Annotated in this window: 26 protein-coding genes and 3 pseudogenes; 10 read left to right on the forward strand and 19 right to left on the reverse strand. The window is 71.7% G+C overall.

The genetic code is table 11. The annotated features are described in order from the left end of the window. Positions 1-339: pseudogene (locus ABZ471_RS35525) on the forward strand (HoxN/HupN/NixA family nickel/cobalt transporter); the annotation flags it as partial. A 12-nt stretch (positions 340-351) separates the two neighbouring features. On the opposite strand, the gene ABZ471_RS35530 reads toward ABZ471_RS35525, so the two are convergent. The 6 genes from ABZ471_RS35530 to ABZ471_RS35555 form a co-directional block, all read right to left on the reverse strand. After that, the gene (locus ABZ471_RS35530) at positions 352-1,311 is read right to left on the reverse strand and encodes a hypothetical protein (RefSeq protein WP_359072398.1); all 960 of its coding nucleotides are present in this window, start codon (positions 1,309-1,311) and stop codon (positions 352-354) included. Positions 1,312-1,322: 11 nt separating this feature from the next. Further along, entirely contained in the window at positions 1,323-2,792 is a 1,470-nt protein-coding gene (locus tag ABZ471_RS35535) for an APC family permease (protein WP_359072399.1), read from the reverse strand. A gap of 348 nt (positions 2,793-3,140) precedes the next feature. Beyond that, positions 3,141-4,175, reverse strand: a complete 1,035-nt coding sequence (gene sbnB / locus ABZ471_RS35540; protein ID WP_359072401.1) for a 2,3-diaminopropionate biosynthesis protein SbnB — start codon at positions 4,173-4,175, stop codon at positions 3,141-3,143. 34 nt (positions 4,176-4,209) lie between these two features. Then, positions 4,210-5,214, reverse strand: a complete 1,005-nt coding sequence (locus ABZ471_RS35545) for a TauD/TfdA family dioxygenase (protein WP_359072403.1) — start codon at positions 5,212-5,214, stop codon at positions 4,210-4,212. Positions 5,215-5,237: 23 nt separating this feature from the next. Then, on the reverse strand, positions 5,238-7,751 hold the full coding sequence (locus ABZ471_RS35550; protein ID WP_359072405.1) for an amino acid adenylation domain-containing protein: 2,514 nt from the start codon (positions 7,749-7,751) through the stop codon (positions 5,238-5,240). 37 nt (positions 7,752-7,788) lie between these two features. Beyond that, positions 7,789-10,380 (reverse strand): Pls/PosA family non-ribosomal peptide synthetase, encoded by a 2,592-nt coding sequence (locus ABZ471_RS35555; RefSeq protein WP_359072436.1) that lies wholly within the window; start codon positions 10,378-10,380, stop codon positions 7,789-7,791. Between the two features lie 341 nt (positions 10,381-10,721). Between ABZ471_RS35555 and sbnA the strand changes: the two genes are divergently transcribed. Together sbnA and ABZ471_RS35565 are read left to right on the forward strand one after the other, a co-directional pair. Beyond that, positions 10,722-11,708: a 2,3-diaminopropionate biosynthesis protein SbnA gene (gene sbnA / locus ABZ471_RS35560; RefSeq protein WP_359072407.1), complete on the forward strand. Its 987-nt coding sequence runs from the start codon at positions 10,722-10,724 to the stop codon at positions 11,706-11,708. A gap of 66 nt (positions 11,709-11,774) precedes the next feature. After that, complete coding sequence (locus ABZ471_RS35565; RefSeq protein WP_359072408.1) at positions 11,775-12,644, forward strand: helix-turn-helix domain-containing protein; 870 nt, start codon at positions 11,775-11,777, stop codon at positions 12,642-12,644. A gap of 18 nt (positions 12,645-12,662) precedes the next feature. On the opposite strand, the gene ABZ471_RS35570 is transcribed toward ABZ471_RS35565, so the two are convergent. Genes ABZ471_RS35570 through ABZ471_RS35590 form a run of 5 tightly spaced genes read right to left on the reverse strand, consistent with a single transcriptional unit; the run spans position 12,663 to position 18,989 of the window. After that, on the reverse strand, positions 12,663-13,853 hold the full coding sequence (locus ABZ471_RS35570; RefSeq protein WP_359072410.1) for an acetyl-CoA C-acyltransferase: 1,191 nt from the start codon (positions 13,851-13,853) through the stop codon (positions 12,663-12,665). Further along, positions 13,850-14,503, reverse strand: a complete 654-nt coding sequence (locus tag ABZ471_RS35575) for a CoA transferase subunit B (RefSeq protein ID WP_359072412.1) — start codon at positions 14,501-14,503, stop codon at positions 13,850-13,852. Before ABZ471_RS35575 ends, ABZ471_RS35570 begins: the two co-directional genes overlap by 4 nt. Beyond that, positions 14,500-15,258 carry a CoA transferase subunit A gene (locus ABZ471_RS35580; RefSeq protein ID WP_359072414.1) on the reverse strand — a complete coding sequence of 253 codons (759 nt, stop codon included), beginning with the start codon at positions 15,256-15,258 and terminating at the stop codon, positions 14,500-14,502. The genes ABZ471_RS35575 and ABZ471_RS35580 overlap by 4 nt, the downstream gene beginning before the upstream one ends. 12 nt (positions 15,259-15,270) lie before the next feature. After that, positions 15,271-17,043 (reverse strand): FAD-dependent monooxygenase, encoded by a 1,773-nt coding sequence (locus ABZ471_RS35585; protein ID WP_359072415.1) that lies wholly within the window; start codon positions 17,041-17,043, stop codon positions 15,271-15,273. 17 nt (positions 17,044-17,060) lie between these two features. Further along, positions 17,061-18,989, reverse strand: coding sequence for a maleylacetate reductase and hydroxyquinol 1,2-dioxygenase domain-containing protein (locus tag ABZ471_RS35590; protein ID WP_359072417.1), 1,929 nt, complete (start codon positions 18,987-18,989; stop codon positions 17,061-17,063). A 181-nt stretch (positions 18,990-19,170) separates the two neighbouring features. Here ABZ471_RS35590 and ABZ471_RS35595 point away from each other — a divergent pair, with 181 nt between their 5' ends. The 5 genes from ABZ471_RS35595 (at position 19,171) to ABZ471_RS35615 (ending at position 27,134) form a co-directional block, all read left to right on the forward strand. Further along, a complete protein-coding gene (locus ABZ471_RS35595) occupies positions 19,171-20,139 on the forward strand; it encodes a cyclase family protein (RefSeq protein WP_359072418.1) in 969 nt (322 codons plus the stop codon). Positions 20,140-20,312: 173 nt separating this feature from the next. Next, a complete protein-coding gene (locus ABZ471_RS35600; RefSeq protein WP_359072420.1) occupies positions 20,313-23,246 on the forward strand; it encodes a SpoIIE family protein phosphatase in 2,934 nt (977 codons plus the stop codon). 86 nt (positions 23,247-23,332) lie between these two features. Next, on the forward strand, positions 23,333-24,847 hold the full coding sequence (locus ABZ471_RS35605; protein ID WP_359072422.1) for a sugar ABC transporter ATP-binding protein: 1,515 nt from the start codon (positions 23,333-23,335) through the stop codon (positions 24,845-24,847). Then, on the forward strand, positions 24,844-25,920 hold the full coding sequence (locus tag ABZ471_RS35610; RefSeq protein WP_359072424.1) for an ABC transporter permease: 1,077 nt from the start codon (positions 24,844-24,846) through the stop codon (positions 25,918-25,920). Before ABZ471_RS35605 ends, ABZ471_RS35610 begins: the two co-directional genes overlap by 4 nt. 44 nt (positions 25,921-25,964) lie before the next feature. Further along, on the forward strand, positions 25,965-27,134 hold the full coding sequence (locus ABZ471_RS35615) for a substrate-binding domain-containing protein (protein ID WP_359072425.1): 1,170 nt from the start codon (positions 25,965-25,967) through the stop codon (positions 27,132-27,134). Positions 27,135-27,216: 82 nt separating this feature from the next. On the opposite strand, the gene ABZ471_RS35620 is transcribed toward ABZ471_RS35615, so the two are convergent. Beyond that, positions 27,217-28,368: a glutathione-independent formaldehyde dehydrogenase gene (locus ABZ471_RS35620; RefSeq protein ID WP_359072427.1), complete on the reverse strand. Its 1,152-nt coding sequence runs from the start codon at positions 28,366-28,368 to the stop codon at positions 27,217-27,219. A 272-nt stretch (positions 28,369-28,640) separates the two neighbouring features. After that, positions 28,641-28,844, reverse strand: coding sequence for a hypothetical protein (locus ABZ471_RS35625; RefSeq protein ID WP_359072428.1), 204 nt, complete (start codon positions 28,842-28,844; stop codon positions 28,641-28,643). Positions 28,845-29,044: 200 nt separating this feature from the next. On the opposite strand from ABZ471_RS35625, the gene ABZ471_RS35630 reads away from it, so the two are divergent. Continuing rightward, entirely contained in the window at positions 29,045-30,883 is a 1,839-nt protein-coding gene (locus ABZ471_RS35630; RefSeq protein ID WP_359072430.1) for a glycoside hydrolase family 15 protein, read from the forward strand. Positions 30,884-30,918: 35 nt separating this feature from the next. Here ABZ471_RS35630 and ABZ471_RS35635 read toward each other — a convergent pair whose 3' ends face one another. From ABZ471_RS35635 to ABZ471_RS35645, 3 genes are all read right to left on the reverse strand, one after another. Further along, positions 30,919-32,238 (reverse strand): hypothetical protein, encoded by a 1,320-nt coding sequence (locus tag ABZ471_RS35635; protein WP_359072431.1) that lies wholly within the window; start codon positions 32,236-32,238, stop codon positions 30,919-30,921. 55 nt (positions 32,239-32,293) lie between these two features. Next, positions 32,294-34,900 (reverse strand): SpoIIE family protein phosphatase, encoded by a 2,607-nt coding sequence (locus ABZ471_RS35640; protein WP_359072438.1) that lies wholly within the window; start codon positions 34,898-34,900, stop codon positions 32,294-32,296. 212 nt (positions 34,901-35,112) lie between these two features. Continuing rightward, positions 35,113-37,632 carry a SpoIIE family protein phosphatase gene (locus tag ABZ471_RS35645; RefSeq protein ID WP_359072433.1) on the reverse strand — a complete coding sequence of 840 codons (2,520 nt, stop codon included), beginning with the start codon at positions 37,630-37,632 and terminating at the stop codon, positions 35,113-35,115. Between the two features lie 250 nt (positions 37,633-37,882). Between ABZ471_RS35645 and ABZ471_RS35650 the strand changes: the two genes are divergently transcribed. Further along, positions 37,883-39,004: a hypothetical protein gene (locus tag ABZ471_RS35650; RefSeq protein ID WP_359072434.1), complete on the forward strand. Its 1,122-nt coding sequence runs from the start codon at positions 37,883-37,885 to the stop codon at positions 39,002-39,004. Positions 39,005-39,067: 63 nt separating this feature from the next. On the opposite strand, the pseudogene ABZ471_RS35655 reads toward ABZ471_RS35650, so the two are convergent. From ABZ471_RS35655 to ABZ471_RS35665, 3 genes and pseudogenes are all read right to left on the reverse strand, one after another. Further along, positions 39,068-39,619: pseudogene (locus ABZ471_RS35655) on the reverse strand (2-phosphosulfolactate phosphatase). A gap of 120 nt (positions 39,620-39,739) precedes the next feature. After that, positions 39,740-40,027 (reverse strand): YkvA family protein, encoded by a 288-nt coding sequence (locus ABZ471_RS35660; RefSeq protein WP_359072435.1) that lies wholly within the window; start codon positions 40,025-40,027, stop codon positions 39,740-39,742. 22 nt (positions 40,028-40,049) lie between these two features. Further along, positions 40,050-40,818: pseudogene (locus tag ABZ471_RS35665) on the reverse strand (hypothetical protein); the annotation flags it as partial.

The raw sequence follows: 40,818 nt of genomic DNA on the forward strand, positions 1-40,818 counted from the left end.
GACACCATCGACGGCTCGTTCATGAACTTCGCCTACGGCTGGGCGTTCTCCAAGCCGGTCCGCAAGGTCTACTACAACCTCACCATCACCGGCCTGTCCGTCGCCGTCGCCCTGATCATCGGCACTGTCGAGCTCCTCGGCCTGCTTGCCGACAAGCTGGACCTGCACGGTGCGTTCTGGGACTGGATCGCCGGCCTCGACCTCAACACGGTCGGCTTCGTCATCGTCGGCCTGTTCTTCGCCACCTGGGCGATCGCCCTGCTGGTGTGGAAGGCGGGCCGCATCGAGGAGAAGTGGTCGGCCGGACTGTCAGGCCCGGCCGAACAGCCCGCCGACTAGCACCTGCCACGCCTACCCCCGCGCCCCCAACTCCTTCCGCCACTTGGTCAGTTGCTGGTCCGGATCGCCCGTGAACGACCATGGGGTCCGGGTGGCACGCCGGCCCAGCATGCGCAGCAGGGCCGCGGCGATGTCCGGGGTGCCGGCCAGACAGGCCGCGTGCGCCAGGTGGTTCAGGTCCCGCAGCTCCGTCGGGGCCACGTTGCTGTCCGGGCGGGCCCGCACCCAGCGCTCCCACGTGCGCCGCACGTCGTTGACCGCGCCGTCGTGGTCCCAGTGCTGGCCGAGGCCCACCGAGCCCCGCCGGCCGTGGGCGCCGTCGAGGGCGTAGCGGTACTCCTCGACCCGGGCGTACTGCACCAGCACCGGTAGCGGGCAGCCGGCAGGCGCCGCCCCGGCCGCGTCGCGGGCGAAGTCGTACATCAGGCCGTGCGTGCCGTGCCAGCGGGCCGAGTAGTAGTGCAGGACCTGAAGATGACCCTCCACGCTGTACGGGTCCCGCCGGTGCAACTCGTCCCACCAGCGGGCCAGTTCCCGGCGCCGTACGCCCGTCGGGTACAGCCGCGCGACGGAGATCAGCGACACCCATGGAGTCGGGTCCTCGGGGCAGGCGTCGGTGGCGTGCAGGCAGGCCAGGACCGCGCTGTCGATACGGTCCCGGTCGATCGGCACGCCCCGCCCGGCGGTGATGGCCAGGTGGAACGCCCGGGCCGTCTCCGTCGCCGCACGCAGCACCTGCGCGTCGGCATTGCCCGGTTCGGCGGCCAGCCACGACTCCACCGTCGAACTGCCCGCGCAGGCCTGCGCCAGCAGCCGAACCCGGTGCCCGCGCACCGTCGGTTCGTCGCCCGTGACCCACAGCAGGTCCCGCACGCCCTGCCAGCGGCCGATGACGATGTCCTGCCGGGCGGAGGTGAGCGGCGCGTCCCCGCAGTCGGGGTCGAAATCGGATGTGAAACGGTCTCGCGCCATCGGGATCTCCCTCAGAAGTCGGTGGGGAGACCCTCGTGCAGCCGCGACGGTGCACCGGCGCCGTCGGGAACGTAGTCCGCCTCCACGGCGTGGGTGGCGTCCAGTTTCGCGGGGCGGTAGTAGTCGCTGCCCTGGCGCCAGTACCAGAGCATCGGGACGAGGCCGACGGCGAGTCCGCCGATGCCGATGCCGATGGCGGCGCCGTCCAGTTCGCCCAGTGACTCGACGAAGATCCAGAACATGAACAGGGCGCCGAACAGTGGCCAGAGTCCGCCGAGGAGGAAGTTGCCCACGGACTTGAGCAGCATCTTGCGGTAGGCGACGACGACGGCTAGTCCGGCGAGGCCGTAGTAGACGGCGATCTGCAGGCCGATCGCCGAGATGGCGTCGGAGAGGATCTCGCCGACCGAGCCGAGTGCGTTGGAGGCGATGAACATCGCGAGCGCCACGGCGCCGACCACCACGATCGCCACCCAGGGGGTGTTCCACGTGCGGTGGACTCGGCCGAGCGCGGCCGGCATCGTGCGGTCGCGGCCCATCGCGAACAGTGAGCGTGTGACCTGGATGAGTGTGGTCTCCAGGGTGGCGATGGTGGACAGCATCACGGACACTATGAGCAGCTTGCCGCCCCAGCCGGGCCAGATCTCATCGCCGAGTACCGCGAGTACGTTGGCGTCATTGTCCTCGATCTGCTGGGAGGACAGGATGATGTTCACCGCGATGGTGAACACCTCGAACAGCAGGAAGACGATGCCGACCCCGATCAGGCCCGCCAGTCCGGTCGTACGGCGGCTGTTGCGGGTCTCCTCGCTGAGGTTGCTGGTGACGTCCCAGCCCCAGTAATAGAACGCGGCGAGCAGCGCACCGGACGCGAAGCCGGACACGCCGTCGAAGTGCGAGAAGCCCAGCCAGGACCAGTCGAAGGCACGGGCGTTGTCCGTATGGAAGACGGCGAGCACCGCGAACAGCGCCAGGATGCCCAACTCCACACCGGACATCAGGAGTTGGGCGCGTACGGTGAGCCGGGCGCCGCCGAGCACCACGCCGAGCATGACGAGGAACCATGCCGCGCCGACCACCGTGGACAGCGCTGTGTTGTCCGCGAGCTTCTCGTCGAAGAGGGCCAGTGTCATCGACCCGGCGGGCAGGGATCCGGCCACCATGAAGATGGTCGCCGAGATCACCAGGGCCCAGCCGCTGATGAAGCCCAGGAACGGGTGGAGGGTACGGCCCACCCAGGAGTAACTTGCGCCCGCGTTGACGTCGATGCGGCTCAGGTAACTGAACGCCAGGGCGATGCCGAGCATGGGTATCGCGCAGTACAGCAGGGCGGCCGGGCTGGCCAGTCCCACCGCGCCGACCAGGACGGCGGTGGTCGCGGCCAGCGAGTACGCCGGTGCACTGCCGGCCACCGCCATCACCACGGTGTCGAACGTACCGAGGACATTGGCCTGGAGCCCTCTGCCCCTGTTGTTGCTCATGGTCGTGCCGCTTTCAGGTTGTGCACGGCGCACGGGCGCCTGGCCCGACGGCGTGCGGGTGGGGGGTGTGGACCCGCCTCGCACCCGAAAGGGGATGGCTTCGGGCCGGGAGCCGGTCAGGAAGAACGGGGGTGGTGGACACACCGTGCTGCCGAGTGTCGGCGGACGGTCACCGAGTGTGGGTGCGATGATAGCGGCACGCAATGACCTTTCAAGATGACCAACCGGTAATGTGCGCTGACCGGTTCGGATACCGATCAGTCGGCTGGGTGGTCGATCCGGCGCAGCCGGGCACGCCGGTGCCCGAGGGGCACTTCCACCGGAAAGGCCATGAGGGAGGCGGGCCGGTCACCCGTGCCGGCGCAACTCGTGGAAGAAGTCCTCGATGACGTTGAGCTGTCCGGAGCGGGCCGTCTCGTCGTAGACGTACTTGCCGACGGCGAGGTCGAGTACTCCGAGGCCGAACGGCGAGAAGACCACGGGCCGGTCGGTGGGGGGTGTCACTCGCCCGCTCATGACGTCGGTCAGTGTGCCGTGCAGGAAGTCGCGGTTGCCGGTGAGCTGTTCGGCCAGATGCGGGGAGGTGTCGGCTTTGAGGCAGTGTTCGACGTCGTCGACGATGTTGGTCGAGGCGAGGATGATCTCGGGCGCCAGGTCGCGCAGGGACACATGCAGGACCGTCGGGTTGTGGCCGAACCAGGCCGGGTCGCTGACGTGCGGCGCGCCCGCGACGGTGGCGAACACGACGAGGCCGCTGGCACGGATGAGGTCCTCGGGGTTGTCGTGCGCGGTGATCCGTGCGGCGGTGCCGGTCTGCTGCAGGTAGTCGCTGAATCCCGCTGCACTGCGCCGGGACAGGTCGTGGACGCCGATCTCGTCGAAGGACCAGCCCAGGGCAGCCAGGAAGGTGTGGATGTAGCGGGCGATCAGGCCCGTACCGAAGAACCCGATGCGGGTGGGGCGTTGCCGGTTGCGGGTGAGACGGTCGGCGGCCAGCGCCGCGGATGCGGCGGTTCTGGTGGCGCTGACGATGGAGCTCTCCAGACAGGCGAAGGGGTACCCGGTGTCGTGATCGTTGAGGATCAGGACGGCGGACGCCCTGGGGATGCCGGCCTGGACGTTGTCGGGGAAGCTGGAGATCCATTTGAGGCCGTCCACCCGCACCTGTCCGCCGATCGAGGCGGGCAGCGCGATGATCCGGGAGGCGGGGCGGTCGGGGAAGCGCAGGAAGTAGGAGGGAGGGTTGACCGACTCCCCGGCGGCGTGCAGCCGGTAGGTGGCCTCGACGAGGTCCACGATCTGCGCTTCCCGGTCCTGCAGGGCGCGCTGGACCTGGGCGCCGGAGATCACTGCGAACGGTGGCACGGTGTGCGGCTGGGACATGGCGGGCTCCGATGGCGTGGGGGCGGGCGTGGGGTCATCCGGTGCTCGTCTCGCCGGCCTGCGGCCACGGGGCCGGGCTCAGCGGCTCGGCCATGGCGACGAGCACGTCACGTGGTCCTTGGAAGGCCTCCCTGCTGTGTGCGGTGCGCACATTGTCGACGAGCATGAGGTCGCCGGCCCGCCACGGCTCGCGGGCGGTGTGGGCGGCGTAGGTGTTGTTGAGGAGCTGGATGATGTCCGGGCCGATGGGGTCGCCGCTTCCGAAGCGGGTGTTGAAGGGCAGCGACTCGGCGCCGTAGACGTCGACGAGGTATTCGCGGATCTCGGGTTCGATCGTCCATTCGTTGAGGAAGGCGACCTGGTTGAACCAGCAGCGGCGGCCGGTGACCGGGTGGACCGTCACGGCGGGGCGGCGCTGCCGGGTGCGCAGGCTGCCGTCGGGTTGCCAGTCGCACTCGATGCCGCCTGCGCGGCAGTAGTCCTCGACGGCCCCGCGGTCATCGGTGCCGAAGGCCTCGCTGTAGGGGGCGCCGATCTCGTCGTTGTAGGTGCGGGAGAGCAGCCAGCCTTCCTGTTCGAAGCGTTGGACCAGTTCGATGGGAAGCGCCTCCAGGACGGCGGCGGCGTCGGCGATGGCGGTGGCTCCGCCGGTCGTGGGTGCGGTCAGACAGGCGAACAGCATGAGGCCAGGGGGCTGGAGCGTGTAGCTGAGTTCGTGGTGCATGCACATCGGCTGGTTCGGTGGCCATGCCGAGGTGGAGTACACGCCCGGTGTGTGGATCCGGCGGGGGGCGAAGGCTTCCCTGTCGGTCATCAGGGCCGGGGCCAGGCCTCGGAGGACGCCGGAGGCCCGGTCCGCGTCGCGCAGATACAGGCCTCGGACGAGGAGCGCGCCGTGCTCGGCGGCGAGGGTGCGCAGTGCGTGGCGGTGATCGGCTGCCCAGGCCGACGCGTTGCCGGGGGTGTCCACGTGCAGGATCGGGGTCTTGCCGGGGTTCAGGTCCACTTTGAGAAGCGACGCAGGGATTGCGTAGGACATGGTGCTCTTCCTTTCGATGCGGTTCAGGAGCAGGTCACGGGTTGGGTGGTGGGGCGCTCGACCCGGGTGTCGACCAGGGCGGCGAGGTCGGTGAGGACCGGGTGGGCGATGACGTCCTTGAGGGACACGGCGCGGTCCAGGGCCACGGCGAGTTTCACCGCCGAGAGGGAGGTGCCGCCGCGGTCGAAGAAGTGGTCGCGGCGTCCGATACGGTCCGGTGGCACGCCGAGAACGTGACCCCACGCGGCCGCCAACCGCCGCTCGGTCGGTGTGGCCGCCGCCTCGTGGTCGTCCTCGCTGGTGGCGAGTTCTGCGGCGAGCGCTGTCAGTGCCTTCTTGTCGATCTTGCTGTTGGCGGTCAGCGGCAGGCCGGCGCGCCAGTGGAAGGCCGCCGGGACCATGTAGGCGGGCAGAGACGCACCCAGCCGGTCGGTGAGGGCCCCGGTGTCGACGGGCTGCGCGGCGCAGTAGAAGGCGACCAGGTGCTTGCTCTGATCGGCGCGCTCGGCCACCACCACTGCGCCGTCGCGGACACCGGGGATCCGGAGCAGGGCGTTCTCGACCTCGCCGATCTCGATCCGGAACCCGCGGATCTTGACCTGGGCGTCGCGGCGGCCGAGGAACTCCAGCTTCCCCGAAGGATGCCACCGCCCGTAGTCGCCGCCGAGATAGAGCCGCGTGCCGGCGCGGTGCGGATCGGCCAGGTAGGCGGCTCGGGTGCGTTCGGGATCGTTGACGTACCCGCGCCCGACACAGACCCCGGAGAACGCGATCAGACCGGGGGCCCCCAGCGGTACGGGTACGAGGTGTTCGTCCACGACGTAGATGCGCACGTTGTTGACCGGGCGGCCGAGCAGGATGCGTTCCGGCGCACGGTGCATGACCTCGTGATGGGTGTCGTCCGAGGTCTCGGTGAGGCCGTAGGCGTTGACCAGCGGGATCCGCGGCTGGGCGGTGAACCAGCGCTCGGCGATCTCCTTCTTCAGCGCCTCGCCGGTGACCGACAGGTAGCGCAGGTCGGGCAGCGTCCGGGGGCGCTGTTCGAGCTCGGTCAGGACGGCTTCGAGATAGGAGGGCACGAGCTGCAGGACGGTGACCCTGCCGTCGGTGACGGTGTCGAGGAACCGGGGGACGTCGAGGACGGCGTCCTGTTCGACCAGCAGGGTCCGCCCCCCGGTCAGCAGGGCTGACAGCAACTGCCACAGGGAGATGTCGAAGCACTGCGGTGCGGTCTGGGCGACCACCTGCCCCTCGCCGATCCGGAGGTCGTCGATCTTGGCGTAGAGGTGGTTGAGCAGGCCGGCGTGTTCGCACATCGCGCCTTTCGGCTCACCGGTGGAGCCGGAGGTGAAGTAGATGTAGGCCAGTTGGCCGGGCGTGACGTGGAGGCCGAGATCGTCGTCCGCGTGGTCTTCTCCGTAGGCCGCCTCGACGAAGAGCCTCTCGACTCCGGGCCGGGACTCGAGTGCCTGGTCGAGGGTGGCGGTGCTGCCGGGTTCGGTCAGGACCAGGGTGCAGCCGGCGCGGGAGAGGACGGCAGCGATGCGTTCGGCCGGGAAGTGCGGCTCGACGGGGAGGTAGGCGCCTCCGGCCTTGAAGACCGCGAGGACGGCGGCGAGCCAGTCCAGGTTGCGTTCGGTCACCACCGCGACGACGTCTTCACGGGCCAGTCCGCGTGCTGCGAGGGCGCGGGCCACACGGTTCGCCCGGGCGTTGAGCTCCGCATAGGTCCACTGCCGGCCTGCATGCACGGCGGCGACGGCATCCGGATGCCTCCGGACCCGGTCCTCGAACAGTTCGTGGACCATCGCGCTCGGCAACTCCCTTTCAGGTCCGGCCAGTCGGTCGAGCTGGAAGCGCAGTTCCTCGTCGGACAGCAGGCTCTGGCGCGCGTGTTCGGCGTCGGGGTCGGCGGTGATCAGCGCGAGTGCGGTCAGGTGGTAGCCGGCGATGCGGGCTGCGCTGTCGGCGTCGAGGTTGTCGGTGCGGTACCGCAGTCGCAGCACGAGTCGGCCGTCGTGGTGCCGGATGCCCACCCGCAGTGTGGTGTCCTCGGTGAGGTCCCCGTCGAGCGTGGCGGGATCGAGAACCGTCTCGAACAACGGTCCAGTCAGGCCCAGTTCGCGCTGCAGACGGTCGATGTCCGAGGCCGGAACGTCCTGGTGCGCCGGCAGTTCAGCGGTCGCCTGATGAGTGGTGTGCAGCAGTTCCCGCCATGAGGCGGGTGCGGTGGTGAGTCGGCAGGGCAGCAGGCTGCCGTCCTCGGTGGCGAATCCGGTGGTGATCTCCTGCTCAGCGGACAGTGCCGCGAGCACCTTGGCGTGCGCCGCCAGCAGAAGCGAGTCAAGCGGTATCGCCAGTTCGTCCGCGAGCCGGCACAGTCCCGTCAGGGTGCCTTCGGGGGCTTGTGTCTCGTACTGGTCCACGCCGGGCACCGGGTGGAGGGTCCATCGTGGGGCGGGGGTGAGTCCGCCGGCCGTCAGTACGCCGCGCCAGTGCTCCAGGCCGTTTCGGGTGGGGGTCGGATGCGTTGACATCGCGTCGTTTCCTCTGCTCGCAAGTGGTGTCGTGCCGTCAGTTGGCATGGGCTAGGGCGGTGTGGGGTGCGTCGGTTTCCCGGCGGCCCCCGAGGGTGATTTCGTCGGCAGGCATGTCCCGGGCCGGGTTGCCCGCCCACCGGGCGTGCGGGGAGACTTCCTCGCCTTTCATGAGGAAGGAGTCAGGGGCGAGCACGGCGCCGTCGCCGATCGTCACGCTGTAGTGGACGAAGGCGCCGACCCCGAGGGTGCAGCCGCTGCCGAGGGCGCTGCGGTCGGACTTGAAGGCGCCGTCCTCCTGCGAGTGGCACTGGATCACGGTCCCGGCGTTGAGCGTGCTGTCGTCGCCGATGGTGACGAGGGTGCGCTCCGGGAGGAAGCAGCCGTCGTCGAAGACCCGTTTGCCGATCCGGGCTCCCAGGAGCCGCCAGACGACGTTCTTGAAGGGGGTGCCGTCGAAGGCCTGGATGTAGTCGACCGACGCCATCTTCCAGAACCGTTCGTGGTGCCAGAAGGAGGGCTCGTAGATCGAGCAGTACAGCGGCTTCTGCGCCTTGAAGCCGGTGGCGGCCCGTTCGATCAGCGCGAAGTGGACGACGGTGAACGTGAAGGTGAGAACGCCGGCCAGGGCGATCGCCGGTGCACCGAGCGAGGGATAGAGGCGGGCGGCGCCCATGGTGATGAGGGTGATCACGAAGAGGTGGCTCCACCGCGCCAGCAGGTACAGGGCGGCGGTCACGGCGTTGTGCCGGTTCTTGGCGGACAGGCGGCGGCGCAGCTCCTCGCCGGTCTCCAGGTGGTGGAACCTGTTGTCCCGCAGCACGGTGCGCGGTATCTCGAAGCTGGGTGAGCCCAGCAGGCCCACGCCTTCACGCACCGGACCGTCGACGGGGACCAGGACCTTCGTGGCGAGCAGGCAGTTGTCGCCCGTCCTGCCCTGTGAGGGGTAGGCGACCTGGTTCCCGAGGAAGTTCCGGGGCCCGATCGACGCGCGGGACATGCGGAAGGCCGTACCGGAGAACTCGGCGTTCATGAGGGACAGTCCGTCGGCGATCATGGTGCCGGTGCCGACGGAGCTCAGGTACGGGTTGTCGTGCTGTACCTCGGTGCCGAAGTTCGACCCGGTCTGCTCGATGCGGGACAGGTCGTATCCGAGGTAGCGCAGGTAGTGGACGATGGCGGAGCTGTCGCCGAAGAGCGTGTTGAAGAACTTCCTGTTGGTCAGCAGCGCGATCACCCGCTGGACGCCGTAGTGGAAGCCGTACAGCGGATAGAGCCTGCCGGGCTCGATGGTCCGATTGAGGACACGCGGCACGGTGCCCACGGCCAGGAGGCCGACGAGTATCGAGCCGCAGAGCACCGTCAAGGAGATGACCAGGGCATCGACGAAGAGCGCCGGGTCGGCGGCCGTCCGGGGGTTCAGCAGCGGGTGAAGCAACGGGACACCGGCCAGCAGGGCGCTCACGGCGCCGGTCGCCAGCGGCAGCCACACCACCAGCAGGCTCAGCAGTTGCAGAACGCCGTATGCGGTCCTCTTCCGGGCGGGGCAGTCGGCGGGGCCGACCCTCCCGTAGTCCACGTCGGTCGGCTGCGCCGGCGAGCCGTGCCAGCGTTCGCCTGCGGGCACCACCTGGCCGCCGTGCAGGGAGGAGGAGTGGCCCAGCTGGGCGCCGTCACCCATCCCGGTCCTGATGTCGAGGACCGTGTGCTCGCTGACGAGCACGTTGCTGCCGAGCGTGACCCGGCCGGTCTGGATCAGGCCGCCGTGGGCGCGGTAGCAGGACAGCAGCACGTTCTTGCGAATGACCGTACCGTCACCGACGGTGAGCAGGTCGGTGCAGACCGGGATCGTGCGGGTGAGGATCGTGACGCCGCTGCCGATCCGCGCGCCGAGCGCCCTGAGGTAGAGCGCGTAGAGCGGTGAACCGACGAACAGGCGCAGGGGGCTGGTGCGGATCAGGGTCCTGACGACCCAGAAGCGCAGAAAGGCCATGCCCCACAGGGGGAACTCGCCTGCTCGCCAGCGGCCGATGAGTGTCCATTTCGCCACGATCGGGAGGGCGCACAGCCCCAGGAATCCCACGCCGGCGCACAGGATCGACCGAAGGTAGAGGTCGAACAGGCCCGAGCCTGCGGAGATCCATGCGTATCCCGCGGTCGTGGCGAAGGCGGCCAGTAGGGAATAGCCCAAGAAGAACAGGAACTGGAGCATTCCGCAGACGATGTATCGCCGTGTGGCGGCCGCAGCCCCGGCATCGGCCCGTGCTCCAGCATCTGCCGGATTCCCTGCACCGGCCGGCGCCCCGGCATCTGCCGAGGCTTCCTCGACCGGAGCCGGAGCCGGAGCCGGAGCCGGGACGGGAGCGGGCGCGACGTCGGAGAGTGCGACGGCCAGGCTCCGGATGGTGGGGTACCGGTAGATGTCCTTCATCGACACCGTCGGCAGGTCCTCCCGCTTCCTCACCCGCGCACAGAACTGCGCCATCACCAGGGAATCTGCGCCCAGGTCGTCGAAGAAATGACTGTGGGGCGACACCTGCTCCACATGTACGACACCGGCCAGCACCTCGGCCAGAAGCCTCTCGGCGCCGGCCGCCGAACCGGCCGTCCCCTCGTCCTGGAAGGTGATGCGGGCCGAATCTGCCGCAATTACGTCCGCCGTTTCGTCTAGCACGAGAGCTCCTTGAGCGCGTTTCGGTCAGTGCGTACGGACTCGTGACGCCCGCCTCTCCAGTACGCCCGTCGGGGGAGTTCCTGTCCTGTTCCTTGATGTCGGGACTTGACGTCGAAAGCTGACCTTGATAAACGGCTGATGATTCGAATGCCCTCGTTCGGCCGCCGCGTATACGCGCACAGCTCGCGTGTCAAGTCCCGAATTTCGGTGGCATGACAGAGCTGCTCCCGTTCGGGCGTACTGGAGGAAATCCGGCGAGTCGTCGCTCGCCGCTGAATTCCTCCGGAGGAGACGACATGCCTGTCATATCCGCCCCCCAGGACTTCAACGAGGACGATCTCTACGTCGACCTCGAGGGAATCTTTGAACGCCCGTTGTTCCTCAAGTGCGAGGGATTCAATTTCGCCGGCTCGATCAAGCTCAAGGCCGCCGCCGAAATGGTCGAGGCTGCCGAACGTGACGGCCTGCTGACGCCGGACTCGGTTCTGGTCGAGTCGTCCTCGGGCAACCTGGGTGTGGCCCTGAGCGTGATCGCGGCCCACAGGGGATACCGCTTTTTGTGCGTGACCGACTCCCGCTGCAACCTGGCGACCAGGATGATGATGGAGGCCTTTGGTAGTCAGGTGCATGTCATCACCGAGCCCGACCCTGTCAGCGGGCTCCTGGGTGCACGTATCGACCACGTCCACGCGCTGTGCGCCTCCGGCGAGCGCTATGTGTGGCTCAACCAGTACGCCAACCCCAGCAACGGCATGGCCCACTACCAGCGGACCGCCCCGGCCATCGCCCGGCAGTTCCCGGACCTGGATGTGCTGTTCGTCGGCGCCGGCACCACCGGGACCCTGATGGGCTGCGCGCGCTACTTCCGCGAGTGGCACCGGCCGGTACGCATCGTGGCCGTCGACACCATCGGCTCGGTGACCTTCGGGGGTGCCCCCGGCCGTCGGATGATTCCCGGCCTGGGCACCAGCATGCGCCCCCCGCTGCTGGACGAGTCCTGTGTCGACGACGTGGTGCGCGTGGAAGAGGCCGATACCGTCCGGGCCTGCCACGCGCTGGCGAGGCGTGGGTTTCTGTTCGGGGGCTCCACCGGCACGGTGGTCAGCGGCGCGATGGACTGGCTGGCTCGCCAGGAGGGGCGGGAGCTGACGGCGGTGGCCATCGCCCCGGATCTCGGTGAGCGGTACCTGGAGACGATCTACCAGAGCACCTGGGTGCGGGGCCTGTACGGCGAAGACGTCCTCGACTCCCGGTCGCCGGCCATGGCATCTCAGGCAGCCTGACGCTTCTCGGCACCCTCCACTCTGCTTTACCCTTCAACCATATGGGTGCCGTGAGGAGGCCGCGCCATGACGGAACTCGGACTGGCCGACACGGTCGGCATCCTGCGACAGCCCGGTGTGCGGGCACGGCACAGCAGCTCAGGGCTCGGATGGGACCGGCTGTATCTCTCCGCGCAGGAGGAGCAGCCCTACCGCGCGGCGTTCGATCCGGCCCCCACCCACCTGCTGATCCTGCACCTCAGCGGCCCCGTCACCGTACGGCGGGGGCAGGGTGCGGACAGGCGGTCGCGGACGGTACCGGCCGGCGGGCTCTTCCTGCAGCCGGCCGGCCGGACTCTCGCCGTGGAGCTCGGCGGGCGCCTGGAGACGATCCACGCCTACCTCACGGACGACTCCCTGCGCGACGCCAACGGCGGGCGGCCTGTGGAGCTGTCCGAGGAGCTCGGGGCCAGCGATCCACTCGCCGAACAGCTCATGCTGGCGCTGGAGGGCACGGTCCGCTCCTGGGAGCCGTCGGCCCGCACGTACACCGACCACCTGACCGGAATGCTCGCCGCGCAGCTCGTCCGCCGCCACGGCGTCGGCGCGAGCGCACCCCCGCCCGACCGGTCCGGGCTGTCCGACCGGCAGCTCACCGCCGTCCGCGAGCTCATGGAGCAGCGCCTCGCCGAACCGCTGCCGATCGCGGACCTCGCCGCCTCGGCCTCGCTGAGCTCGAGCCAGTTCACCCGGAGGTTCCGGGCGAGCACAGGCCGGTCGCCCCACCAGTTCCTGCTCAACCTGCGTCTGGAGGCTGCGTGCCGGCTCCTGCGCACCGGCTCCACCCCGATTGCGGAGGTGGCGGCCACCTGCGGGTTCTCCCACCAGGAGCACCTCACCCGGGTGATGCGTACCCGGCTGGGCACCACCCCGGCCGCGCTGCGCCGGTCCGGCTGAGGACGGCGGGGCCGCCCCTCAGCGTTCCAGTACCAGTGCCAGTGCCTGGCCCACGCCGATGCACAGCGCCGCCAGGCCCGTGCCGGTGCCCGCGGCGGCCAGCTGGTGCGCGACCGCTCCGGCGATGCGGGCCCCCGACGCACCCAGCGGATGGCCGATGGCGATGGCGCCGCCGCGCGGGTTGACCACCTCCGGGTCGAGTTCCGGCAGTGCCGCCAGACAGGCCAGCGCCTGGGCCGCGTAGGCCTCGTTCAGCTCGACCGTGTGCAGATCTCCGGGAGCGACCGTCGCCTTCGCGAGCACCTTGCGGACGGCGTCGACCGGGCCGAGCCCGAAGTACTGCGGCTCGATGCCCGTCACCGCCGCCGCCCGCACCCGGGCCAGGGGCTCGCGCCCGATCGCCGCGAGCCCGTCCTCGTCGGCGAGCAGCAGCGCGGCCGCCCCGTCGTTGAGCGGCGAGGCGTTGCCGGCCGTGATCGTGCCGTCCGAAGTGAAGGCCGGCCTGAGCCGGGCGAGCGCCTCCCCGGAGGTGTCGTCCCGGATGCCTTCGTCACGGGTCAGGTCCACCCCCTCGACGGGGACGACCTCGCCCGCGTACCGGCCCTCGCGCCAGGCGCGGGCGGCGTTGCGGTGGCTGTCCAGGGCGAACGCGTCCTGTGCCTCCCGGGTGACGGCGTACTTGGCGCGGACGAGTTCGGCGCTCTCGCCGAGCGGGATCGTCCACTCCGCGGGCATGCGCGGGTTCACCATCCGCCAGCCCAGCGTCGTCGAGTACAGCTGCTGGTCCTTCGCCGGGAAGGCCCGCTCCGGCTTCGGCAGCACCCAGGGCGCACGGCTCATGGACTCGACACCGCCCGCCACCGCGACGGACGCGTCCCCGAGTGCGATGGCGCGGGCCGCCTGGACGACGGCTTCCATACCGGATCCGCACAGCCGGTTGACCGTGGCTCCGGGCACGCTGACCGGGAGTCCGGCGAGCAGGACGGCCATGCGGGCCACGTCGCGGTTCTCCTCGCCCGCGCCGTTGGCGTTGCCGAGCAGCACGTCGTCGATGCGCGCGGGGTCCAGGCCGGGGCTGCGGTCGACGAGGGCGCGCAGCACACCGGCGGCGAGGTCGTCCGGGCGTACGCCCGCCAGGGCACCGCCGTAGCGGCCGAAGGGGGTACGGACGGCGTCGACGACGTACACGTCACGCGGTCGTTCGATCATCGATTGCTCCCAGCGGGCTTCTCGCGACGGACGGTAAGGGGCGTTCGGGCGGCTATCTGATGTACGGTCACGCCCGGTGCGGTTTCGACGAGTTCGAGCCCGTGGGGCGTGACGTCGAGGACGCACAGGTCGGTGATGATCCGGTCCACGCAGGCGCGGCCCGTCAGCGGAAGCGTGCACTCCGGAACGATCTTCGAGTCGCCGTCCTTCGTCAGGTGCTCCATGAGCACGACGACCCGGCCGGCCCCGTGGACGAGGTCCATCGCACCGCCCATCCCCTTGATCATCTTTCCGGGGACCGCCCAGTTGGCGAGGTCGCCGCGGACCGAGACCTGGAGCGCGCCCAGGACGGCGGTGTCGATGTGGCCGCCGCGGATCATGCCGAAGGAGAGCGAGGAGTCGAAGAAGGACGCTCCCGGCCGTACGGTCACGGTCTCCTTGCCCGCGTTGATGAGGTCGGCGTCGACCTCGTCGGGGGACGGGTACGGCCCGACGCCGAGCAGCCCGTTCTCCGAGTGCAGGACGACATCGACGCCCGGTGGCAGGAAGCCGGCCACGCGGGTGGGCAGCCCGATGCCCAGGTTGACGTAGTCGCCGTCCCGCAGCTCGCTCGCGGCGCGTGCCGCCATCTCGTCCCTGCTCCAGCTCATCGCTCGCGCACCGTTCTCTTCTCGATTCCCTTGTCGGCCGCCTGTTGGGGCGTCAGCGCCACGACACGCTGCACGAACACCCCCGGCAGATGGATCTCGTCGGGGCCGAGTGCGCCCGGCTCGACCAGTTCCTCCACCTCTGCCACGGTGATCCGCCCGGCCATGGCGGCCAGCGGATTGAAGTTGCGCGCCGCACGGTTGAACACGAGATTGCCGTGCCGGTCCCCGCGCGCGGCTCTGACCAGCGCGTAGTCCGTGGTGATGGCGTGCTCCAGGATGTGGTCCACGCCGCCGAAGGTCCGCACCTCCTTGGGTGGCGAGGCCACTGCGACCGATCCGTCCGCGGCGTAGCGCCACGGCAGGCCTCCCTCGGCGACCTGCGTACCGACGCCGGCGGGAGTGTAGAAGGCCGGGATCCCGGAGCCGCCCGCTCGCAGTCGCTCGGCGAGCGTGCCCTGCGGTGTCAGTTCGACCTCCAGATCGCCCGCGAGGTACTGCCGGCCGAACTCCTTGTTCTCCCCGATGTACGAGCCGGTGACCCGGGCGATGCGGCCCGCGGCCAGCAGGATGCCGAGGCCACGGCCGTCGACGCCGCAGTTGTTCGACACGACCGCCAGACCGCTCGCCCCGCTCTCGTACAGGGCGCCGATGAGGACCTCGGGAACACCGCTCAGTCCGAAGCCGCCGACGGCGAACGACCGTCCGTCCGTCACGTCCGCCAGGGCCTCCTCGGCCGTGGCCATCAGCTTGTCCATCCCGCTTCTCTCCTACCGTGCCAGCACCCGGCGCAGTGCGCCGAGCAACTCGTCCCGGGCCGCCTGCGCGGTCTCGGGGGCCGTGGTGCGCCGCCAGGCGACATGCCCGTCCGGGCGCACCAGCAGCACGCCGTCCTCGGCGATCTCGCCGACCCGGCTCCATTCGCCGTACGTGTCACGGGAGTTGTCGTCGCCGACGCGCACCACCCGCAGCGGGACGCCGAGGTCCGCCCGGCACGCGGTCGCGGCCGTGTCCCAGACGCCGCCCGAGAGGCCGGTCAGCACGGTGAAGGTGCCGCCGCCGACGACGTCCAGCGTGGACAGCCGCTCGCCCTGCCCGTCGACGAGCCACGCGTGCGGCAGTTTCGCGCCGGGCCGCGTGGTCGGCCGGTGCACCAACTCCCGGTCGTGCTGCCAGACTTCGGCCGGGCCGTCGTCGGGAAGCACTGCGGACGAGACGTAGCGCTGGTTCATCTCGACGCCGTGCGCGTTGAACTCGTAGTTCTTGAGCTGGATCGCCTCCTCGAGCAGGCGTCGCTTCTTGGCGCCCTCGGGTGTCGGCGCATCTATGGCCGCGAGTCCCTCGGTGATGGTCTCGTGGTCGCTGCCGCCACCGATGCCGAGCACCTCGAAGATCGGGCCGAACTGGTCGCGGCTGAGGTTGGCTCGTTCGACGATCTGCCGCCCGACGGGGGCGCGTTCGGCGGTGTAGGTGTCGAGCAGCCCGGGTCCGGCCTCGCCGCGGATCACCATGGCGAGCTTCCAGGCGAGGTTGTACGCGTCCTGGACGGAGGTGTTGGAGCCGAGCCCGTTGGACGGCGGGTGGCGGTGCACCGCGTCGCCCGCACAGAAGACCCTCCCGGACGAATACGCCGTGGCGTGGCTGTGGTTGACGGTCCACAGCGAGGTCGACGTGATCTCCACCGGCAGGCCGGGGTCGCCGATGAGGTCGCGCACGATCTGCCGGGCCGTCTCCTCGTCCACGTCCGGCGGCGGCTGCTCGATGTCGTAACCCCACACCAGCAGCCACTCGTTCCACGGACGGACCATGCGGACCAGGCCCATGCCGATGCCGCCGGTCTCCGCGCCGGGCTGCAGCACCCAGTACAGGACGCTCGGCCGGTGGGCGCAGTACCGGGTGAGGTCGGCCTTGAAGACGATGTTCATGCTGCCGGCCTTGGCCATACGGCCGTCGAAGGGAAGGCCGAGCTGTTCGGCGACCGTGCTGCGCCCACCGTCCGCGCCGATCAGGTAGCGGGCCCGTACGGTGAACTCGTCGCCGCGGACCCGGTCGCGCAGCAGCGCGGTGACGCCGTCCTCGTCCTGGGTGAAGCTGACGAACTCGGTGTCGAAGCGCACCTTCGCGCCGCGGGCCGCCGCGTTGTTCACCAGGATCGGCTCCAGGTAGGTCTGTGGCAGGTCGATCATCTCGCACGGGCTCTTCGACGCGTATTCGGCGGCTGTCGCGGGCCCCGTGCCCCAGCTGCGGATGCGGCCGATCTCGTGCCCGGTGAGGGCGGTGCACAGCACCGTGTCGCCCATGAGGTGCGACGGGCTGCCGACGGCCAGCGCCTCGGACTCCACCGCGAGGTCGCGCAGGACCTCCATGGTGCGCTGGTTGGTGATGTGCGCCCGCGGGGTGTTGGCCAGCCAGCCGTACTTCGTCACCAGCAGGGTGCGGATGCCGTAGGTGGCCAGCAGCAGCGCGGCCGAACCGCCGGCAGGGCCGCTGCCGACGACTAGGACGTCGGTGTCGTACGTGTCGTGCGTGTCGGTGGGTGTCATGGGCTGACGCTCCTCGGTCATCCGGCCAGGGGGGCGAGGCGGAAGGTGTAGTCGAGACGGCGCCACTCGCCGTCGACCCGGCGGCCGTCGGGAGTGGGGCCGCTCTGCGGCGCGAAGTCGACGACCAGCTCGTCCTTCACGCCGAAGACGGTGTCGCTGTCCAGGTAGGCGCCGCCCGACACGAACAGCTGCGTGACGAGCCGGCGGTGGCCGGGCGCGTCGAACATGAAGTGGAGGTGCGGCGCCCGGAAGGGATGGCGCCCGACCGCGTCGAGCATCTGCCCGACCGGCCCGTCCTCCGGGATCGGGTACTCCGAGGGCAGGATGGACCAGAACGTGATCCGCCCCTCGGCGTCGGTGCGCAGCCGGCCCCGCAGCACCGGCCCCTCCAGGTCCGGGAGCTGGACGTCGTAGAAACCGTCCTCGTTGGACTGCCACACGTCCACGACCGCGTCCTTGACCGGCTCACCGCCGGTGTCCGTGACCTGCACGTCCACCCAGAGCGGGGTGCCGGGCAGCCCTCCGGAGATGTCGCCGCCCTGCGCGGTCTCGGGCGGGCCCTCCACATAGAAGGGGCCGAGCACCGCGGACGGAGTGCTGTCGGGCGTACGGGAGTTGGTGAGCAGATCCACGGCGCTGGAGACGCCGAGCGTGTCCGACAGCAGCACGAACTCCTGCCGGGTCGGGCCGCAGATCCCGCCGGTGCGGGTGAGGAAGTCGATGGCGTACTGCCATTCGGTATCGGTGACGTCGTTGGTGGCGACGAAGGTGTGCAGATGCCGGACCAGGTCGCTCAGCAAGGTGCGCACGCGCGGGTCGGGGGCCTGCGCGAAGCTGGCCACGACCTGTTCGGTGAGACGGGCCAGCGAGGCTTCCGTGGCGGGGGGACCCCCGGGGCGGCGTCCGTGCCAGGCGCCGGCCAGCAGCTCCGCGATGCCCTCGGTGGTCAGCTCGCGCGGGTTCGGGTAAGGCGTCGAGGTGGCCAGCTCGGCCGCGCGGGCGAGGCCGGACTCCGGCATGCCGAGGTCGCGCAGCGAGGTGGGCCCGCCCAGGGAGGCGACCAGGTCGTACACGCCGCCGGGGGCGTCGGGCACGCCCAGGGCGTCGGCGATGCGGCGCATCACGCCGGGCACCGCGGGCGCGTTGTAGGCCATGGCGTGCGGCAGGACGACGGTGTGCGTCGCGGCGTGCGGCAGGTCGAAACTGCCGCCGAGGGTGTGGCACAGCTTGTGGTGCAGGCCCATACCCACCGTGGCGAGGCAGGTCCCGGCGAGCCAGGCCGCGTGCAGCAGGTCGGCGCGTGCCTCCAGATCGGCGGGGTCGGCGGTGAGGCGGGGCAGCGCCCGGGCGATGCGGGAGACCGCGTCGAGGGCCTGCTGGTCGGTGACGGGGTTCGCGTCGGCGGAGTACAGGGCCTCGACGGCGTGGGCGAGCGCGTTGACGCCGCTCGTGACCGTCAGGGGCAGCGGCAGGGTGAGCGTGAAGTCGACGTCGTACACGACGGTCTCGGGCAGGATCGCCGGAGACGACTGGGTGACCTTGCGACCGTCCCGGGTCTCGCCGAGCACCGGGGTCACCTCGGAGCCCGCGTACGTGGTCGGCAGGATCACCTGCGGAAGCCCCGTGCGCAGAGCCAGTGCCTTCGACAGGCCCGTGGTCGAACCGCCCCCGACGGCGACGATGCCGTCCACGGAGGACTCCCTGACCACGTCGAGAGCCTGCTCGGTCACCGCCACCGGGGTGTGCATGGCCGCGCCGTCGAACTCCGCCGCCAGGAGGCCGCCGAGCTCCTGGCGGACCCGTGCGGAGGCTGCCGCCAGGGGTCCGCCGCCCAGCAGCAGCACCCGGGAGCAGCCGAGCCGCCCGACCTCCTCATGGAGGCGGCCGACCGTGCCGGCACCGAAGACCACCCGCGAGGGGTGGGATGTGTGGACGAACGTCTGCATGGAACTCTGCCTCCGCGTGTCATCCGGTCGCGTCGGTCTCTTGGGCCACCGAGTATGCGGAGAACGTCCTCGTGAACTCCTGCACGATCCAGGCGGCCCCCTGCACGAAACGCGCATGTGCGACGCTGGAGGTCTGATCACCACGGTGACTCCGTTCGGAAACCGGAAGTGGTGCGTGCGGATGAGTTCGAGCTTCGCCGACGGCCCGCAACCCGTGCCGGCTGCTCCCGGAAACGGGCCCGCCGTTTCCCGGCAGGAATTCGACGCACTGTTCGACGCGGTCCGTACCTGGGGTCGCTGGGCCGCGGCCGACCGGGGGGCCTGGAACCGGGTGAGCGCGGACCGGGTGCGGCGGGCCGCGGCGCGGGTGCGGTCCGGGACGGTCGTTCCGATGGGGCTGCCCTGGAACACCCGGGCCGGCCCCGACAACCGCAAGCCCGCCGTGCACCGCATGACCGATGTCGGCGATGTGGAGCCGCCGGAGCCCTCCACCCACAAGGACTTCATCGCCGCGGACTACCACGGCAAGGGAGTCACCCATCTCGACGCCCTGTGCCACATCGCCTACCGGGGGCAGCTCTACGACGGCCGGACGGCGAGCGAGGCCGTCGACGCCACGGGCGCCCGCTTCGGTGCGGTGTCGGCGCTGGGGCCGCTCGTCACGACGGGTGTGCTGCTCGACCTCCCCGCGGTCGCCGGGACCCGCTGGCTGGAGCCGGGACAGGCGGTCCACGCCGAGGACATCGTCGCGGCGGAGAGAGCCCTGGGTGTGACGATCGGCGAGGGCGACGCGGTGCTGCTGCGTTCCGGCCGCGTCCGCCGCCGGGCGGAACTCGGTGCCTGGGATTCCGACAGCGCGAGCGCGGGCCTCCACGTGGACGCCGTACCGCTGCTGGCCGAGCGCGGTGTCGCGCTGCTCGGCGCCGACGGCGACAGCGATGTGCGCCCCTCGCCCGTGGACGGCGTCCACTCGCCGGTCCATGCCCTGGCCGTGGCGGCGATGGGGGTGCCGCTGCTGGACAACCTCGACCTGGAGGCGCTGTCCGCCGCGACCGCCGAGGCAGGACGGTACGAGTTCCTGCTCGTCCTGTCACCGCTGAACGTCCCGGGTGGTACGGGCTCGCCCGTCAACCCGGTCGCGGTTCTGTGACCACGGGATCACCGGCCTCGTCGGCCACGGGCTCCGTTGACAGAGGGGCTCGTCCGGTCACCGGGCGTGACGGACAACGCACACCATGACTCGTGCCCGTTATGACCGTATTCTCTTCAATGCCGGGTATATGAGGTAATTGTCGATTCATGCGACTGCGAGCGAGGCGAAGCGTGGTTCGGTCCGGCGGGGAACCAATGCCCAGGGGGCATGCGACGGGGGGCGCAGGGCCCGCCCGTAGCCGTGAACGGTTCCTGCAGGGTGAGGCGGTCGAGCGAGGCGTACGGTCGCCGATCCTGGGTTCCTGGCAACGCTGCCGGTCCCTGGGCCTCTCGCCGGACCGGTCCGACCTTCCCTTCCGCGAGGACTTCGATCCGGACGGCAGACTCGTCCGCGCGGCCACCCCGGTGCTCGACCGGTTGCAGTCGATGTTCGCCGGCAGTGAGATGAACATCTCCGTCGCCGATGTGAACGGGATCGTCCTCCTGCGGAGGTTCGGAGAGGCGTCCCTCGCCAGAACCCTCCCCGCGATCCAGAGGGTCCCGGGATTCGTGTTCGCCGAGCGGTACGCCGGAACCAACGGCATCGGTCTCGCACTGGTGGAACGCCAGCTCATCCGGGTCAGCGGCGCCGAGCATTTCGCCGAGCGCGCTCAGGGCAGCGCCTGCCGTGCGCTGCCCGTCCGCGACCCGCTCAGCGGCCGCATCGAAGGCGTCCTGTGCCTCGGCTATCCGCGCGGCGCGGAGGACCCGGCGCTCGCCACCGTGATCCGCAAGGCGGCCGAGGCCGTCGAGCGGCGGCTGCTGGAGCAGAGTTCCGTGCGTGAGCGTGCGCTCCTGCGGGCGTACCTGGACGCCCGGGCCGATGCCGCCGCAGGTCTGCACCACCGCATCGGCGTGGGCGAACTGGCCCCCGAGCTGGATCCCCGTGACCTGGCCGTTCTCCTGGACAAGGCCACGGAGCTGATCTCCTGCGCACAGCGGGCCGCGGTGGACGTGAGCCTGTCCGACGGCCGGCGCGTCACGCTCGTGAGCCGGCCCATGACGAGTGTGTCCGGGGTGGAGGGCATCGCCATCGAAGCCGTTCTCGCCGGCCTCCCGTCCGGACCGCCCGTCACCGTCCCGCACCAGGGCGACGAGGTGGTCGACAGCGCGCAGCTCGCAGCCCTCCCCGTCGTCCTGCCGTCCGGACACGGGCCTGTCCTCCTGCACCCGGACCGTGTCTTCGTCAGCCCGCTGCCCGGGCACCTCGCCGCAGCGGCGCCGGTGCCGGGCGGTGAGCGCGGCGCGGCCACCGAGCCCGACGAGGCCGGACATGAGCAAGGCGGGGCGGGCGACGCGCGAGCCACGCCCGCCGACGCCGGCGGCGGGACGGACCGTCCCGCCGGATCCCGGCCGCCGGCGAGCGGGCTCGTGCTGGTGGGGGAGCCGTCCGTGGGGGAGTACGCCCTGGCCGCGCGACGCCGCCTGGAGCTGCTCTCCGAGGCCAGCGCCCGCATCGGCACGACGCTGGACGTGCGCCGCACGGCCGAGGAACTCGCCGAGACGGCGATTCCACGACTGGCCGACTTCGTCACGATCGACCTGCCCGAAGCCGTACTGCGAGGCGAGCAGTCCGCCGCCCCGCTCAGTGACCTGCGGCGCACCGTGGTGCGTGGCATCCGCGACGACCTTCCCTTCAACCCGGTCGGCAAGCGGATGGACTACGGCCCGACGACGCCGCAGCTGCGGTGCCTCATCAGCGGGCAGGCAGTGCTGGAACCGGACCTGAAGGTCGCCGCGGGCTGGCTCGCCCAGGACCCCGAGCTCACCGGACAGCTGCTGACAGCCGTCCACTCCCTCATCACCGTCCCCCTGGCCGCCCGTGGCGTCGTCCTCGGCGTCGCCAGCTTCTACCGCTCGCAGGACCCCGCCCCCTTCGGGGACGACGACCGTTCGCTGGCCCAGGAGCTGGCCGCCCGCGCCGCCCTGTCCATGGACAACGCCCGGCGCTACACGCATGAACGCGCCATGGTCCTGGCCCTGCAGCGCAGCCTGCTCCCGCGCGGTCTGCCCGACCTGGACGCCGTCGAGGTCGCCCATCGCTATCTGCCCGCAGAATCCGAGGTGGGCGGTGACTGGTACGACGTCATCCCGCTCTCCGGTACGCGCGTCGGTCTCTTCGTCGGCGATGTCGTCGGCCATGGCATGCTCTCCGCGGCCACCATGGGACGCCTGCGCACCGCCGCACGCAGCTTCGCCGAACTCGACTTCCCCCCGGACGAGGTCCTCGCCCATCTCGACAACGTCGTGGGGCGCCTCGACCGGGAGGATCCCGAGGCCGAGGACTTCGGCATGATCGGAGCGACCTGTCTGTACGCCGTCTACGACCCGACGTCGCAGCAGTGCACCCTGGCCCGCGCCGGTCACCCCCCGCCCGCACTTGTCAGCCCCGACGGCGCCGTGTCGTTCCCCGACCTGCCCGCCGGGCCCCCTCTCGGCCTCGGCGGCCTGCCCTTCGAGACCGTCGAGATCCACATGCCGGAGGGCAGCGGGCTCGTCCTGTACACCGACGGACTCATCGAGGACCGGCATCGCGACGTCGACGAGGTGCTCGACCACCTGCGCGGCGCCCTGGCGCACCCCGAGTACACGCCCGACGAAACCTGTCAGTCCGTGCTGGACCTCGTGGCACCCGAGCACCCCTACGACGACATCGCCCTGCTCGTCGCCCGTACCCACGCCGTGGACCGCAACCGGATCGCCACCTGGGACCTGGTCGCCGATCCGGCCCTCGTCGGCGAGGTGCGCGCGGACGCCGTCCGGCAGTTGGCCGACTGGGGAGTCGACGAGGCCACGTTCGCCGCGGAACTGATCCTCAGTGAGCTGGTCACGAATGCCGTCCGCCACGGCGCCGGGCCCATCCGGGTACGGCTGCTGCACGCCCGCAACCTGATCTGCGAGGTCTCCGACAGCAGCAACACCGCCCCGCACCTGCGCCGGGCGGCCAGTACCGACGAGGGCGGCCGTGGTCTGTTCCTCGTCGCGCAGCTCTCACAGAGCTGGGGTGCGCGCTACACCGCCCAGGGAAAGGTCATCTGGGCCGAATGCGCGCTCGATGCAGCCTGACGGCCCGCTGACCTGAAATTCTATGATTTGCTCCGTTAACATCGCTTGTGCGTATGGGATGAACCAGCCAGGTCGAATCTCCGGAGATGTCCGTGCACGACGCTCCACCCCTGGTCCGTATCCGCGGGCTCGGCAAGCGCTTCGGGGGAACCCTCGCGCTGGCCGGGGTCGACCTCGACGTCCATGCCGGCAGCGTCCTCGCCCTCCTCGGCCCCAACGGTGCGGGAAAGTCGACACTCATCAAGGTGCTCGCGGGTGTCCATCAGGCCGACGCGGGGCAGATCACGGTGGCCGGCCATCCGCTCGGCACCCGGGACGCATCCCGCAGCATGTCCTTCATCCACCAGGACCTCGGCCTGGTGGACTGGATGACGGTCGCCGAGAACATCGCGCTGAGCACCGGATACCCCCGCCGCGGCGGACTGATCTCCTGGCGGCGCACCAGGGAGCGCTGCACCGACGCCCTTCGGATCGTCGCAGCACATCTCGACCCCGAGGCGACCGTCGCCCAACTGGCCCCCGCCGAGCGCTCGTTGGTCGCCGTCGCCCGAGCCCTCGCCGCCCGGGCGCAGCTCATCGTCCTCGACGAACCGACCGCCCGCCTCCCCGCGGTGGACTGCGCCCGGCTCTTCGGCGTCCTGCACGCCCTGCGCGACCGGGGACACGGCATCCTCTACGTCACCCACCGCCTCGACGAGGTGTACGAGGTGGCCGACACCTTCGCCGTTCTGCGCGACGGCCGCCTCGTCAGTCACGGCCCGCTGGCGGGCCACAGTCCCGCACGCCTGGTACGCGACATCGTCGGTGCCGAACCGACCGGCTTCGGCCCCGCCGGGGTCCCTGCCCACGGTCCGGCCGTCCTGACTCTCGACCGCGTACGCACCTCCGGCGCGGGACCGGTCAGCCTGGAACTCGCGGCCGGGGAGGTCCTCGGCCTGGTCGGGCTGACGGGCGCCGGACACAGGGACCTGGGCCGAGCCCTCGCCGGCGCCCGGCCCCTCCTCGGCGGACGGGTGGTCCTCGGTGGCCGGCCCTACCACCCCCGCAGCGTCGCGGACGCCGTCGGCCTCGGTGTCGGCCTCGTGTCCGCGGACAGACAACGGGAGGGCTGTGCGGCCGAACTGACGGTACGGGAGAACCTGCTGGCCAATCCCCGTGCGGGGGGCCTGCCTGCGCTGCGCTGGATCAGCCCGCGCCGCGAACGCGCCGACGCCGCCGCCTTGATCGACCGCTTCTCGGTGCGTCCCCGCGACAGCGAGGCCCCCATCGCCACCCTGTCCGGCGGCAACCAGCAGAAGGTCATGATCGGCCGGTGGCTGCGCGAGGGCCTGCGCCTGCTGATCCTCGAGGAACCGACGGCGAGCGTGGACATCGGCGCCAGGGCCGCGGTCTACCGCCTGCTCGACCGGGCGCTGGCCGCCGGCCTCGGGGCCCTTCTCCTCTCCACCGATTTCGAGGAGGTCACCCGTGTGTGCAGACGCGCGCTGGTCTTCGTCCGCGGATCCGTGACGGCCGAGCTGAGCGGTGCGGGCCTGACGGTCTCCGGGCTCACCCGAGCTGCCTCCGCCCTTCCCGCCTCCGGAACCGCGACCACCTCGTGACCGCCTCCCCCTCCGCGCCCCGACCGCGACGGCACCGAACGGGCGGCCACCTGATCACCGCCTACGGTCTGCTCGCCCTCACAGCCCTGCTCTTCCTGGCCTTCTCCCTCGCCCTGCCCCGCACGTTCCCCACCCGGGAAACCATCGACTCCCTCCTGTCCACCCAGTCGATCCCGGCGATCCTCGCGCTCGCCGCCATGGTCCCCATCGTGACGCGGGCGTTCGACCTCTCCATCGGCTACGTCCTCGGTCTCACACATGTCATGGTGCTGCAGCTGATCATCGACGCACACTGGCCGTGGCCGCTCGCCTGCCTCGCGGTACTCGTCGGAGCGGGCGTCGTGGGCGCCCTCAACGGCGTCATCGTCGAGTTCGGGCAGATCGACTCCTTCATCGCCACGCTCGGAACCGGCAGCATGCTGTACGCCGTCACCGGATGGATCACCGGCGGTGCCCGCATCGTCCCCGGCCCGCAGGGACTTCCCGCCGCCTTCACCGACCTCTACGACTCCACGCTCGTCGGCCTGCCCGTCCCCGCCTTCTACGTGCTGGCCCTCGGAGCCGTCCTCTGGCTGGTACTGGAGCGGCTGCCGCTCGGCCGCTGCCTGTACGTCGTCGGATCCAATCCGCGTGCCGCCGACCTCCTCGGCATCCCGACCCGCAGGTACACCGTCTACGCCTTCACCGCATCGGGGCTGATCACCGGCTTCGCCGGGATCCTGCTCGCGGCCCAGCTGCAGGTCGGCAACCCGAGCGTCGGCCTGGACTACCTGCTGCCCGCCTTCGCCGGCGCCCTCCTCGGCTCCACCGCCGTCAGACCCGGCCGCCCCAATGCCCTGGGCACGCTCGTCGCCGTAGCCGTCCTGGCCGTCGGCCTCACCGGCATCGCCCAGCTGGGCGGCGACTTCTGGACGACCCCGCTGTTCTACGGCGGCACCCTGCTCCTCGCCGTCGGCCTGGCCGGATACTCCGCCCGCCGCCTGCGCACGGGCACCGCCGCGGTCCGCGACGTGCCCGCCGCACCACCCACGTCCCCGGACCAGGACGGAGGCCCACAGGGCGCCACCCCGTGACCCCGCCGCCCTCTCCCGCCCACCCCCTTTTCCGAGGAGTCCCCGTGCACGGCAACCGCAGGGCCACGCCCGGCCTCGCCAAGGCCCGGTACACCGCCGCAGCCCTGCTCCTGCTGGCGGCGGCAGCCACCGTCGCCGGCTGCGAACCCGGCTCCTCGGGCGATGCGGCGGACTCCACCACCGCCCCGGCCGGCTGCCCCGCCGTCCACGCCAGGGCCCGGGCCGCGGTCGACCAGGCGGAGAGAACAGCCGTCCCCTGGAACGGGCCGACGACCGGCCCCGGGGCGGTGACCGGCAAGACGCTCGTCTACGTCGCCCAGACCATGACCAACCCCGGAGTCGCAGGCGCCGCGAACGGCGTACGGGAAGCCGCGCGCGTCATCGGCTGGAACGTCCGGGTCATCGACGGCGGAGGTACCCCCGCCGGCATTCAGGCGGCCATGAGCGAGGCCGTGGCCCTCAAGCCCTCGGGCATCGTCATCGGAGGCTTCGACCCCAACGCGACCTCGCAGCACGTTGCCCGGGCCGAGGAGGCGCGCATCCCGCTCGTCGGCTGGCACGCGCTCGCCACCCCCGGCCCCAGCCGCCGCCCCCGGCTCTTCACCAACGTCACGACCAGGGTCGAGGACGTGGCAGCCATCAGCGCGCGGTGGATCATCTCGGACTCCCACGGCCACGCCGGGGTCGTGGTCATCACCGACGCCTCGATCCCCTTCGCCAGGGACAAGTCCGAGCTGATCCGCAAGGAACTGGAATCCTGCGCGGGCGTGCAGCTGCTCGCGTACGAGAACATCCCCATCTCGGACGCGAGCAGCCGTACCCCGCGGGAGATCTCCTCCCTCCTCTCCCGCTTCCAGGACAGGTGGACCCACTCCGTCGCCATCAACGACCTGTACTTCGCCGACGCCGCACCCGCCTTCCGGGCCGCCAGCCGGAAAGGCTCCGGCCCGCCCTTCAACATCGGCGCCGGCGACGGCGACCCGTCCGCCTTCCAGCGCATCGAGAGCCGGCAGTACCAGGCCGCCACGGTTCCCGAGCCGCTGTCCCTGCAGGGCTGGCAGATCGTCGACGAGTTCAACCGCGCCTTCTCCGGCCGGCCCGCCAGCGGCTATGTCGCCCCCGTGCACCTGGCCACGGCCGCCAACAGCGACAGCACCACGACCTGGGATCCGCCGGGCTACCGGGACGGCTACCGAAGGATCTGGGGCCGGTAGCCGAGTGCGCAGGCGCCGGCCGACGCGGGTACGACGGCGGCGAGCGAAGAGGTCCGGGCGCGTGCGCGCCCGGACCCGTGTCTCACGCGGCCAAGGCGTGGCCCGGGTGCAGTACCACCTTGGTGTAGCCCTCGATCCGCTTGTCGAACTTCTCGTAGGCCTGCGGCGCCTGGTCCAGCGGCAACTCGTGGGAGACCACGAAGCTGGGCTTGGCCCGCCCGGCGATGATCATGTCGCGCAGCTGGCGGTTGTACTGCTTGACGTTGCACTGTCCGGTGCCCATCCGCTGGCCCTTTTCGAACATCCGGCCGATGGAGACCAGCAGCTGGCCGTGCTTGGCGTGCTCGTCGGGTCCGCCGGGGTCCGAGGGCACGTACAGACCCGGTACGCCGAGCATGCCGGTCGGCCGTACCGTCTCGACAAGCTCGTTGAGGACGATGGCGGGTTCCTCATGGCTCGCGTCGTGTGCCTGGGCCTGGTACCCGACGGCGTCCACGCCCTTGTCGGTTCCCTCTCCGTTCGTCTGTTCCTTGATCTGTGCGGCCGGGTCGCCCTTGGTGAAGTCGATGGGGATCGCCCCGATCTCCTTCGCCTTGGCGAGCCGCTCGGGCACCCGGTCCACGGAGAACACCTTCGACGCACCGCGCAGCAGCGCGGAGTAGGCGGCCATCAGCCCCACCGGTCCGGCCCCGAAGACGGCCACGCTCTCACCGGGGGTGAGCTGGGCGAGTTCGCATCCGTGATACCCGGTCGGGAAGATGTCGGCGAGCAGCACGAAGTCGGTTTCGAATTCGTTGCCCCGCGGCAGCTTCAGGCAGTTGAAGTCGGCGAAAGGCACCCGCAGCAGCTCTGCCTGGCCGCCCTTGTACGGGCCCATCGCCACATAGCCGTAAGCTCCGCCCGCGAAGCCCGGATTGACCGTCAGGCAGAAGCCGGTCTTCGCGGCCAGGCAGTTCTTGCAGAATCCGCAGGCGACGTTGAACGGCATGACCACGCGGTCCCCCTTGGACAGGGACACGACACCGGGGCCGACCTCCTCCACGATGCCGAGGTTCTCGTGCCCGAAGACGATGCCCGCCTCGGCCGCCGTGCGCCCCTCGTACATGTGCAGGTCGGATCCGCAGATCGCGGTCGACGTGACCCGTACCAGCACATCGTTCGGATGCTGGATCTGCGGGTCGTCGACGTCTCTCACCGTCACGCTGAAAGGCTTCTCGTAGACAACCGCTTTCACCTGGATCACCTCCGCGTCGAGCGCTGGACGACGGCGGCGAGGCGGAGCCGCTTCCGGGGGGCGCGCACAAGAAAGGCGGGACCTCGGACTGTGCCGTGGCCCCCTGCGCTCGCTTCACCGCCGGGTACTTCCAGGTAACGCCCGTACGAAAGGGGTCGCAACCCAGGTCCGCGGGCAGACGTGTGCGCCGGGCAGGCCCGCCCCCACCTGAGCGGTGCGCGCGCCGCTGCCCGGCGCCTCCCCGTTGCTGTCTCGGCGTTTCCCGGACCGCCCTAGGGCAGCAGCTTCTCGACGGCTGCCGGGCCCTCGGTCTCCAGCTTGCGGCGCGCCCAGTCGAGGGTGGCCGGAGTGACGTCCCTGCCCGCCGCCATCACCAGGTCCTCCGGTGTGACCCGCGCGGGTGCGGAGTGGAGCAGGGCGTCCGGGGTGCAGTGGTCTTCGGACGACCGGGACTCTTCGGGTGTGGATGTCGACATGATGCCTCCTCCTCGGTCCGGATGACCGCATCCGTGCCGGTGCCGCCGAACGGGGCACCCTCTCACCATTGCCCGCCTCGGCGCACCCTGCATCCCGAGGGCGCGTCCGGGCCGGACGAGGAGCGCCTGCCCACCCCGGCGGGAAGCACTCGGCCCTAAGCTGGAAGGCAGCCCGCACTCCGTACCGGGAGGCCTGAGCGATGGCCGAGATGCCTTTCCAGCAGGACTTGTCCGGGAGCCCCCGCTACCTGCCGATCGCCGAGCACGGCCTCATCGGCGACCTGCGCAGTGTCGCCCTGGTCGGCACCAACGGCACGATCGACTGGTACTGCTGCCCCTCCTTCGATTCTCCCAGCGTCTTCGCGGCGATCCTCGACGCCGAACGCGGCGGCCGCTTCGAGCTGGCAGCCGCCGTGCGGGCGCGCACCAAGCAGTTCTACTTCCCCGACACCAACGTGCTGATCACCCGCTTCTTCACGGAGGACGGCGTCGGGGAGGTGCAGGACTTCATGCCCGTCTGCTGCGACAAGTCGGGCGAGGTGAGCCGGCACCGGCTGATCCGGCGCGTGGTGTGCGTCCGCGGCACCGTGCCCTTCCGGGCCCTGATCGCCCCGCGCTTCAACTACGGCGCCGACCCGCACACCCTGCGCTCCCTGGACGGCATGGTCTTCTTCGAGTCCCCGGAGCGTTCCCTGGCGCTCACCTCCACCGTCACGATGGAGACCGACAGCCGCGACGCGTGGGCCGACTTCAAGCTGAGCGAGGGCGAGACGGCGGTGTTCGCTCTCGACCAGCTCGGCGAACAGGTGATGCCCCGCGGCTGCCCCCACGCCGAGGCAGAGAACGAGTTCAACGCCACCGTCACCTACTGGCGGAGCTGGCTGCACCAGTCCCGCTACCGGGGCCGCTGGCGCGAGATGGTGCACCGCTCCGCCCTCACCCTCAAGCTGCTCACCTACGCCCCCACCGGCGCCATCGTCGCCGCGCCCACCACCAGCCTGCCCGAGCAGCTCGGCGGCGAGCGGAACTGGGACTACCGGTACGTGTGGGTCCGCGACGCCGCCTTCGCCGTCTACGCGCTGCTCAGGCTCGGCTTCAGCGGTGAGGCCGCGGCCTTCATGAAGTTCCTGACCACACACATCAGCCCCGGCGACGGCGCCGCCTCCGGACCGCTGCAGATCATGTACGGCATCGACGGCCGCGCCGAACTGCCCGAACGCGAGCTGCCCCACCTGGAGGGATACCTGGGCTCCGCGCCGGTCCGGGTCGGCAACGCCGCCGCCGACCAGCTCCAGCTGGACATCTACGGCGCCCTGATCGACTCCATCTACCTCTACGACAAGTGGGCGGAGCCCATCTCCAGCAGCCAGTGGGACGATCTGTGTCAGCTGGTCGACTGGGTCTGCGACCACTGGGACCAGCCCGACGAGGGCGTGTGGGAGACCCGCGGCGGCCGCAAGAACTTCCTGTACTCGCGGCTGATGTGCTGGGTCGCGATCGAGCGGGCCATCCGCCTCGCCACCCACCGAGGGCTGCCCGCCGACCACCGGCGCTGGCGCCAGGCCCGGGACACCATCTACCGGCGGATCATGGACCGCGGCTGGTCGGAGCGCCGGGGCGCCTTCGTGCAGTACGAGAACGCCGACGTCCTCGACGCCTCGGTGCTGATGATGCCGCTGGCCAAGTTCATCGCGCCGACCGACCCGAAGTGGCTGTCCACCCTGGACGCCCTCACCGAGGACCTGGTCTCCGACTCCCTCGTCTACCGCTACGACCCGCAGGTCAGCCCCGACGGGCTGCGCGGCGACGAGGGCACCTTCTCGATCTGCTCCTTCTGGTACGTCGAGGCACTGGTCCGGGCCGGCCGGCTCGACGAGGCCCGGCTGGCCTTCGAGAAGATGCTCACCTACGCCAACCATCTCGGCCTGTACGCCGAGGAGATCGGCCGCACCGGCGAGCAACAGGGCAACTTCCCGCAGGCGTTCACCCACCTGTCCCTCATCAGTGCCGCGTTCAACCTGGACCGGGCCCTCGGCTGAGACCCCGGGCCGACGGCGGCTCGTGGCCGCCTCGCTCAGGCGAACCGGGAACTCGGGACCGGCCCGACGGAGGCCAGGCGGGTGCGCTCGCCGTTCAGCCAGGTGCCCCGCACGGCCGAGGCGAACGCCGCGAACGCCTCGTCCGGATCCGCCGGGCCCTCGCCGTCCCCGTCGTCGGCGGCCGGGTCGGCCCCGGTGATCCGGGCGGCGATCTCCGCCTCCGGGCGGTCGTCCGACGGCCCCTGTTCGACCCCGCCGTCGCCGCCCTGGCGCAGCTGCCGGTCCCAGGGCGCCACCGCCGACTGGTGCAACAGGCCGACGCTGTCCGCGGTGACGGCGGGCGCGTCCGTCCAGCAGCTCGCGTGCTCGTGCAGCACCTGCCCGGGAATGCGCTCGAGAAGCTGTCCGGTGATCTCCGGGCCGTCCTCGTGGGCCGCCAGGCCGTTCAGGTCGTACGCCACGACGACCGTGTCCTCGCGACCGGGCGCGAACGGCTCGGCCGGCAGGTCCAGCACCTCGGCCGCGGCCAGGCCCAGAATCCGCGAGTCGCGGTCGGGCAACAGGGACACCGACCGCGGCCGCACCTCGGCAGCCGCCAGCAGCGTCCGCAGCCGCAGCAGGCCCCGCAGGCACAGCTGCGGGCCGTCCTGCAGCCAGGCGTACCGGCCGGTCATCCCCGCCTCGAAGCCGTACGGGGAGAGCGTGCCGAGGACCGTGCCGCCGATCACGTACTGCCAGCCGCGCAGATCGGCCGGGTCCAGCGCGCCCGCCCGCTCCGCGTCGGCCGCACGCGCGAGCATGCGGCTCTGCCGGTCGCGCGTGGGCTGCCACCGGTCGTCCTCCGGATCGGACAGCAGCGCGTGCTCGCGTCGGGCGACGGCCAGATCGCCCGCCATGATCGCGTTGAACACCAGCAGATAGCGGTCCGGCCAGTCCTCCAACCCGCCGTCGAACCGCGTCAGTTCCGTCACCGCCTCCCGGTGCCGGCCCTCGTCCTCGTACGCCGAGACCAGCTCACGCAGCACCACCCGCGACCCCGGGCTGTGCCGCAGGGTCTCCCGCAGGGGCGGAATCGCCAGGTACGACACCCCGCGCTCGACGCACGCGTACCCGAAGTCGAAGAGCGCACGCGGCTGTCCGGGGCCTGCGGCCAAGGCGCCGGCCGTCCGAGCCAGGTCGTCGAAGCCCGCCGCTGCCGCAGCCCGCGCCACCACCAGTGCCACCTCGCCGAGCGGCTGTTCCTCCCCGGCCGCCCGCAACTGCCGCAGGGCGCCGGGGACATCACCGGAATCCAGGCATTCCCAGGCTTTGAGGAGTTCGGGGGACTTCGGTCGGCGATTCCTGCGCGAGAACATGACAAGATCATCACAGCGGGCCTGATGTGTCCTCAACACATTTCCGCGCGGGTGCTCAGGGCAGCGGCTGCTCCGCCCAGATGATCTTGCCGTCGGGCGTGTAGCGGGTGCCCCAGTGGTCGGCGAGCTGGGCCACCAGGAACAGGCCCCGGCCACCCTCGTCGGTGCTCGCCGCGTACCGCAGATGCGGCGAGGTCGTGCTGCGGTCGGAGACCTCGCAGATCAGCGTCCGGTCGCGCAGCAGCCGCACGCCGATCGGGCCGCGCCCGTAGCGGATGGCGTTGGTGACCAGCTCGCTCAGGATCAGCTCCGTGGTGAATGCCAGCTCGTCCAGGCCCCATTCGGCCAGCTGCCGGGTGACCGAGGCCCGTACGTCCGAGACGGCCGCAGGATCGGACGGCACCTGCCACTCGCTGACCCGGTCGGCGCCGAGAACACGGGTGCGGGCCACGATCAGCGCGACGTCGTCGCTGGGCCGGTTCGGGAGACGGTCCAGCACCGTACGGCAGGTGTCCTCGGGCGAGGCGCCGGGCGCGCGGCCGAGGGAGTCGCGCAGCAGCTCCAGGCCGACGTCGATGTCCCGGTCCCGGTCCTCCACGAGACCGTCGGTGTAGAGCACCAGCCGGCTGCCCTCTGCCAGTTCCAGGTCGGCTGTCTCGAACGGCAGTCCGCCGACGCCCAGCGGGGGTCCGGCGGGCACGTCCGGGAACTCCACGCTGCCGTCCGGGTGCACCAGCGCGGGCGGCGGATGTCCGGCCCGGGCGATCGTGCACCGCCGGGACACCGGGTCGTACACCGCGTACAGACAGGTCGCGCCGGTGACCGCGGCGCCGTCGGCCGGGGTTTCGTCCTGGTCGATACGGACCACCAGCTCGTCCAGCAGGCCGAGGAGTTCGTCGGGCGGCAGATCCAGCGCGGAGAAGTTGTGCACCGCCGTACGCAGGCGTCCCATCGTGGCCGCCGCGTGCAGCCCGTGCCCCACCACGTCGCCCACCACCAGCGCCACCCGGGCGCCGGACAGCGGCAGCACGTCGAACCAGTCGCCGCCCACCCCCGCCTGCGCCGGCAGATAGCGGTAGGCGATCTCCAGGGCGCCCTGCTCGGGCAGGGAGCGCGGCAGCAGACTGCGCTGGAGCGTCACCGCCATGCTGTGCTCACGGGTGTAGCGGCGGGCGTTGTCGATGGACACGGCGGCCCGCGCGGCCAGTTCCTCGGCGAGCGCCAACTCCTCGGCGTCGAAAGGCTGCGGCTTCTCCGAACGCCAGAAGTTGGCCAGACCGAGGACCAGGTTGCCCGCCCGCAGCGGCACGATGATCAGCGAGTGGATGCCGTAGTCCACGACCTGCCCGGTGCGCTCCAGGTCCTGCGCGAGCCAGCCGGGCGCCTCGCGCAGCACGGGCTCGACGACGGACTGCCCGGTGGTCAGGGACCGGGCCTGCGGCGAGGTCGCCACGAACCGGATGCGCTCGCCCACCGGATACAGCGGAGCGCCCTTGCCGATGCCGCTGCACGCCGCCCGGCGCAGCGCGGTCCCCGGCTTCGGCTCCTCCCCGTGCAGCACCGCGTCGAACAGGTCCACGGTGACGAAGTCCGCGAACCGGGGCACGGCCAGCTCTGCCAGCTCCTCCGCCGTGCGCGACACGTCCAGGCTGGTGCCGATGCCCACCCCGGCGTCGTACAGCATGTTCAGGCGCTCGCGTGCCACCTCCGCGCGGCCCGAGAGGGCGCGCAGCTCGGTGGAGTCGCGCAGCGTGGTGACGCTGCCGGGCGGCCCGCCGCGCATGTCGGTGGGGCGCTGGTTGACGGCCAGCAGCCGGTCCTTGACCAGATGCACCTCGTCCGTGGCGACCCGCCCGGACGCGAGCAGCCCGGCCGTCTGGTCGTCCAGACCCAGCTCCAGCACATGCCGCTGCTCGGCCTCCTCGGGCAGGTCCAGCAGGCGCTGCGCCTCGTCGTTGGCGAGCAGCAGCAGGCCGTCGCCGCCGACGATGAGCACGCCCTCCCGGACGGCGTGCAGCACCGCGTCGTGGTGCTCGTACATCCGCGTCATCTCGGACGGGCCGAGGCCGTGCGTCTGCCGCAGCAGCCGTCGGCTGACCAGGGCCGTGCCCGCGGTGGCCAGCACGAGGGCCGCGGCGGCCGCCGCGAGCAGCAGGGGCAGTTGCTGATCGGCGGCACCGCCCACGTGCGCGGTGGTGATCCCGGCCGACACCAGGCCCACCACCTTGCCGCCGGCGTCCTTCACCGGCACCACGACCTGCACCAGAGGGCCGATCGTCCCGTTGACCTCCTCGACGACCGTGCCGCCGGCCACGGCCGGCCCGATGGTCCCGACGAACTTCTTGCCGATGCGGTCCGGTTTGGGGTGCGTGTAGCGGATGCCGTCGGTGTTCATCACGGTGATGAAGTCCACGCCGGACCCCTGGCGGGCGGCCTCGGCCTTCGGCTGGAGGATGGACGTCGGGTCCGGGGCGCGCAGCGCGGCCGCCGTGCCGGGCGCGTTGGCGAACGTCTCCGCGACGGCGAGGGAGCGGTTGCGGGCCTCCAGGCTGCTGTCGTGCCGCACCTGGAGCACCTGTGCCACCACGGCCGACACGACCAGGAGCAGCACGATCACCACCTGGAGGACGAACACTTGTCCGGCGACGCTGCGTCCGGTCATCGCCGATCGCAGCACCCCCGGCCGGTCGCCGCGCGCACCTTCCGCGTCCGACCGGGGGCCCTGCGCCGCGCGCGGGTACCCGAAGGGACGGGGCGGCCGCGTCTCGGGCCGGCCGGGCAGTCGGACCATGAGCCCATGTCTACACTGCCCGGCCCCGTCAGGCGAGGGCGTTGCCCGAGGTGACGGCCGCCGCCCACGGCGGCTTGCCCCGGTCATCTCCGGTGCGCGGGGCGGCGGGTGGCGAGGAGCAGCGCCATGTCGTCCGGGCGGTCGGTGGTGTGCCGGGCGGTGGCGGTGAGCCGGTCTGCGACCCCGGCCAGGGACCGCCCGCCGCGCCGGCCGGCGGCGCCGCCCGCCTTCGCCAGCGCGAGGCGCAGCGCGTCGATGCCCTCGTCGATGTCGGCGCCGGGCCGCTCCACGAGTCCGTCGGTGTACAGGGCGAGGATCGCGTCCGGCTCCAACCGCAGCTCGGCCACCGGGTACTGGGCGTGCGGATCCACCCCGAGGACGACACCGCCCGGGAGGTCCAGGACCCGGGTGCGGCCGTCGGGGCAGCGCAGCAGCGGCGGCGGATGCCCCGCCCGGGCGACCTGGGCGTGCCCCGTGGCCGGGTCGAGGCGGAGGTAGCAGCAGCTGGCGAACTGGCCCGGGTCGAGGTCGATGAGCAGGCGGTTCGTGCCGCTCATCACCTCGTCGGGCGGCCGGTCGCCGAGCGCGAAGGCGCGCACGGCGCTGCGCAGCTGGCCCATCGTGGCCGCCGCCTGCACCCCGTGCCCCTGCACATCGCCGATGACCAGCGCCAGCCCGGCGCCGGCCTCGACGACGTCGTACCAGTCCCCGCCCACGTCCATGCCCTGGGTGCCCGGGAGATAGCGGCCGGCTGTCTCCACCTGCGGATGCGCCGACAACCGCCGGGGCAGCAGGGCCTGCTGGAGGCCTCGGGCGAGCGCGGCCTCGCTGTCGTAGCGCTGCGCCTTCTCCATCGCGTGCGCGATCAGCCCGGCGAGCGCGGTGAGGACCGTACGCTCCTCCGTGCTGAGGCTGCGCGACCGGTCGAAGCCGAGGATGCAGGAGCCGACCGGCCGGCCGGAGGCGATGAGGGGCAGGAAGGCGCGGGCCCCCTCCTCGGCGTCCATCGGTATCCCCGGGTAGGTGGCCGCCAGCTGCTGCATCGACTCGAAGAAGATCGGACGGCCGGTGGTGAGGGTCTCCACGCCGGGCAGGTGCGCGTCGAGGCCGACACCGTCGAAGGGGGCGAGGAAGCCCTGCGGGAAGCCGGTCTCCCAGGCCAGATACAGGTGCCGCTCCTGGAGCAGGTAGATGGCCAGGCGGCGGCCGCCGAACGCGGGCAGCAGCTCCTGCATGACGACCGCCGACACCTGCCGGGCCGTCACTGCGTCCGTCAGCGCGATGGCGAGGGCGATCGGCCGGTACAGCGGCGTCAGCGAGGCGTCGCCGACCGCCGCGTCCTCCGGAATGTGCAGGTCGGCCATGGCGAGGGCGTCGGGGGCGGGCTCCGCCGGGGCGTCCACGCGGCTGGCCGGGACGAGTGTGCAGGTGAGGATGTCGGCACCGGGGTGGACGGACAGGGCGAAGCAGTCACCCGCACCGGGCCCCGCACGGGCGGAGGCCGGCGGCCGGACGTGGACGTGCAGCGGTTCGTTCGACAGCAGCGCGCTGCGCAGATGGTCGTCGTACGGCGGCCTGATCAGCCACGGCATCGCCTCCCACAGCGGACGGCCGAGCAGCCATGCCTGCTCCCGCCCCGCCAGGCGTGCGGCGGCCGTGTTGACGTACACGATCGTGCCGAGCCGGTCCAGGCAGAAGACCCCTTGCGGCAGCAGGTCGGCCGCGCCGTCCGCCGAGGCGGCCGGACCGGGGTCGACGACGATTCCGGAGACCGGGGACGCCGGGCCGGGCTCCGGAGCCGGGGACAGGTCCAGCAGCCGTGGGGAGCCTTCCGGCGAGCGCATGCTCAGGGGCGCGGCCGGCGGCTTTCCGGCGGCGGTCTCGTGCAGCGCGGCCAGGATCCGGTGGGCGTCGGAGGGGGAGAGGGCGTTGGCGAGGGCCGGGCCGGTGCCCTCCAGCTCGCCCGGAACCAGACCGAGCAGCGCGTGCAGCCGGTCGTCCGCGTGCACCGACGAGGTCGCCGGATCCCAGGTGAACCGCCCCACGCGGGCCTCCGCGGGCCGGATGGTGGGCGGCCCCACGCACAGCGGCTCCCCGTCCCAGACGAGTACCGCCTCCTCCCCGTCGGCGAGGCCGAGCAGTTCGGCGCCCAGTCCCTCGGCCAGCCGCCCGAGCAGTTCCCGGTCGAGCAGTTCGTCCGCGGTGCCCGAGGTGGAGGGGCGCAGCACCGTGAGCACACCCAGGGGCTCGGCCCCGCCCGGTACGGGCACGTACACCGACCCGAACGCGAAGGGCAGACCGGCCGCGAACTGGGGATAGCGGCGCGCGGTCTCGGTGGCGTTCGGCAGCACCACCTGCACGCCGAGCCGATAGGCGTCGGCCGCCGGGAAGGGCCGCCCGAGGTGCAGCCGCCACCAGGGCCTGAACAGCGGGCCGGGCAGCCCCACGAGCACCGCGAGGCGCAGCAGCCCGGGGGTGCTGGAGCGCATATAGACACCGGCCACGCGCCCGCCGGCCGCGCCGAGCGCCCCGGTCGAGGCGTCTACCAGCAGCGCAGCCAGCCGCGCCCGTGTGCGGACCGCCTGTTCCCCGCTCCCAGCCATGGGCCCTTCCTCGTCCCGTGCCGCCGCGTGGATGACACAAGAATGCGCCACCTCGGTGGCGAAACGCACGTGGGCGGGCAAAGAGGGCCGGGCTGCGGCTCCGCCTCACACCTCTGCCTCAGCCGGGTGGCGGGACCCCGGACGCGCTCTTACTAATGGACGTCGTAACGCTGCGAGGTAGTGGACGTCGTCACGCGGCGAGCCGCGCGCGGGGGCGCCGGTGTCGCCGCACCCATCCACTGGAGCCCAGATGACCATTTCTTCGTCCCCCCGTCCCGACGACTGCGCCGTCATATCCGCCGCACCGGCCCCCACAGGAGCCGCCCCTGCGTCCCCCGACCCCGAATGCCGGCCCGAGCCGCCCCCGCAGGAGAGTCTCGGGGCTCCGCACGAGGAAGAGCTGTACGACGATCTGCTGCACGGCCTGGTCCACACGGCCGTGGCCGACCGTCCGCTGGACGACGTCGTCCGGCTCATCGGCCTGTTGGAGAGCACGCCCGACCACGCCCGGACCAGGGACGACGCGCTGCGTGCGGCCGGAGTCGACCGGTCCGTCGAGGACGTCGCCCTTCTGGTCACCCTCCTCACCGGGGCGTCCCGGGACGCCGGCAGCGCCGACGAGGCGATCCGCGCCGCCGCCGAGAGCCGCCCGCTGGAGGACGTCACCCGGCTGGTGGAACTGCTGCACCGTACTCCCGCGGGGCCCCACTGCGGGCGTGCGGCGGCCGAGGCGATGGCCGTCGGGCGCCCCGTCGAGGAACTCGCCGACCTGATCGCCCGCCTCGCCGCCGACCGGACCGCCACCGAGACGGCACCGCCCGAGCCGACGGTCCCCGAACCCCTCGACGTACCGCCCGTGCCGGTGGTCCCACCGCTGGCCTACACGCCGCCCGCGCCCGTCGTTCCGGTCTCGGACCTGGGTCGCCCGCGGCTCGTGCAGACCGGTGATCGCATCCCGGGCGGCGGGTCCCCCAATGCGCCGGCCTGGCTCGCCCGCGCCGCTGCCCTGCTGGTGCTCCTCTGCGGAGTGGCCCACACGCCGCGCTACTGGACCAGCCTGTCCCCGCCGGTCCTGCAGGCGACTTTCCTCGCCGCGGTCCTCTGCGTGGTCCTGGCCCTCGCGCTGCCGGAGCGGGCCGTGCCGGCACGGCTGGCGGCTGCCGCCGTGACGCTGGTGGTCACGGCGGCGCTCGCCGCGGGGCACGTGCTCGTCGGCCGGTTCGGTCTGCCGGACCCGGCCGGACTCCAGGCTGCGACCCTCGCCCCGCCCTGGCTGGCCGGTACGGCGGCAGCGGCCGCCGCTCTCGCGGCCCTCGCGGTGCTGCTCGCCACCCTCGGGGCGGTGCTCGCCCGCATCACCGACGGGCGCTGAGTCGGACTGCCGTGGCCATGTCCGCCGGGCGCAGTGCCTGGTGGCCGTCCGTGTGGGCGGCGATCATGGTGAACGGGAAGGTGTCCGCCTCCAGGTACATCGCCTTGTCCTGGGGGTGGACGCTTTCCCATGCGCGCCGGACGACTCCGGGTGCCGGAGTGCCGGGCCCGTTCCCGGTACGGCCCGGGATCGGCGGTGGCCGACCCGGCGCGGCTCGCGATGCACTGGGCGCAGGCCAGGTCCTCCTCGGCGCGCCCGCCGCCCCTCATGACGCCGAAGGCCACCGATTCCGGCCGGGCGCGGCGCGGCACCTCGGCGGTGGCCCCGGCCACCACGAAGCTCGGGCACAGCAGCAGCCGCGCGTCCGCGACCCGCCGGCGCCCCGGCCGTTCCGGCGGTGGTCTTCTGCACGACCGTACGGCCCCGCACATCGAGCGAGCGCAGCCGCGCGGGCGAGTTGGCCCGGTCGAACCCCGGCACCGGCGGACCGTCACGGAAGGCCGGCCGCCCCGGGTGGCGGGCCTACGGTGCCCGTGCCTCCTGCTGCGGACCGGCGAAGACGATCTTCTGCGCGCCGCGCCGGAACGCCCGGGCGGACACGGTGAACGCGCGCATCACATCAACGACCACATGGACGACCACGGCGACATCAGGGGCTGTCGGCCGGTCCGGGATCCCGGTGAACGTGGGCTGCACCGTTCATCGTGCGGCTACCGGCGTGCACGCGGGGGAGGTTCAGGACTCCGTGGGCCCGGGCGGCAGGGCGCGAGCGCTCCGCAGGCTGCGCAGGGCGAGCAGGAGGACGGCGATGTCGTCCAGGTAGACCGGGTCGGGCAGCAGGTCCGCGGGCAGGACCAGATACAGGACGGCGCCCCAGAACACCCAGCGCGGTCCCGTGGGCAGACCGGCCCGCTGCAGGACGCGCCGGGCGCGCACCAGGCGGACCAGCAGGCCGACGGCGACGGCCAGCAGCAGTGCCGCGACGACGGCGGCGATCACCAGCAGGGTCGTCGTGGAATCCACGCGGCCTCCCTTCCTCCGCGGCTCACGCCGGGTCCGTGGTGTTCGTGCCGTCGCCACCGGGCGGGGTGTCCGGGCGCGAACCCTTCGGGGTGAACTTCAGCCGTTCGAAGGTCCGTGTCAACTGCTGCAGCGGAGAGGGCGCTCGGGTGCCGGGCCGCTGCTGCTGGTGCGGCAGGGCGGGCGGAGCGGGCGTGTCGCGGTAGGCGGCCAGGGCCTGGTGGGCCTGCTCGGCGGCGTCCCGGTAGAGGTCCCGGGACTTCGTCATGGCCTCCAGAGCATCGGCGTACATGGCGACGAGCCGCCTCTCGCGCTCCAGCTCCTCCTGGAGGGTCAGCAGGGTCCAGTTCTCGCGCAGGTCGGTCAGCGCCTCCTCGGCGCCCTGCGGCAGAGGGTGCGGCAGGGCGGCGAAGTGCCGCAGGGCCGCGACGAGTTCGGCCGGCTCGGAGCCGTCGAGGAAGACGGAGCGCACGCTGTGCTCCCCGCCGTCGTAGCCGGCCGGCGCCGGGTCCGGGGGCAGCACCACGGCGCCGCCGCGCGGCACCTCGACGCCGAGGACCTTCAGCGCCCAGTTGACGGCGCGCAGCTGCTGCGGCGCTGCCCGGTGCTCCACCACGCGGTGCCGCAGCCCCGGCGGCAGCAGCCGTGCCAGCGGGAGCCTGCCGTGCTCGTCCGGGGTCATCGCCTCGTGCACGACGACGTTCACGCACCAGGCCTCGCGGGCTGCGTCCCGCAGCCGGCGCCGCATCTCCTTGTCGTCCTCGGGCAGCGCGTTCACCTGCCGGAACCGCAGG

Source organism: Streptomyces sp. NPDC005728 (assembly GCF_040630895.1).
Taxonomy (GTDB): domain Bacteria; phylum Actinomycetota; class Actinomycetes; order Streptomycetales; family Streptomycetaceae; genus Streptomyces.

What these genes read in the sequence shown, in the direction of transcription:
- ABZ471_RS35605 (WP_359072422.1), top strand. Translation starts at nt 23,333, where the DNA reads ATGTCCGTGCACGACGCTCCACCCCTGGTCCGTATCCGCGGGCTCGGC.
- ABZ471_RS35585 (WP_359072415.1), bottom strand. Translation starts at nt 17,043, where the DNA reads ATGACACCCACCGACACGCACGACACGTACGACACCGACGTCCTAGTC.
- ABZ471_RS35550 (WP_359072405.1), bottom strand. Translation starts at nt 7,751, where the DNA reads ATGTCAACGCATCCGACCCCCACCCGAAACGGCCTGGAGCACTGGCGC.
- ABZ471_RS35635 (WP_359072431.1), bottom strand. Translation starts at nt 32,238, where the DNA reads ATGTTCTCGCGCAGGAATCGCCGACCGAAGTCCCCCGAACTCCTCAAA.
- ABZ471_RS35565 (WP_359072408.1), top strand. Translation starts at nt 11,775, where the DNA reads ATGACGGAACTCGGACTGGCCGACACGGTCGGCATCCTGCGACAGCCC.
- ABZ471_RS35645 (WP_359072433.1), bottom strand. Translation starts at nt 37,632, where the DNA reads ATGGCTGGGAGCGGGGAACAGGCGGTCCGCACACGGGCGCGGCTGGCT.
- ABZ471_RS35640 (WP_359072438.1), bottom strand. Translation starts at nt 34,900, where the DNA reads ATGACCGGACGCAGCGTCGCCGGACAAGTGTTCGTCCTCCAGGTGGTG.
- sbnB (WP_359072401.1), bottom strand. Translation starts at nt 4,175, where the DNA reads ATGTCCCAGCCGCACACCGTGCCACCGTTCGCAGTGATCTCCGGCGCC.
- ABZ471_RS35630 (WP_359072430.1), top strand. Translation starts at nt 29,045, where the DNA reads ATGGCCGAGATGCCTTTCCAGCAGGACTTGTCCGGGAGCCCCCGCTAC.
- ABZ471_RS35530 (WP_359072398.1), bottom strand. Translation starts at nt 1,311, where the DNA reads ATGGCGCGAGACCGTTTCACATCCGATTTCGACCCCGACTGCGGGGAC.
- ABZ471_RS35570 (WP_359072410.1), bottom strand. Translation starts at nt 13,853, where the DNA reads ATGATCGAACGACCGCGTGACGTGTACGTCGTCGACGCCGTCCGTACC.
- sbnA (WP_359072407.1), top strand. Translation starts at nt 10,722, where the DNA reads ATGCCTGTCATATCCGCCCCCCAGGACTTCAACGAGGACGATCTCTAC.
- ABZ471_RS35590 (WP_359072417.1), bottom strand. Translation starts at nt 18,989, where the DNA reads ATGCAGACGTTCGTCCACACATCCCACCCCTCGCGGGTGGTCTTCGGT.
- ABZ471_RS35575 (WP_359072412.1), bottom strand. Translation starts at nt 14,503, where the DNA reads ATGAGCTGGAGCAGGGACGAGATGGCGGCACGCGCCGCGAGCGAGCTG.
- ABZ471_RS35545 (WP_359072403.1), bottom strand. Translation starts at nt 5,214, where the DNA reads ATGTCCTACGCAATCCCTGCGTCGCTTCTCAAAGTGGACCTGAACCCC.
- ABZ471_RS35580 (WP_359072414.1), bottom strand. Translation starts at nt 15,258, where the DNA reads ATGGACAAGCTGATGGCCACGGCCGAGGAGGCCCTGGCGGACGTGACG.
- ABZ471_RS35625 (WP_359072428.1), bottom strand. Translation starts at nt 28,844, where the DNA reads ATGTCGACATCCACACCCGAAGAGTCCCGGTCGTCCGAAGACCACTGC.
- ABZ471_RS35595 (WP_359072418.1), top strand. Translation starts at nt 19,171, where the DNA reads ATGAGTTCGAGCTTCGCCGACGGCCCGCAACCCGTGCCGGCTGCTCCC.
- ABZ471_RS35650 (WP_359072434.1), top strand. Translation starts at nt 37,883, where the DNA reads ATGACCATTTCTTCGTCCCCCCGTCCCGACGACTGCGCCGTCATATCC.
- ABZ471_RS35535 (WP_359072399.1), bottom strand. Translation starts at nt 2,792, where the DNA reads ATGAGCAACAACAGGGGCAGAGGGCTCCAGGCCAATGTCCTCGGTACG.